The sequence below is a fragment of the Ruegeria sp. P10 genome (assembly GCF_056534925.1).
In genome coordinates this window covers 227,876-280,953 of sequence record NZ_JBQERJ010000006.1, presented here as the reverse complement: position 1 = coordinate 280,953, position 53,078 = coordinate 227,876, and the positions used below count along the sequence as shown (strand labels likewise).

Annotated in this window: 63 protein-coding genes and 1 tRNA gene (2 of these 64 running past the window's edge); 24 read left to right on the top strand and 40 right to left on the bottom strand. The window is 57.3% G+C overall.

Annotated features, from left to right (window positions below):
- A protein-coding gene (locus tag ACR0FB_RS12690; protein WP_480620883.1) for a type I secretion protein crosses the window boundary here: on the bottom strand, positions 1 to 1,476 show its 5' portion. The gene continues 465 nt to the left of window position 1, outside the view; the window shows 1,476 of its 1,941 coding nt (coding positions 1-1,476); its start codon is at positions 1,474 to 1,476; its stop codon lies beyond the left edge, outside the window.
- A gap of 131 nt (positions 1,477 to 1,607) precedes the next feature.
- On the bottom strand, positions 1,608 to 3,890 hold the full coding sequence (locus ACR0FB_RS12685) for a hypothetical protein (protein ID WP_171724365.1): 2,283 nt from the start codon (positions 3,888 to 3,890) through the stop codon (positions 1,608 to 1,610).
- Between the two features lie 763 nt (positions 3,891 to 4,653).
- Here ACR0FB_RS12685 and ACR0FB_RS12680 point away from each other — a divergent pair.
- Together ACR0FB_RS12680 and ACR0FB_RS12675 are read left to right on the top strand one after the other, a co-directional pair.
- Positions 4,654 to 5,244: a helix-turn-helix transcriptional regulator gene (locus tag ACR0FB_RS12680; RefSeq protein ID WP_480620881.1), complete on the top strand. Its 591-nt coding sequence runs from the start codon at positions 4,654 to 4,656 to the stop codon at positions 5,242 to 5,244.
- A complete protein-coding gene (locus tag ACR0FB_RS12675; RefSeq protein WP_171363812.1) occupies positions 5,216 to 5,734 on the top strand; it encodes a hypothetical protein in 519 nt (172 codons plus the stop codon). Before ACR0FB_RS12680 ends, ACR0FB_RS12675 begins: the two co-directional genes overlap by 29 nt.
- Positions 5,735 to 5,830: 96 nt before the next feature.
- On the opposite strand, the gene ACR0FB_RS12670 is transcribed toward ACR0FB_RS12675, so the two are convergent.
- Positions 5,831 to 5,916: transfer RNA gene (locus ACR0FB_RS12670), tRNA-Leu, on the bottom strand.
- A 386-nt stretch (positions 5,917 to 6,302) separates the two neighbouring features.
- Here ACR0FB_RS12670 and ACR0FB_RS12665 point away from each other — a divergent pair.
- Positions 6,303 to 7,229, top strand: a complete 927-nt coding sequence (locus tag ACR0FB_RS12665; protein WP_480620879.1) for an MBL fold metallo-hydrolase — start codon at positions 6,303 to 6,305, stop codon at positions 7,227 to 7,229.
- Positions 7,226 to 8,170: an MBL fold metallo-hydrolase gene (locus ACR0FB_RS12660; RefSeq protein ID WP_480620877.1), complete on the top strand. Its 945-nt coding sequence runs from the start codon at positions 7,226 to 7,228 to the stop codon at positions 8,168 to 8,170. Before ACR0FB_RS12665 ends, ACR0FB_RS12660 begins: the two co-directional genes overlap by 4 nt.
- A 1-nt stretch (position 8,171) precedes the next feature.
- Here the strand turns inward: ACR0FB_RS12660 and ACR0FB_RS12655 are convergent, their stop codons facing one another.
- The 14 genes from ACR0FB_RS12655 to ACR0FB_RS12590 form a co-directional block, all read right to left on the bottom strand.
- A complete protein-coding gene (locus ACR0FB_RS12655; RefSeq protein ID WP_171724368.1) occupies positions 8,172 to 9,230 on the bottom strand; it encodes a YeeE/YedE family protein in 1,059 nt (352 codons plus the stop codon).
- 58 nt (positions 9,231 to 9,288) lie between these two features.
- Entirely contained in the window at positions 9,289 to 10,512 is a 1,224-nt protein-coding gene (gene hemA / locus ACR0FB_RS12650) for a 5-aminolevulinate synthase (RefSeq protein WP_480620875.1), read from the bottom strand.
- Between the two features lies 1 nt (position 10,513).
- Positions 10,514 to 10,948, bottom strand: coding sequence for a DUF302 domain-containing protein (locus ACR0FB_RS12645; protein ID WP_171638133.1), 435 nt, complete (start codon positions 10,946 to 10,948; stop codon positions 10,514 to 10,516).
- 81 nt (positions 10,949 to 11,029) lie between these two features.
- Entirely contained in the window at positions 11,030 to 12,292 is a 1,263-nt protein-coding gene (locus tag ACR0FB_RS12640) for an NAD(P)/FAD-dependent oxidoreductase (RefSeq protein ID WP_171638135.1), read from the bottom strand.
- A 24-nt stretch (positions 12,293 to 12,316) separates the two neighbouring features.
- Positions 12,317 to 13,024: a c-type cytochrome gene (locus ACR0FB_RS12635; protein WP_480620872.1), complete on the bottom strand. Its 708-nt coding sequence runs from the start codon at positions 13,022 to 13,024 to the stop codon at positions 12,317 to 12,319.
- 2 nt (positions 13,025 to 13,026) lie between these two features.
- Complete coding sequence (locus ACR0FB_RS12630; RefSeq protein WP_209547055.1) at positions 13,027 to 14,352, bottom strand: c-type cytochrome; 1,326 nt, start codon at positions 14,350 to 14,352, stop codon at positions 13,027 to 13,029.
- Positions 14,336 to 15,598, bottom strand: a complete 1,263-nt coding sequence (gene soxC, locus ACR0FB_RS12625) for a sulfite dehydrogenase (protein WP_171638141.1) — start codon at positions 15,596 to 15,598, stop codon at positions 14,336 to 14,338. Before soxC ends, ACR0FB_RS12630 begins: the two co-directional genes overlap by 17 nt.
- Positions 15,599 to 15,622: 24 nt before the next feature.
- Positions 15,623 to 17,320 carry a thiosulfohydrolase SoxB gene (gene soxB, locus ACR0FB_RS12620; RefSeq protein WP_480491587.1) on the bottom strand — a complete coding sequence of 566 codons (1,698 nt, stop codon included), beginning with the start codon at positions 17,318 to 17,320 and terminating at the stop codon, positions 15,623 to 15,625.
- 88 nt (positions 17,321 to 17,408) lie between these two features.
- Positions 17,409 to 18,254, bottom strand: coding sequence for a sulfur oxidation c-type cytochrome SoxA (soxA, locus tag ACR0FB_RS12615; RefSeq protein ID WP_480620870.1), 846 nt, complete (start codon positions 18,252 to 18,254; stop codon positions 17,409 to 17,411).
- A gap of 70 nt (positions 18,255 to 18,324) precedes the next feature.
- Positions 18,325 to 18,654: a thiosulfate oxidation carrier complex protein SoxZ gene (soxZ, locus tag ACR0FB_RS12610; protein WP_171724376.1), complete on the bottom strand. Its 330-nt coding sequence runs from the start codon at positions 18,652 to 18,654 to the stop codon at positions 18,325 to 18,327.
- Positions 18,655 to 18,690: 36 nt separating this feature from the next.
- Positions 18,691 to 19,107 (bottom strand): thiosulfate oxidation carrier protein SoxY, encoded by a 417-nt coding sequence (gene soxY, locus ACR0FB_RS12605; protein WP_152457370.1) that lies wholly within the window; start codon positions 19,105 to 19,107, stop codon positions 18,691 to 18,693.
- 46 nt (positions 19,108 to 19,153) lie between these two features.
- Complete coding sequence (soxX, locus tag ACR0FB_RS12600; protein ID WP_209547046.1) at positions 19,154 to 19,630, bottom strand: sulfur oxidation c-type cytochrome SoxX; 477 nt, start codon at positions 19,628 to 19,630, stop codon at positions 19,154 to 19,156.
- A 131-nt stretch (positions 19,631 to 19,761) separates the two neighbouring features.
- Entirely contained in the window at positions 19,762 to 20,340 is a 579-nt protein-coding gene (locus ACR0FB_RS12595; protein WP_480491584.1) for a thioredoxin family protein, read from the bottom strand.
- Positions 20,341 to 20,354: 14 nt separating this feature from the next.
- Positions 20,355 to 21,095 (bottom strand): cytochrome c biogenesis CcdA family protein, encoded by a 741-nt coding sequence (locus ACR0FB_RS12590; protein WP_171724378.1) that lies wholly within the window; start codon positions 21,093 to 21,095, stop codon positions 20,355 to 20,357.
- Positions 21,096 to 21,175: 80 nt separating this feature from the next.
- On the opposite strand from ACR0FB_RS12590, the gene ACR0FB_RS12585 reads away from it, so the two are divergent.
- The 3 genes from ACR0FB_RS12585 to ACR0FB_RS12575 all read left to right on the top strand — a co-directional run bounded on the left by ACR0FB_RS12585 (position 21,176) and on the right by ACR0FB_RS12575 (position 23,062).
- Complete coding sequence (locus ACR0FB_RS12585; RefSeq protein WP_171638155.1) at positions 21,176 to 21,550, top strand: thioredoxin domain-containing protein; 375 nt, start codon at positions 21,176 to 21,178, stop codon at positions 21,548 to 21,550.
- Positions 21,551 to 21,650: 100 nt separating this feature from the next.
- The gene (locus tag ACR0FB_RS12580; RefSeq protein ID WP_152459831.1) at positions 21,651 to 21,959 is read left to right on the top strand and encodes an ArsR/SmtB family transcription factor; all 309 of its coding nucleotides are present in this window, start codon (positions 21,651 to 21,653) and stop codon (positions 21,957 to 21,959) included.
- Between the two features lie 41 nt (positions 21,960 to 22,000).
- The gene (locus ACR0FB_RS12575; RefSeq protein WP_480620868.1) at positions 22,001 to 23,062 is read left to right on the top strand and encodes a YeeE/YedE family protein; all 1,062 of its coding nucleotides are present in this window, start codon (positions 22,001 to 22,003) and stop codon (positions 23,060 to 23,062) included.
- A 578-nt stretch (positions 23,063 to 23,640) separates the two neighbouring features.
- Here ACR0FB_RS12575 and ACR0FB_RS12570 read toward each other — a convergent pair.
- Together ACR0FB_RS12570 and ACR0FB_RS12565 are read right to left on the bottom strand one after the other, a co-directional pair.
- Positions 23,641 to 23,904 carry a DUF2312 domain-containing protein gene (locus tag ACR0FB_RS12570; RefSeq protein WP_152457363.1) on the bottom strand — a complete coding sequence of 88 codons (264 nt, stop codon included), beginning with the start codon at positions 23,902 to 23,904 and terminating at the stop codon, positions 23,641 to 23,643.
- Between the two features lie 79 nt (positions 23,905 to 23,983).
- The gene (locus ACR0FB_RS12565) at positions 23,984 to 24,172 is read right to left on the bottom strand and encodes a hypothetical protein (RefSeq protein ID WP_171638158.1); all 189 of its coding nucleotides are present in this window, start codon (positions 24,170 to 24,172) and stop codon (positions 23,984 to 23,986) included.
- Positions 24,173 to 24,332: 160 nt separating this feature from the next.
- Between ACR0FB_RS12565 and ACR0FB_RS12560 the strand changes: the two genes are divergently transcribed.
- Complete coding sequence (locus ACR0FB_RS12560; protein WP_171117671.1) at positions 24,333 to 24,551, top strand: hypothetical protein; 219 nt, start codon at positions 24,333 to 24,335, stop codon at positions 24,549 to 24,551.
- Between the two features lie 9 nt (positions 24,552 to 24,560).
- Here the strand turns inward: ACR0FB_RS12560 and ACR0FB_RS12555 are convergent, their stop codons facing one another.
- Positions 24,561 to 24,776 carry a hypothetical protein gene (locus ACR0FB_RS12555; RefSeq protein WP_171638160.1) on the bottom strand — a complete coding sequence of 72 codons (216 nt, stop codon included), beginning with the start codon at positions 24,774 to 24,776 and terminating at the stop codon, positions 24,561 to 24,563.
- Between the two features lie 243 nt (positions 24,777 to 25,019).
- Here ACR0FB_RS12555 and ACR0FB_RS12550 point away from each other — a divergent pair, with 243 nt between their 5' ends.
- The 4 genes from ACR0FB_RS12550 to ACR0FB_RS12535 are packed head-to-tail and all read left to right on the top strand — an operon-like array spanning position 25,020 to position 27,219.
- A complete protein-coding gene (locus ACR0FB_RS12550) occupies positions 25,020 to 25,883 on the top strand; it encodes an MBL fold metallo-hydrolase (RefSeq protein WP_171638162.1) in 864 nt (287 codons plus the stop codon).
- Positions 25,884 to 25,918: 35 nt separating this feature from the next.
- A complete protein-coding gene (locus ACR0FB_RS12545) occupies positions 25,919 to 26,347 on the top strand; it encodes a YeeE/YedE family protein (protein ID WP_209547025.1) in 429 nt (142 codons plus the stop codon).
- The gene (locus ACR0FB_RS12540; protein WP_171724382.1) at positions 26,347 to 26,778 is read left to right on the top strand and encodes a DUF6691 family protein; all 432 of its coding nucleotides are present in this window, start codon (positions 26,347 to 26,349) and stop codon (positions 26,776 to 26,778) included. The genes ACR0FB_RS12545 and ACR0FB_RS12540 overlap by 1 nt, the downstream gene beginning before the upstream one ends.
- Before the next feature lie 9 nt (positions 26,779 to 26,787).
- Positions 26,788 to 27,219 carry a protein tyrosine phosphatase family protein gene (locus tag ACR0FB_RS12535; RefSeq protein WP_209547022.1) on the top strand — a complete coding sequence of 144 codons (432 nt, stop codon included), beginning with the start codon at positions 26,788 to 26,790 and terminating at the stop codon, positions 27,217 to 27,219.
- Positions 27,220 to 27,222: 3 nt separating this feature from the next.
- Here the strand turns inward: ACR0FB_RS12535 and ACR0FB_RS12530 are convergent, their stop codons facing one another.
- The 5 genes from ACR0FB_RS12530 to ACR0FB_RS12510 form a co-directional block, all read right to left on the bottom strand.
- Positions 27,223 to 28,326, bottom strand: a complete 1,104-nt coding sequence (locus tag ACR0FB_RS12530; RefSeq protein WP_480620865.1) for a FliM/FliN family flagellar motor C-terminal domain-containing protein — start codon at positions 28,324 to 28,326, stop codon at positions 27,223 to 27,225.
- Positions 28,327 to 28,404: 78 nt separating this feature from the next.
- The gene (locus ACR0FB_RS12525) at positions 28,405 to 31,083 is read right to left on the bottom strand and encodes an ATP-binding protein (RefSeq protein WP_480620863.1); all 2,679 of its coding nucleotides are present in this window, start codon (positions 31,081 to 31,083) and stop codon (positions 28,405 to 28,407) included.
- Positions 31,083 to 31,391 carry a hypothetical protein gene (locus ACR0FB_RS12520; protein WP_245218138.1) on the bottom strand — a complete coding sequence of 103 codons (309 nt, stop codon included), beginning with the start codon at positions 31,389 to 31,391 and terminating at the stop codon, positions 31,083 to 31,085. Before ACR0FB_RS12520 ends, ACR0FB_RS12525 begins: the two co-directional genes overlap by 1 nt.
- Positions 31,388 to 31,768, bottom strand: coding sequence for a response regulator transcription factor (locus ACR0FB_RS12515; protein ID WP_152457354.1), 381 nt, complete (start codon positions 31,766 to 31,768; stop codon positions 31,388 to 31,390). Before ACR0FB_RS12515 ends, ACR0FB_RS12520 begins: the two co-directional genes overlap by 4 nt.
- Before the next feature lie 78 nt (positions 31,769 to 31,846).
- On the bottom strand, positions 31,847 to 33,139 hold the full coding sequence (locus ACR0FB_RS12510) for a helix-turn-helix domain-containing protein (RefSeq protein WP_480620861.1): 1,293 nt from the start codon (positions 33,137 to 33,139) through the stop codon (positions 31,847 to 31,849).
- Between the two features lie 189 nt (positions 33,140 to 33,328).
- Here ACR0FB_RS12510 and ACR0FB_RS12505 point away from each other — a divergent pair, with 189 nt between their 5' ends.
- From ACR0FB_RS12505 to aat, 4 genes are all read left to right on the top strand, one after another.
- On the top strand, positions 33,329 to 33,865 hold the full coding sequence (locus ACR0FB_RS12505; RefSeq protein ID WP_152457352.1) for a LuxR C-terminal-related transcriptional regulator: 537 nt from the start codon (positions 33,329 to 33,331) through the stop codon (positions 33,863 to 33,865).
- A gap of 151 nt (positions 33,866 to 34,016) precedes the next feature.
- Entirely contained in the window at positions 34,017 to 34,511 is a 495-nt protein-coding gene (accB, locus tag ACR0FB_RS12500; RefSeq protein ID WP_171638174.1) for an acetyl-CoA carboxylase biotin carboxyl carrier protein, read from the top strand.
- A 9-nt stretch (positions 34,512 to 34,520) separates the two neighbouring features.
- Complete coding sequence (gene accC / locus ACR0FB_RS12495) at positions 34,521 to 35,870, top strand: acetyl-CoA carboxylase biotin carboxylase subunit (protein ID WP_480620859.1); 1,350 nt, start codon at positions 34,521 to 34,523, stop codon at positions 35,868 to 35,870.
- Between the two features lie 48 nt (positions 35,871 to 35,918).
- The gene (gene aat, locus ACR0FB_RS12490; RefSeq protein WP_216600192.1) at positions 35,919 to 36,551 is read left to right on the top strand and encodes a leucyl/phenylalanyl-tRNA--protein transferase; all 633 of its coding nucleotides are present in this window, start codon (positions 35,919 to 35,921) and stop codon (positions 36,549 to 36,551) included.
- Here aat and ACR0FB_RS12485 read toward each other — a convergent pair.
- The 6 genes from ACR0FB_RS12485 to ACR0FB_RS12460 form a co-directional block, all read right to left on the bottom strand.
- Entirely contained in the window at positions 36,506 to 36,874 is a 369-nt protein-coding gene (locus tag ACR0FB_RS12485) for a DUF2155 domain-containing protein (RefSeq protein WP_209547016.1), read from the bottom strand. The two genes, aat and ACR0FB_RS12485, sit on opposite strands and share 46 nt — an antisense overlap.
- Complete coding sequence (gene mlaD, locus ACR0FB_RS12480; RefSeq protein ID WP_171638180.1) at positions 36,871 to 37,323, bottom strand: outer membrane lipid asymmetry maintenance protein MlaD; 453 nt, start codon at positions 37,321 to 37,323, stop codon at positions 36,871 to 36,873. Before mlaD ends, ACR0FB_RS12485 begins: the two co-directional genes overlap by 4 nt.
- Before the next feature lie 11 nt (positions 37,324 to 37,334).
- Positions 37,335 to 37,718, bottom strand: a complete 384-nt coding sequence (locus tag ACR0FB_RS12475) for an NADH:ubiquinone oxidoreductase subunit NDUFA12 (protein WP_152457346.1) — start codon at positions 37,716 to 37,718, stop codon at positions 37,335 to 37,337.
- 79 nt (positions 37,719 to 37,797) lie between these two features.
- Positions 37,798 to 38,160, bottom strand: coding sequence for a RidA family protein (locus ACR0FB_RS12470; protein WP_171724386.1), 363 nt, complete (start codon positions 38,158 to 38,160; stop codon positions 37,798 to 37,800).
- A gap of 193 nt (positions 38,161 to 38,353) precedes the next feature.
- The gene (gene clpX, locus ACR0FB_RS12465) at positions 38,354 to 39,622 is read right to left on the bottom strand and encodes an ATP-dependent Clp protease ATP-binding subunit ClpX (RefSeq protein WP_152457344.1); all 1,269 of its coding nucleotides are present in this window, start codon (positions 39,620 to 39,622) and stop codon (positions 38,354 to 38,356) included.
- Positions 39,623 to 39,753: 131 nt separating this feature from the next.
- Positions 39,754 to 40,386, bottom strand: a complete 633-nt coding sequence (locus tag ACR0FB_RS12460; RefSeq protein ID WP_117869644.1) for an ATP-dependent Clp protease proteolytic subunit — start codon at positions 40,384 to 40,386, stop codon at positions 39,754 to 39,756.
- Between the two features lie 368 nt (positions 40,387 to 40,754).
- Here ACR0FB_RS12460 and ACR0FB_RS12455 point away from each other — a divergent pair, with 368 nt between their 5' ends.
- From ACR0FB_RS12455 to ACR0FB_RS12445, 3 genes are all read left to right on the top strand, one after another.
- Complete coding sequence (locus tag ACR0FB_RS12455) at positions 40,755 to 41,096, top strand: ArsR/SmtB family transcription factor (RefSeq protein WP_480486979.1); 342 nt, start codon at positions 40,755 to 40,757, stop codon at positions 41,094 to 41,096.
- 61 nt (positions 41,097 to 41,157) lie between these two features.
- Positions 41,158 to 41,295: an entericidin A/B family lipoprotein gene (locus tag ACR0FB_RS12450; protein WP_152457342.1), complete on the top strand. Its 138-nt coding sequence runs from the start codon at positions 41,158 to 41,160 to the stop codon at positions 41,293 to 41,295.
- A gap of 828 nt (positions 41,296 to 42,123) precedes the next feature.
- Complete coding sequence (locus tag ACR0FB_RS12445; RefSeq protein WP_480620856.1) at positions 42,124 to 42,540, top strand: type II toxin-antitoxin system Phd/YefM family antitoxin; 417 nt, start codon at positions 42,124 to 42,126, stop codon at positions 42,538 to 42,540.
- Between the two features lie 100 nt (positions 42,541 to 42,640).
- On the opposite strand, the gene ACR0FB_RS12440 is transcribed toward ACR0FB_RS12445, so the two are convergent.
- The 5 genes from ACR0FB_RS12440 to lepA all read right to left on the bottom strand — a co-directional run bounded on the left by ACR0FB_RS12440 (position 42,641) and on the right by lepA (position 46,890).
- Positions 42,641 to 43,090 carry a hypothetical protein gene (locus ACR0FB_RS12440; RefSeq protein ID WP_171724389.1) on the bottom strand — a complete coding sequence of 150 codons (450 nt, stop codon included), beginning with the start codon at positions 43,088 to 43,090 and terminating at the stop codon, positions 42,641 to 42,643.
- Positions 43,091 to 43,196: 106 nt separating this feature from the next.
- Complete coding sequence (locus ACR0FB_RS12435) at positions 43,197 to 43,517, bottom strand: hypothetical protein (protein WP_170345061.1); 321 nt, start codon at positions 43,515 to 43,517, stop codon at positions 43,197 to 43,199.
- 83 nt (positions 43,518 to 43,600) lie between these two features.
- Entirely contained in the window at positions 43,601 to 43,954 is a 354-nt protein-coding gene (locus tag ACR0FB_RS12430; protein WP_480620855.1) for a hypothetical protein, read from the bottom strand.
- 303 nt (positions 43,955 to 44,257) lie between these two features.
- Positions 44,258 to 44,635, bottom strand: coding sequence for a hypothetical protein (locus ACR0FB_RS12425; RefSeq protein WP_480620853.1), 378 nt, complete (start codon positions 44,633 to 44,635; stop codon positions 44,258 to 44,260).
- A 455-nt stretch (positions 44,636 to 45,090) separates the two neighbouring features.
- The gene (gene lepA, locus ACR0FB_RS12420; protein WP_480620852.1) at positions 45,091 to 46,890 is read right to left on the bottom strand and encodes a translation elongation factor 4; all 1,800 of its coding nucleotides are present in this window, start codon (positions 46,888 to 46,890) and stop codon (positions 45,091 to 45,093) included.
- Positions 46,891 to 47,009: 119 nt separating this feature from the next.
- Between lepA and ACR0FB_RS12415 the strand changes: the two genes are divergently transcribed.
- The 3 genes from ACR0FB_RS12415 to ACR0FB_RS12405 all read left to right on the top strand — a co-directional run bounded on the left by ACR0FB_RS12415 (position 47,010) and on the right by ACR0FB_RS12405 (position 49,632).
- On the top strand, positions 47,010 to 48,131 hold the full coding sequence (locus ACR0FB_RS12415; RefSeq protein ID WP_480620850.1) for a hypothetical protein: 1,122 nt from the start codon (positions 47,010 to 47,012) through the stop codon (positions 48,129 to 48,131).
- Between the two features lie 173 nt (positions 48,132 to 48,304).
- On the top strand, positions 48,305 to 48,613 hold the full coding sequence (locus tag ACR0FB_RS12410; protein WP_171229650.1) for a hypothetical protein: 309 nt from the start codon (positions 48,305 to 48,307) through the stop codon (positions 48,611 to 48,613).
- Positions 48,614 to 48,678: 65 nt separating this feature from the next.
- A complete protein-coding gene (locus ACR0FB_RS12405; protein ID WP_480620848.1) occupies positions 48,679 to 49,632 on the top strand; it encodes a LysR family transcriptional regulator in 954 nt (317 codons plus the stop codon).
- Here the strand turns inward: ACR0FB_RS12405 and ACR0FB_RS12400 are convergent.
- Complete coding sequence (locus ACR0FB_RS12400) at positions 49,629 to 50,072, bottom strand: low molecular weight protein-tyrosine-phosphatase (protein ID WP_171638194.1); 444 nt, start codon at positions 50,070 to 50,072, stop codon at positions 49,629 to 49,631. The genes ACR0FB_RS12405 and ACR0FB_RS12400 overlap by 4 nt on opposite strands.
- 28 nt (positions 50,073 to 50,100) lie before the next feature.
- On the opposite strand from ACR0FB_RS12400, the gene ACR0FB_RS12395 reads away from it, so the two are divergent.
- Positions 50,101 to 50,799 carry an NAD-dependent deacylase gene (locus ACR0FB_RS12395; RefSeq protein WP_480488122.1) on the top strand — a complete coding sequence of 233 codons (699 nt, stop codon included), beginning with the start codon at positions 50,101 to 50,103 and terminating at the stop codon, positions 50,797 to 50,799.
- 61 nt (positions 50,800 to 50,860) lie between these two features.
- Complete coding sequence (locus ACR0FB_RS12390) at positions 50,861 to 51,469, top strand: HdeD family acid-resistance protein (protein WP_171638196.1); 609 nt, start codon at positions 50,861 to 50,863, stop codon at positions 51,467 to 51,469.
- Positions 51,470 to 51,561: 92 nt separating this feature from the next.
- Here the strand turns inward: ACR0FB_RS12390 and ACR0FB_RS12385 are convergent, their stop codons facing one another.
- The 3 genes from ACR0FB_RS12385 to rpmB form a co-directional block, all read right to left on the bottom strand.
- A complete protein-coding gene (locus ACR0FB_RS12385) occupies positions 51,562 to 52,035 on the bottom strand; it encodes a copper chaperone PCu(A)C (RefSeq protein WP_209546981.1) in 474 nt (157 codons plus the stop codon).
- 40 nt (positions 52,036 to 52,075) lie between these two features.
- Positions 52,076 to 52,426 (bottom strand): hypothetical protein, encoded by a 351-nt coding sequence (locus tag ACR0FB_RS12380; RefSeq protein WP_171638200.1) that lies wholly within the window; start codon positions 52,424 to 52,426, stop codon positions 52,076 to 52,078.
- Positions 52,427 to 52,833: 407 nt separating this feature from the next.
- Positions 52,834 to 53,078, bottom strand: partial view of a 50S ribosomal protein L28 gene (gene rpmB, locus ACR0FB_RS12375; protein ID WP_050603240.1) — the 3' portion only. 43 nt of this gene lie beyond the right edge of the window; the window shows 245 of its 288 coding nt (coding positions 44-288); the start codon falls outside the window, past its right edge — the gene reads right to left on this strand; it ends in the stop codon at positions 52,834 to 52,836.

The window sequence follows — 53,078 nt, the reverse complement described above, 5'->3', positions numbered from 1 at the left end:
TTGATCAAGCGCCATGGCGTCGGACAGGTTCTGCTGCAGATCCTGATGTGTATCTGCGCCTATCGTTTTGACCGACGCGTCATTCATGATCACGTTTTCATCATCTCCAGCCATTGCGCCGGGCATACCGCAGTTGATGATATCGTCATCCATCAGGGCGTTGGTCTGGTACAACATGTCCACGGAAATCATATTCCCGTCGATCATGATCAGGTCGTAAAAGCTGCCCAGCTGCACGATGTCGGTGACATTGAACATTTCGTTGTCGCCCAGCGCGTACAAGGTCGATGCGGCCGAAATCTCGGTCTGTATGTTGTCTATATCCGTGGCGTCGATAGCTTGCTTGACGAAGTTGGCCACAACCAGATCACCGTGGACCCAATCCACAACGATGAACTCGGGCTGTCCGGTTGTTCCGGTGCCATTGTCCAGCCAGGGGGCCTCTCGGCCTTCGACTTCGATCTTCGAGGACTGAATCACATTGGTGCCGCTGCCCGTTCCCGGCGCCCCCACATCCCAATCTGACACAAGCGCGACCTGGCTGATGGCGGTCAGGCTGATCGCCTGCCCTCCGACGGCGATATAGGGGGCATCAACCCAACCTATAGATGCCGAGACAGCATTGATCGCAAGGTTCCCTCCGGTCACGACCAGGTGTCCGTCGTCAAAGTCTGGATCTTTCGACTGATCCCACTCGGCCGGAAGCATGGCCTCTGTCTCATCCTCTCCGGCTTCATCCGGCTGATGGAACGCAGGCAGGATGTCTGTCCATACCGGAGATTCGTCAACGTACTTGCCGTTTACGATCACCCCCAACGCATCATCGCCATGAAACTGATGTACCGTGACCCCGTCTATATTCGCGTTTGCCGGGGCCAACATCTGTTCGGCCAGCGCCTCGAGCATTTCGGTCGACTTGTAATCCGCGAGCGAAAGCGTAGGGGCCGCCATGGCATGAAGCGACAGCGCCATGTCCATCATCTCTTCGCCCTGGGCGATCAGCGCTTCGGTATCGCGAAAGTCCCCTTCTCCCACCGTGTCGTTGTCGCGCATGACCACCTTTTGCACGGTGAATGTCAGTGCCGAACCCAATGGCACCGTATCCGGTCGCAGAATAATCAGTTCCGGTGCAGAAGACGGGCCGGATATGCTGTCTGGAACAAATCGCGTGGATTCCGCGCTGTCACCGTTAAGGACGATGACCGACTCATGCACCGGCCCGACAGGAGCTTTTGGCAACGGAAGTTCTGGTTGAGAGGGAAGAAAATTGAATGGCAGGGCTTTGTATTCGCCCGCTGGGATATCCAGATCAGCTTTGATGTTGATCGAGGTAGGCTCGTCAAGCCCGTCTATTTCGGCTTTACGCCTCAGGGCGCTGAATTCCTCGTACTGATCCCTCAGGCGGGCTTGTTCTATCGTAAGCTCAAAAGTTCCAACAAAATGCGCTATCGTTTCCGTAATACCGTCAAGTGCCATGTCGGTTTTCCTTTTTGCCCGCGGCGGCTCGTAATTTCCGCTTTGGGTTCAGTTGGGCCGGGGCCGCGTTTTGCGGCCCCGGCATTTTCGAAGGGTAGCAAGGCCCGAAAATGCGAGCCCCGCCTTTTGACTTAAACGTCCGTGTCGTCGCTGGCGTGGGACATGGTCATCGAACCACCCACCATGGTCGTATCGACCGTGTTGCCCAGGACGTTGGCGCCCATGATGATCGACTGGTTGAACGCAGACGTATCAACGACAGCTGCCGCCGATGCATAGGACTCGCCGGTCACGATGCCATCGCCACCATTGTTCGCGCCCCAGGCACCACCATTGCCGCCGGCACCACCGTCACCTGAATAGGCGCCGCCACCGTTACCACCGGTGATCATGCCACCCATGGTATCGCCTGACGTTGCAGTGCCCATCGAAGCTCCGCTGGTTCCGCCGTTCGCGGCGGATGCGCCACCGGCACCACCGTTGCCCGAGTCGGCCGCACCAGCTGCGTCGCCCGACCCAGTCGATGTGGCATCATTGTCGGAACTGCCTTCGCCACCGTATCCGGCAATTGCTTCGGCCAAGCTGTCAGCCGCACCGTTTGTGTCGGCGTCTCCGAAGATGTCGGCAGCTCCGCCGTTGCCTGCGGTATTGGCCGCGTCGGCAGACCCGGCTCCGTTGCCGGTAGACGTCGATGTTGGCGTTGTGCTACCGCCCGCGCCGCCGTCGCCGTCGGCAGCCGATGTTCCGGTACCGGCCGCATCCGCTGCGCCATCTGCTGCGTTCGACCCGCCGTCACCGCCGCTGCCGTCGGTGTCCTGCGAGTTGCTGGCCGCGCCGTTCACGTCGCCTGGGCTCTGGTCGATATCCGGCCCGCTTGCCGACTGATCGCCAACACCCTGCGCATCGGAATCCGCATCAGCGGTCCCACCGGAGCCGTCGCCGCCCGAGCCGTCGCCACCTGAACCGTCGCCGGCCGTGCCGTCGCCACCGGTGCCGTCACCGCCGGTACCGTCGCCGCCTTCGCCTGCTTCGGCGTCAATCATGCCCAGCTCTTCCTGCAAAGCCATGATTGCAGCTTCGACCATCGCGCCGAATCCACCTTCGCCGTCGCCGCCGGTACCGTCGCCACCGGTGCCGTCACCGCCAGTGCCGTCACCGCCGGATCCGTCACCACCGGTTCCCGTTCCGCCAGAGCCGTCAGCCGAGCTGTCCGCGCCGCTGTCAGCAGAACCATCCGCAGTGTTGTCACCCGCAGTGGCATCATTTGCATCGGTGTTGCTGTCGCTGGTGTTCGAAGCCGAACCATCTGCCGCAGCATTACCGTCGCCACCATCCGCGCCGGACGCATCCGCAGCGTTGTCCGCCGTTCCGGTCCCGGTTCCTGTCGAGTCGGAATCGCTGTCGCCGCCGTTTGCGTTACCCGCTGCGTTCGAACCAGACAGACCCAGGCCCAGACCCAGACCAAACGAATCCGCGCTGCCGCCGGCTCCGCCGGTTCCGCTGCCATCGGCACTTGTGCTGCCATCATTGTCGGACGAAGCCGAACTATCCGCGGCACCGCCATCTCCACCGGCGCTGTCACCGTCGGATCCTGCGCCCGCCATACCAACACCATTGCTGGCATTGCTTGCGTCACCGGTCGATCCGCCCCGGCCGGCGCTGGAATCGGCATCTGCACTGCCGGTATCACCACCGTCAGCCCACGCGTGGCTGCCCAAGGTTGATGAATCGGCCGCTCCACCGTAACTGGTTCCACCGTCGCCCGATTTTCCACCGTTAGCATCCGAGCTAATACCTTCAGCCGCAGTTGCCGTGCCGCCATTGGCATCGCCGTTCTGGGTGAAGTCGGCGTTGTTGGATACGGTCGGTGAATCAAGCGTGTCGTCGTCGCTCAGGCTGGCGACCTGGCTGTTCACGGATGACATTGCCGTTCCGGCGTCGTCCATCGAGATATCCAGATTCATGTCATCGCCTGGATCATAGGTCAGATCGCGGCCAGCAGTGATCACGTCACCCACTGTCGCCGAGTCACCAAGATCCAGATCAACCTGATCATCGTCGCGCGGAATCCACTCACCGCCGCCGAAATCGATATTGATTGAGTTGCTGTTGGAGTTGTCGTTGGTGTTGTCGCCGGCATTAAGCGTCTGGTCTTGATCCTGACCCTGGTCCTGATCCTGACCCTGGTCCTGATCCTGACCCTGATCCTGACCTTGGTCTTGGCCCTGGCCCTGATCCTGGCCCTGCTCGTTGGCGTTTTCTACATTTTGGTCCTGCTGCTGTTGCTGCGCAGTCACATCGGCTTCGACAAGAGCCTCATCAACCTGAATTTCAACATCAACCGGAGCTTCCAGGTTTTCGACAACAATTTCGTCAACGGTCGTTACGTTTGTATTGTTTACATTACGTCTCATAACAAATTCCCATTTCTGGAACGCCTGACCGCCATTCATCTACAAAGCGGCAACGGGCGTGATTGAAACTAAAATACCCGCACAGCGTTCAAACACGTTGAATGCGGTCCACCGTCGTTTTCTTTAGGCCACCTCCTTTCCCGGCTAAGCCGAATACGCGACCGTTCACAATCGATGCTGAAATACGCAAGGAACGGGCGCGGCAGGGACAGACGCTTTCACAATTAAAGCCTGACCATGTTCGCAGTGACGCACGCTTGCGACTAGCTAACTGAAAGTTCTGGTGAGAATAACATATTGTTTTTATTGTTTATTTTGAGAATGCAGTGGAACTTTAGCCGAACTGGATCAAGAAGTTCTAAATTAAGAAAGCAATAAAAAATAATGCAATTGTTTCCGCTGGTTACACAATGCCACACCGAAAAACCTAAACAATAGTTCTATATCTAAGGCACTTGAACTATACCGTCTGGTTGTAGAAAATCACGTTTTCAGCTACAATAAACCTCACGTAATTCTTTGATTAGTTAACTACTTTTTCACCGGCAATTCCATTTCGATAAAGCCATTTCCGGTTAACACCGTTTTGTGAGGGAATATAATGAGTGAGTCTTTGAACAATGAAACTGGCAATCAGAGTTATTATTCAGAAGATTTTTCGATTGTCTTCCTCGGGAAAGAACTATTCTATTCAAATCAAACTCTAAGAAGCGTTCAAACTGAATTTGGCGTCCGCGCTTTTCGCTTCGAAACACTCGAGGCAATGCACACACATGTTCCGGACAGCGGCAAGATCGTCGTTGTGGATCAGATGTTGATCGAGGACCTTTTGACGCGCGCCGATGCATACACCAAAAGTGCAGGTTCCGGCTGTCTTGCTTTCGCCTATCGCAAAGAGGAATCCGCCCGACACCTGTTCGAAGGCTGGAACCGCGCGCAGTTTGGAGATGTCGGCTTTTTACCGATGAACGTGGCACCGGACGCGTGGCGCGCCATCCTCAGACTGCTGATGCACGAGGAACTTTATCTTCCCAGCTTTCTGGCTGACTGTGTTTCACCCCACTGTCAGCGCGCGCCCGAGAGACCACGGCGACGGGAGGCCATTACTTCCAACGGCGCAGATCGGCACGTACAGTATTCCAAGCTGACACGCCGCGAAAAACAGGTTTTGCAACTGGTTTCAGAAGGCAAAAGCAACAAATTGATTGCGGCCAAGCTGGGCATCACGGAACACACGGTCAAGCTGCACATGCATAACGTTGTCGGAAAGATTGGCGTCAGCAACCGGACGGCGGCTGCTCATTTCTATTTCGAGGTTGCGCCTCATGAGGCGCAGCAGACCGCCCTTGACTGATCCGTTCGAAGCCCGGTTCGACCGCCTGATCCTTTTGGTCGGCAGGCTGAACTATATGTGGACAAACACCGAAAGCCTGCTGATCCATCTGATCGCCGGCCTAACCGGAACGTCCAAGGACGTGGCCGTAATCATCTTTCTGACTTTGAACACCACCCGCGCGCGAATAGATCTGGTTGAAAGACTTGCAAAAATGGAAGGGCGCCCTGCCCAGGTCCGAGATCCGATCCTCGAACATACGCAAAGGCTGGCCAAGCTTTCTGGCATCCGCAACAAGTACAACCATTGCATCTATTCCTTCGACCCTGAAAGCGGAAACCCGAAAACGATCCTTATGCGGATCGCTGACCGCAAAACCGACATAAAACTAGGCCGCGAAGATACCGTCGACGACAATGCCCTGCTCCAAATCGAAGCAGTCGTTGATCAGCTGTCAGCCGCGAACAGGGACATTTGGAAACTGATCCGACAATTGGGGTTTCCGGTTTAGGCTCGGTCGCACAGCAGAGTTGAGTGGGCCCCTCGCAGCACCCGCGCGTCCCCCACGGCGCCACCTGCCACGCACGCATAAGTCACCGAGATTTTTTGGTGCGGGCGGTGGGACTCGAACCCACACGGGCATACGCCCTTCAGATTTTAAGTCTGATATGTCTACCATTCCATCACGCCCGCACGGCGCAGCCCCTGGGGCCGTGCAATTTCCTTACAAGCACAGCGGGATGAGAACAATGCGCTTTGACGCAGATGGACCGGGATTTTTCGGTGGAAAGCTGTGTCTGCCATCGCCGTCGTTCTTCGGCTGGGTCCCTTCCCTGTTTCGAGGTCACGTGACAATCGCATTTCCGACATCATCCCTTCCTCGGCAATCCATCTTCGCGCGGATTGCGCTGTGCGTTCACTTTGCGCATGACCTTGGTGTCGCGTCCATTTGCCACCGCTGAAAACCGTTCTTCGCCCAATCGCAAAGAAGACCTGGCCGGTTTTTCAGCGTCTTGGAATGATCCTTTGTTGGTGCTTCCATCGTTTACAAATAAAAATATTCATTTTAATGATTGCGTATGAGTGAAATTCCTTTGTCCCGACGCAGCTTCCTGTTCAATGCCACGTGTCTTGCGGCACTTGGAGCTCAAGCCAGGATCGTTCAGGCAGAGCTGCGGCTCGGTCCTTCAGCCCGAATTGCGACCGTGTCAGACGGATACCTGTCATTGCCACCTGATGTTGTTTTCGGAGCCATGCCCAAAGAGGCGGTCGAGCAATTCCTGACCCGCAATCAAGCGGACGCGACCAAGTACGAGCCAGAGTGCAACGTCACGCTTTATCGGGATGACGAAAACACCGTGCTGTTCGATGCTGGAGCGGGGCCGGACTTCATGCCCACATCGGGCAAACTTATGGAAACTTTTGAAGCAATTGGCTTGTCGCCCGAAAGTGTCACGCATGTGGTTTTCACCCACGCGCACCCGGATCATATCTGGGGTGTTCTGGATGATTTCGACGACCTGCTTTTCCCTAATGCGACGCACCTCATTGGACGCAAAGAATGGGATTACTGGTGGAACCCCTCAACGGTGGACACGATAGGTGACGATCGCACCGCGTTCGCGGCCGGTGCCAAGCGGCGTTTGGAAGCAATTGAGGATCAGGTCGCGTTCTTCGAGGATGGGCAAGAGATACTTCCGGGCATTGCGGCACGGGCAAGCTTTGGGCACACGCCCGGTCACATGGCTTTTGAGCTTCGAAATGGGAATGAGGCCGTGATGGTCGTCGGCGACGCGCTAGGAAATCCGCACGTGGCCTTTGAACACCCCGATTGGCACAGTGGAACGGATCAGGATCCCCAGGTCGCCGCAGCTGCGCGTTACTCACTTCTGGATCAGGTTTCCGAAGAGGAAATGAGAATAATCGGCTTCCACCTGCCGAACGGTGGAATTGGCCGCGTCGAAAAGACCGGCTCGGCCTACAGGTTCATTGGAGAGGCGTCATGATACGATCATTCGTGATTGCGATTGCTTTCGTCACACCGGCCTGGGCAAGCGAGGATATTGCAGACCAGTATCCGCAAAGCGTTCTGTATTCCAAGCCGGTCGAATTCATCCCTGGCGTCTATTCCGCCATTGGCGCAACCGCTCCGCCGACCTACGAAAACTCTGGTCACAACAACAACCTGAGCTTCATCGTAACAGGTGAGGGCGTGGTCGTTGTCAACGGCGGTGCCGCCTATGTCCTTGCCGAGGCACTTCACAAGGAAATTCAGGCGATTACGGATCAGCCGGTCACGCTTGTCTTCAACGAGAACGGTCAGGGGCACGCGATGCTTGGCAATGCCTACTGGTCGGAAATCGGGGTTCCAATCGTCGCTCATTCGGATGCAGCAGCTGAGTTCGAGGAATATGGCCCTCAGATTCTGGAGGGAATGAAACGATACAATCAGGACAAGGCAGAGGGCACGTTTCTGGCAGGCCCAACCGAGACATTCGATGATGAATACGTGATCGAGATGGGAGACTTCCGGATCGAGGCCAAATACCTCGGACCGGCCCACAGCCCCGGCGATATCTCGATCTGGTTGCCGAACCAAAGCCTTGTCATCGCGGGTGACATGGCATTCCACGAGCGCATGCTGCCGATCTTTCAGGATACCTATACCGCGGATTGGCTGGAAACTTGGGACAACGAGTTCGAGGCTTTGAATGCCACATATGTCATACCCGGGCACGGTCATCCCACGAATATGGATCAGGTGCGCCGTTATACGCGCGATTACCTGGTGTATCTGCGAACCAGGATTCAAGAACATATGGATGCGGGCGGCGATCTGACTGAAGCCTATTATGTCGATCAGTCCCCCTATGCCCATCTGGACGCGTTCGAGGAACTGGCAACCAAGAACGCCGGGCGCGTTTTCGAACAGATGGAGTTCGAGTAAGTCAGGAATGCTGCAATACCGGCAGCCGCATCAAAAACCTGTGCGTTCCTATCGCCCCAACCCACATGAAGAAAACTGCAAGCCAGGCTGTCAATGACAGGGCGGACCCGCCTGAAAGTCCCGCGCCCACGGCGCAACCTCCGGCCAGCATCGCCCCGAATCCCATGAGGACAGCTCCGACGAGGTACCGTTCCATCGGAGTGTCCGAGCCAAAACGCTCGATCCTCCACTCGCTGGAAATGATGGCAGATCCTGCAGCCCCAATGGCCACGCCCGGCACAAGACCGATACCGAAAGACAGCACCACATTTCGCTCTGCAACCAACGCCATCAGCGTGTCTGTGGCCGGGCCGGTAAACGTCACCGAAGACACGGGGACGACCTCAAAAGATGCCTGCGCGATGGAAAACGTCATGAACCAGCCAAGCGCCACTGCCCCGCCAACTCCGGCGGCTGTCACGATCTTTGCAGGCGCGACTTTCCTGTGAAGGGCAAACACGATCGACAAGACAAATCCAATTGCGGCGACGGCCGAATAGACCGATGGGGGGAACCCCATTATTTCTGCAAGATCGCGCTCTGCACCTCCTGAGATGGTCCACAGACCGGAAATCGCTTCACGGGCCGGGCTGAGAACGCCTGTGTAGGCGGCCTGAGCCACCAAGGTCAAAATCAACCCTGTCACAAGTGCTCGTAGATTGCCGCACGAGGCCAATACCAGCAGGCGAGATGCGCATCCGCGCGCAAGAACCATGCCGATGCCAAACATCGCCCCACCAATAACCGCACCGCTAAGGCTGCCGGTGGACGCGATGGCGCGTGCCTCGGAAAGGTCCAGCAATTCAAGCGAGACAAGCGCCTGTACAAGCGTCAGTGCCGCGGTAAAGGCGATCAGCCAAACCGCCAAGCGGGGGCCAAACTTACCTTCGGCGACTTCCACCGTCGATGCGCGCAAACAAAAATGGGACTTCTGAGCCGTCACGCCGAACAGGATACCGACTAGCACTCCGGCAAACGCCAGGGTGCCCGGGTCTCCTAGCAAATCGATGAGCCTCTCCATGGACAGAAACTCTCACTTCGTTGCGTGTGTGTCTTTGTCTTTGGTCAATTCGTCAGCGTCATTGCGCAGCCATTGGCCTGCGTGCCAATTGGCATTGCGTCCATAACTCACCCAATGCAGATACCAGTCGGTCCACGTCTTCACAGGTGTGCACCGGCGACGGCGTAATCCGCAGACGTTCCGTTCCTTTGGGGACAGTTGGATAGTTGATGGGCTGGATGTAGATCCCATAATCACGCATCAGCACATCCGAAATGAATCGACACTTGACCGGATCGCCGACCATGACCGGAATGATATGGCTTGGGTTCGGTGTATGGGGAATACCCAGATCGTCCAGCCTGTCCCGGACTTCGCGCACGCGCTTTTTGTGCTGTTGCCGCTCTGCATTGCTTTGCTTCAGGTGCTTCACCGAAGCCGCAGCTCCTGCCGCCACGGCCGGAGGCAAAGCAGTGGTGAAAATAAACCCGCTGGCAAAGGACCTGACAAAGTCGACAAGCTCCTTCGACGCCGCGATGTACCCGCCGACCACGCCGAACGCCTTGCCCAAAGTCCCTTCAATCACGGTCAGGCGGTCCATCAGGCCCTCGCGCTCGGCGATGCCCCCGCCGCGCGGACCGTACAGCCCGACCGCGTGAACCTCATCCAGATAGGTCATCGCGCCATACCGGTCCGCCAGATCACAGATCCCGGCAATCGGTGCAATATCGCCGTCCATGGAATAGACGCTTTCAAACGCGATCAGCTTGGGCGCATTTGCAGGCAGGTCCGCAAGTTGCCTTTCAAGGTCTTCAAGATCGTTGTGCTTCCAGATCCGCTTTTGACAACGGCTGTGACGAATCCCCTCGATCATCGAGGCATGGTTCAATTCGTCAGACAGTACCGTGATTCCGGGGATGCGGGACGCCAAGGTTCCCAAGGCCGCCCAATTGGATACGTAGCCGGACGTGAACAGCAATGCTGCATCCTTGCCGTGAAGGTCCGCAAGCTCCTGCTCCAACAGCACATGTTCGTGCGTGGTCCCCGAGATATTCCGCGTCCCACCGGCACCTGCACCGCATTTGTCGATCGCCCCGTGCATGGCCGCAAGAACCTTGGGATGCTGTCCCATTCCAAGATAGTCGTTCGAGCACCAGACAGTGACTTGTTCGGGACCACCCCCTGCGTAACTGCGCGCCGTTGGAAACGCTCCGCATTGACGTTCGAGGTCTGCAAAAACCCGGTAGTTTCCTTCCTGTTTCAGTAGATCAAGTTGATCTCGAAAATACTGCCGGTAGTTCATTTCAATCCCCAACAGCCTCTTCAACGATTCCAGACAACAGGGTCTGGACCTTTTGCATTGGGCCGTCCGGATAGCTTCGGTATCCGACCTTCACCCCGTCATCGTCCTCGGCCACGAAAATCCCGTATGGGCAATAGCCGATATTCATCGGATCAGCTTCCATCACCTCACGCGAAATCTTTGCCGAGCAAAAAATAAAGATGTCCGCCGCCGCGAATATCTGTTTGTCGCTGCCGACATCAGCGCCCGTTCGGTTCAACATTTCGCCAACGTGGCTCACATAGTCGATGACCAGCCCCTGCCCGACAATTGCGGACTCGACCGCAAAGGTGGCATCATCAAAACTTCCGTCAAAGGGGGTCGTGATGATATCCTCGGCAAGCCCTTGACTGGCAGAGACTGCAAAGAACGCGGCCGTGATGATTGAGTGTTTCATGATCTTGATCCTCCTCCTGAGCCGCAGTTTCTCAGATTGAGCTTCGGGGGCTTTGACCCGTGTCAAAACCCCCGAAAACTTCTATCCAAACATGTCCGAGGTGATACCGGCGTACCAACCCAGCGACTCTTCATACGTTGCTTTTCTCAGATCGGCATCTTCGCCGGTCTGGCTGATGAACCCGTCCACCTTGGCGATTTTTTCCGGCGTCGCCTCGTAGGTTGCGCCAACCTTCACGCCATCATCCGTGTCGATCAGCGACCAGCATGTGTTGGAGAACTTGGCCGGGAACACCTTGGATCCGGTCAACGCGCCCCGCACGGCATTCGCGCACACTTTCGCCTGACTATTGGCCGAGAAACCCGATTTCGGCATGTCACCCTGCTGGCTGGCATCGCCCAGGACATAGATGTCCGGATCCGCCTTGGAGGACATGTCCGCGGCGTTCACCGGCGCCCAGTTGCCTTCGGTCACTCCGGCCATTTCGGCAATGCGTCCGGCTTTCATCGCCGGGATCACGTTGCAGACGTCGACTGTGGTCTCTTCTCCGTCGATGGTCACCGTCATCGCGTCCGGGTTTACCGAGACATTGCCGCCACCGAAGTCTTCACCAATCCAGTCGACCATGCCTTCGTAATGGTTTGCCCAGCCTTCCTGGAACAATGCCATCTTCGAAAACTTCGGCTTCGGATCCGCCACGATGATTTTCGCAGTGGGATTGTTTGCTTTCAGAACATGCGCAACCATCGAGACCCGTTCATAGGGTCCGGGCGGGCAGCGGTACGGGTTTGGTGGTGCAACCATCGCAAAAGTACCGCCTTCGGGCATCGCCATGATCTGAGCTTTCAGAAGCTCTGTCTGCGAGCCGGCCTTGTACGCATGCGGCATCTTGTTTTGCGCCGAGACGTCCCAGCCTTCAACAGCCCCGTCGACAAAATCGATACCCGGGCTGAGGATCAGCTTGTCATACGGAACCGAGCCACCCCCGGCCAATGATACAGTCTTGGCATCGCGGTCAACACCGATGGCCCAATCGTGGACCACGTTTATCCCATAGTCGGCGGCAAGCGTGCCATAGCTGTGCGCGATATCCGACAGTTCCTGGAACCCTCCAAGATACAGGTTCGAAAAGAAGCAGGTGTAGTAGGTCCGCGACGGCTCGATCAGCGTCACGTCGATCTCACCTTTGCTGTCCTTTGCAATATAGCGGGCAGCCGTAGCGCCGCCTGCACCGCCGCCGACAACAACGACCCGAGGCCTGCCCTGAGCCAGAACCATCGGTGCAGATAATCCGGCTGCCGCCACCCCGGCGGCTCCTAGAAATGTACGTCTATTGAGTGTCATCGCGTTTCCTCCCCTTGGGCACAATCACTCTGGGTTATTGAAATATGCGGCCAAGGCCGCGATCTCGTCATTGTTCAGCCTTCCGGCGATCATTTGCATAACCGGGTGTGGCCGCTTTTTGTCCTTGTATGCGTGCATGGCGACGACAAAATCCTCGTCGGGCCAATACACGATCGACGGGATACCCTCGTCACTTCCTTCGATCTGATGACATGTCGTGCATTCGCTGCTGAGATATGCGCCGTATTCGGGATCTCCCTGAATCGCCAGGATCGCTGGATCGACGGAATGGTCCGTGCCTTTCGCGGTTGGGTCCGCTTCGGGAATATCCCGAGGGTTGTCTGAAAACCCCCGCAAATAGGCAATCACATTGGCCCGGTCTTCCGGGTCTTTCAGACCGCGAAAGCTCATCCTTGTGCCCGACGCAAATGCACGTGGATCTTCGATATAGGCTGACAGAGTGTCAGCGTGCCATTCCAAACCCGAATTTCCCGCGCGCACCAGGCTTTTGGAATAATTGAAACCGTCAAGGCCCGCGGCCTTGCGCCCAAAGACACCATTCAGATGCGGGCCGATTTTGTTTTCCGCTCCTTCGCCAACCTGATGGCAGCCCTTGCACTTGGCGAACACTGTTTTCCCGGCCTCGGCATCACCAAGGTCTTCGGTTGCGTAGGTCGATGTGGCGAAAGCCGCCAAGACCGCCGTGCACGCCAGTATGTCCGGCCACCGCATGATCAGCTTCCAAACGATTTGAGGTAGACAATCACGGCCTCAACGTCGTCTGGCTTCCTGAGCCCCGCAAAAGACATTCGCGTGCCCTTCATGTAATCCTTGGGTTTCGTCAGGAAGGCCGCCATTTCCTCATCCGTCCAAACAAGGCCGGCCTCGGATGCGGCTTTCATCGCCTTGGAGTATTTGAACCCCTCGACCGATCCTGCATTGGCCCCGACAATTCCGTTCAACGCCGGCCCGGTGCCGTGCTTTGCACCTTCACCCACCTGATGGCAGGCTTTGCACTTCTTGAAGACTTTCGCTCCGGCGGCAACCAGTTCCGTTGCTTCGTCGGTCTTTTCGGCCTCTTGAACGGCTGGCTCCGCGGCGGCTTTTTCCTCGGGCTTGGGTGCCGCTGCCGGAATGAACGACGGGCCGTCCGCAGTGAATGTCGGCAACCCCTCAACGGTGGCATCATTCATCACCGAGTTCGACCCACCTTCGGGCGGCGTCTCGACCAGAAAAACGGAACGCATTGTGACAGCGGCCTCTGCCTTGCAGTTTTCCATGCAAGGCTCTTTGCGCGATTCGGCGTACTCGGTCTCGGGTCGCGTATCGACGACAAAACCGTCTTTGTTGTACATCTCGAATTCGGCGAAGTTTTCGTTGCTCAGTTCGAAATCGTCATCCACCAAATCATTTGAATACAGGATGTAGGCAACAATCGCATAGGTCTCATCCGCGGTCAAAGTGCCCGCCTCGCCAAATGGCATGGAACGGGAAATGTAGTCCCAGGCAGTAGACAAATGCGGCCAGTAGGACCCGACGGTCTTGACGGGATCTTCGTTTGCAAGCGTATCGAACCCACCGGCAAGAACGGGCCAGTTGTCCACACCTTCGGCAAACTCTCCGTGACATGACGCACAGCGGTCGGCAAACACTTCTTCGCCGGTCCAAACGTCGCCCGATCCGACAGGCAAGCCCCGCCCGTCCGGCAAAACGTCAACGTCCCAGGCCGCGATCTCTTCCTCCAGCGCAGGCCGTCCAAGCCCATAGGTGCCCTCGCGGCTGGGCGCAGGTGCGGTCAGGTTCGCGCCATTCGCAACCCGTTCCGCTGCGGCGGCCTGAATTTCCTGGACTTTGAGCTCAAGCTGGGCTGCTCGTTCGGCTTCTGACTTCGCTTTTTCCTGTGCGGCTGCTGCGTGGGCCTCAACCTGACCAATCCGGGTTTCCAAAGTTTCGATCTTCAGTTGGCCGAAGTTTCGGTTGGCGAACACCAACGCCCCCGCAAGCAGTAACGCTGTGCCGCCGAATACGGGCAGGAAAACATGGCTAAGAGACTTCGACATTCTCGGCGATCCCTTCTGCGCTTACGTACCACGTCTGGATACAGTTGTTGTGATAGACCGAGTTCTCGCCGCGCTTTTCGCGCAGCAGGTCTTTGGTTGGCTGTACATAGCCGGTCTCATCCATTGCTCGGGCCTGTAGGAGCATGGGCGCCCCGTCCCAATTCGTGTCGAGATAGAAACGTGTCAAAGCCTTGGTGTCGCCCTGCTTGCCAAGGCGTGCCGTCTCCCACGTGATGCCGCCGTCCTTGGATACATCGACACGGGTAATCTGTCCGTGGCCTGACCATGCAAGCCCTGAAATCACCAGCGGCCCGGGCCCATGTTTGATCGGCATTTGCGGGCTGGGCGAGGTTATGACGGATTTCGCATCCATCACCCAAGTCCATTTCTGGGCCGTGCCATCAGCATAAACATCGGTGTACTTTGATGTTTCTTCGCGGCTTTCGACCGCCCTGTCGACGACCTCGATCCTGCGCAGCCATTTGACCCACATGTTGCCTTCCCAGCCTGGCACGACCAGGCGCACAGGATAGCCATGTTCCATCCGCAGGGCCTCGCCATTTGCTTTGAAGGCCACCAACACATCATCCAGCGCTTTTTCCATCGGAATGGAGCGGCCATTGGACGACGCGTCCGCGCCCTCGACATAGACCCATTTGTCGGGCGAGATATCGGCGCCGGCCTCTTGCAACAGCGTGCGCAGCGGAACACCGGTGTATTCCATGTTGTGGATCATACCATGGGTGAATTGCACGCCGTTGAGCTGCGCACCCGCCCACTCCATCCCGGTGTTCGCTGCGCATTCGCAGAAATACACGTGGTTTTCGCGCGGGAAACGTTCGATGTCGTCATACGTAAAGACAAGCGGGCGATCGACCAGACCGTTTATCATCAGCCGATAGTCTTCCTTGCGCAGCTCGATTGCGCCCGAGTGGTGCCGTTCAAAGGCGCAGCCCTGGGGTGTGATTGTACCATCAAGCGCGTGGATCGGCGTGAAGTTGATCGACGAAATCGGAGAGGCGGTCAGCCACTCCACATTGCGGCGCACGACATGGGATTCATAGCTGATCGGCATGCCATAGGGTGTCTCGTCAACGCCTGCACCCGTGTACGATGCCCAATCCTGAAGCTCTGTTATCAGGGGGTCGGGCGTTTCTGCCACTGCCGCACCTGCAACTGACCCCGCGGCGACCGCAGCACTGCCTTTCAGGAAGGCCCGGCGGGACGGTTTGAACGCGTCATCCATATCTCTTAGGTCTCCATCTGTTTCTTAGACGCCGACGACATCGACGCTGGTGTTCTCTTGCACCGTTACGGTTCCAAGGTTGCGAATGTGGTTTTCGACGACATCCCAGATCGGCGGGCCCTCGGTGCCTTCGTTGACGCTGGCCCAGCCGGCCACGACATAGGTTTTCGACGGATCAATCGCTTCACCCGTCTTCAGCAGGGTCATCTCGCTGATCCGCTGCCCTTGCGGCTTGGTCACATCGATGCGGTAACCCAGCCCACCGACACGGACCATATCCCCGCCCTGCTGGTAGTAGGGATCGGGATTGAACAGGTTGTCGCCAACATCCTCAAGGATCACATGGATGAATTCACCCGTCATTTCCGTGCGATAGGCATTCGGATACGACATCGAAGTGACGTTCCAGATGTCCTCGCGCGTGATCTCCTGCCCCGGCAGGATCGACGGCCCCCAACGAACACCGGGGGACATGGCAATGTCTGCCTCCCGCTCCTTAAGCAGGGCATCACAGATCAGGTCATCCCAGGTTCCGTTGAAATTGCCGCGACGATAGAGCAACGAGTCCGTTTTGCCGATCACTTCACTGAGCGTCGCCTCATAGGGCGCGCGCTGCTCATCTATCAGGGCGGTGATCGCAGGATCCGGAGCGATAACATCAGAGAAGATCGGGATCAGCTTGTGCTTCAACCCCATCAACTGCCCATCCCGCACGTCCAGATCCACGCGGCTGACGAACTTGCCGTTCGAGCCGGACGCGATGATATGCGTTTTGCCCACCAGAACGGGCTCGGGCAGCGCATCATGGGTGTGGCCACTGAGGATCACGTCGACCCCCTCCACCCGGCCTGCCATTTTCTTGTCCACGTCAAAGCCGTTATGGCTGAGGACGACGACGACATCGGCACCGGCATCGCGAACCTCGTCCACCACGGCCTGCATGTTTTCGTCCCGAATGCCGAAAGAGTATTCAGGGAACATCCAACCCGGGTTCGCGATTGGCATGTAAGGGAACGCCTGTCCGATCACGGCAACCTTTGCACCTCCCCGGTCAAAGAACTTGTAGGGCTTGAACAGTTCCGCAGGTTCATCCCATTCGGCATCAAAGATGTTCTGACCCAAGGCGGCAAAGGGCAGCCCTTCGACGATTTCGTTGACTCTGTCGCTGCCCAGCGTGAACTCCCAATGAAAGGTCATTGCATCAGGTTTCAGCGCGTTCATGACATTGACCATGTCCTGACCAGCCGTCTGGTAACAGGTGTAAGACCCGTGCCAGGTATCGCCGCCATCTAATAGCAGGGCATCGGGCCGGTCCGCACGGATGGCATTGATCACCGTCGAAACCCGGTCCAAACCACCAACCCGACCGTAGGTCTTTGCCAAGGCTGAAAAGTCGTCGTAGGTCAGCGCATAGGCCGACGAGCTGCCATCTTCGATCCCGTAGGCCTTGCGGAACGCGGCCCCCGTGACATGCGGCATCTGCCCCTTTGCCTCACCGATACCCAGGTTTATCTCGGGTTCACGGAAGAATATCGGTTTGAGTTGTGCGTGAATGTCGGTGACATGGATCAGGCTGATATTGCCAAAGGTCTCAAACTCCAGCAGCTGATCCTGCGTCAGACTTTGCTGTGCGGAAAGCCTGGCCCAATTGCCAAACCCGGATGCCCCGTACAGAGCCGATGCCGCCATTGAAACCTGCAAGAAGTCACGTCGAGAAATCATCTTTCGGCTTTCCTGTTTCACATATAAATGTGTGAATGTTAAACTAACGGAAAAACCCGCGCTGGACACTTCCTACGCGGGCCTGTTGTTACTGGCGTACGGCCGGAGTTTCGACTGAAAGCCCGTTGCCACGCGAGGCAACATAAAGCTCCAGCGCACGAAATTCGTCTGAACCTTCGGCAAAGGTTTCCGCCCGCGTATCACGAATACAACCGCGGAAACGATTGTGTCGCGAAATCAGCTTGGCCTGTTTCAAACGATACGTCGGGAACCCATTGATCATTCCCTGGCTCAGGTGATCTGCCCGGATCATATTGCCCCAATTGTCTTCATGACAGTTGGCACAGCTCAGCTCTAACTGGCCATAGCGCGTATAGTACATTTCCTTGCCCTGTTCCCAATACGGGGCGGCGTCACCGTCAATGGCAACGTTCATGGGCATCCCGCGTGACTGTAGGCCGATCAAAGCGACCATGCCCTGCATATCGCCGCCGGACCATTTCCAGGCATCGGCCTCCATGTGCTCGGTCCGGCACGCGTTGATCAGATCTTCCATGACCACCAGCTTGCCGGTTTCGGCATCAACCTTCGGCATGGAAGCCTGCAATCCCTTGAAGCTTTCCACCCCGTCGTGGCACGAGGCACAGCTTTTGCCGGCAGCCCCATCGACTGTCTCAAAAAGGTCGGCAGCCTGGTCGACGAAGATCATCGCCGGATTGTCGAAATCATCAATCTGAAGGGCCTGGGTTTCATCCGTACGGAAATGCCAACCGGAATAGATCGTGTCCAGGTTTTCCAGATGCGCCGGCGCTTCGGTGACCGAGGTCATGTCCAGCTCGTCATTGATCACAAGATTGTCTTCGTCAGGTCCGGCCAATGCTGCCACTGGGAAAACCAGAACTGCTGCGATCGCCGTTAATACCTTTGTATTCATTACGTTCCTCCCTTGGTGGACCAGCGCCAAACGTCATGTCCGGCGCTGATCTGCCTTATTGGTCGAGCCGTCAGGCGATCTCGATCGATTTCTTCTCGTCGTAGACAGAGCCGTCGTCATCGTACCAGGTGAACACGAACTCACCTGCCTCGGGCACGGTTGCCTCAAACTGGAAATACGGGTTGGTTGAGATTGCCGGCTCCATCGTCACATCGACCACCATTTCGCCGTTAAACTCACAGGTGAAACGGTTGATGATCGATCGAGGTATGACGTTGCCTTCTTTGTCCTTGCGCTGACCGCTTTCCATCTTGTGGCTGATCAATGTCTTGATCGTGACGGTTTCGCCAACTGCGGCTTTCTTCGGAACCTTGACGCGGGGTTTCACACCGGATGCCATTGGTTAGTCTCCTGTTCTTCGAGGCGCGCGTGGCTATCAGCCGCCGCAGCCGCCGATTGTCACTTTCACGGTCGCGGATGCCTTGGCAAAGCTGCCATCTGCCATCTTCGCCACGGCAATGACATCCTGCGTTCCGGCAAGGCGGATACGAGTTGAGGCAGCCTGTTCAGCAGCCAGCGGGCCAAAGTTGAACGTTGCGACGCCCGGTTCGGGGTTGCCTGCTGCAACGATCAGAATCGACGCCGCACCCGGGGCGCTTACTTCGATCGGTACGGTGTTTCCGTTTTCGGCGATTTCAGGTGCCGTCAGTGTAACACCGCCGTCAGCCACATCCGCCCCACCGGTAAACGCGGCAATCGCATCCTCGGCGGCCGCATTTGCACGAAACGGCATCATTGTCAGGAACGCGGCGCCCAGCCCAAGGGCCAGAGTTTCGCGGCGAGAGAGTTCCATTTTCAATCTCCTTTGAATCTTCGACAATCACGCTATCGAAGCGCGACTATTCCTCTTTCAGGGTTGCAAGAAACGCGACCACGTCTTCGATTTCCTGCGCTGTCAGGATCGACGTCAGGGGCTCGGTCGGGGCTTTGCCGGTATAGGCGTCGCCCGGGCGGATATAGCCGTCATCCTTGTAGAATGCCGGCATCACCGTGCCTTCGAACGTCCTTTTCGCGTTTGCAACCAATCCGCGAAGCTCGGCTTCGGACCAACGATCACCGGCACCATCCAGTGCCGGGCCAACCTCGCCATGGAACGGAATATCGGCCAAAGCCGAGACCGCATGGCACGCCACGCAATTGCCTTTTGACTTGTCGCCAACGATCAGCGCGCCATTTGCCGCGTCACCGGCTGCGCCGGTCAACGAGACCTCTACGGCACCATATTCACCATAGGTTACGTTTTTCGGGTCGGTATCCGCGGCAAACGCGGCACCCCCTGTCATTGCGCAGACCAATGTTAAGAGTCTCAGCTTCATGATCCCTCCCATTTGCTAACACGCCGACGGCGCTTTGCGACCCAAAGCATTTGTGTACCGTAGTCGACGAGGGCGGTCTGTCGCAACATTAAATTCATTACAATGAATTTTTTTATTTATATCCCCGGACCTCAGTCTTGTGAAACATTGTTTCGCTCCTGAATGCGCCGTGCGTGGTAGCGCTGAAAATCTTCACCATTTTCAAGTTCGTACCGCTTTTCAAAGACCCAGGTGAACAGATCCAAAGTTGTTCCCTTCGAAAACGCCCCCGGCATGACTGCAACCGCTGCATCAATGGCGGTGGCGTCCTCGGGAACCTCTTCCGACAGAAATACAAGGGTCGGCGTAAACAGAATCCCCCATTTGCGCATCAACGCTCTTTGCTCGCTCTCTTCCCCGTCAAAGTCGGTGGCCGTGGTGCTTCCGTGCAGATCCAGTTGGACGACAAAGAAATTCTTTTCGATGTACGCCGCCAGGTCGGGCTGGGGGAAAACCTCTTCGTGCATTTTCTTGCAATAGATGCAGCCCTGTTGCTCGATAAACAAAACCAGGCGCTTGCCTTCATCTGACGCTTCTTCAAGATCCTCGCGAAGGTCTTTGAACGTGTCGCGCATCCACGGTGTTTTATGCAACCCGTCGTCGCCAAGCTCGGCGGCGGAAACCGCCACGCCCACTATGCATGCCATCAAAACTGACAATGTTCGCTTCATGTTTTCCTCCCGTATTATCCGATGGCCGCAAGCCAGGGCATATGGTCCAGCATCCATTGGGCCACGCGATTGATTGAGTTGGTTGCGATCAGAGCGCCGAACAGAATCAACAGACAGCCCATGGCCTTCTCGATCAGGGGTAAATGCTTTCTGAACCGCGCCATCCACTGCATGAAGGGGCGCACCAAAAAGGCCGCCAGAACAAAGGGGGCAGTCATTCCCGCCCCGTAAACGAACAGAAGCATCGCACCGCGCCAAGCCGTCTCGGTTCCGGCCGCCGTAAACAGGATTGCAGCAAGCACGGGCCCGACACAGGGCGTCCAGCCAAAAGCAAATGCCAGTCCCAGAACATACGCACCAATCAGGCTCAGGTTAGATGTTTCACCGACATCCGCCTGAAACTGGCGATACAGGAATCCGATGCGAATCAGCCCCAGGAAATGCAAGCCCATCGCCATGATGATGGCCGCGGCAATCCATCGAAGGATATCGAAGTATTCGCGGATCATTTGACCGAATATCGAAGCCGTGGCTCCAAGCGCCATGAAAATCGTTATGATCCCTGCTGCAAAAGCGATTGCAGAAAGCGTTGCCCTGCGGCGAACGTTGCCGGAAATGACTGAACTTGCAGAAATCTGCTCCATCCCGACACCCGCCAGGTAACTGAGGTAAAACGGCACAATCGGCAGGATGCACGGGGACAGAAATGACAACACCCCTGCGACCAAAGCCCCTGCAAAAGTGATGTCGAGCATGGTCAAACCCGTCCTGGCACGCTATCATTCATACATTCAAAGTAATAAAGATATAACGCTGCGGTCAATCGGAGCTTGAGATGCGCCACCTTTTCCTGCTTGTGCTTGCGGTCACGTTGCTTGTTTCGCCTTTGGCTTTACGGGCTGAAATGACGCTTCTGATGGCCGAAGAAGATGGGTGCATGTGGTGTGCCCGATGGGATTCCGAAATCTCGGGGATCTACCCGAAAACACAGGAAGGAAATGCCGCCCCGCTTCGGCGTGTAGACATCCATGAAACCCTGCCGGATGGGATCACCCTAAAACGACCTCTCCACTACACTCCGACCTTTGTTTTGTTGGACAACGGCCACGAAGTCGGCCGGATCGAAGGCTACCCCGGCGAAGACTTTTTCTGGGGGTTGTTGGGCGTGATGCTACGTGACGCAGGGGTACAGGTTGAGACCTCTGGCTAATCGGCGGCAAATTACATAAACTGTTTTGAATGCGTGAAGCTGAGAAAGCGAGGCGATCCTTTTGGACAAACCATCGAAACTGCCGGTGTTCACAAAGGACATGTGTGCAGAAGATCTGGACCGAATGATGGAGAATGCCCAGACGGCATCAAACTTCCTGAAGGCCATCAGCCACGAAGGGCGTCTGATGATCTTGTGCTATCTGTCATCGGGTGAAAAGTCCGTCACCCAGATGGAAGAGATGCTGTCGGCGAGACAGGCCGCCGTATCCCAACAATTATCCCGACTGCGCTTTGAAGGCTTGGTCAAAACACGGCGCGAGGGTAAGACAATTTATTACAGATTGGCTGATGATCGTTCGACGCAAATACTGGAAGTCGTTTACGATCTTTTCTGCCGGGAGACGTAGAAGCCGGTCAAGACGCCGCCAGCTTTGGGAGGAGACTGGCAATGTTCGAAGCATTGGGAGACGCAAATGCCGTTGCTCTGATCGGTTTGATTGGGGGCATCGCTTTGGGGCTGGCTGCACGCATCGGTCGCTTTTGCACGTTGGGTGCAATCGAAGACTTCCTTTACGCAGGCGATGATCGGCGACTTCGCATGTGGGCGGTTGCGATTGGCGTCGCCATTGTTGGAAGCCATGCCGCCATGGCGTTCGGGTGGCTTGACCCGGTCGGAACACGCTACCTTGCCCAGACCTGGAACCCGATCGGTTCGATCGTGGGCGGCCTCATGTTCGGTTATGGAATGGCCATCAGCGGGAACTGCGGTTATGGGGCGCTGGCAAGGCTGGGAGGTGGCGACCTTCGATCCTTCGTCATCGTACTGATCATGGGCCTTTCGGCGTATGTCGTAATGTCCGGCCCCCTGGCATATCTGCGGGTTTGGCTGTTTCCAGTAGAAATGGATATCAGCGCGCCCCAAAGCGTCAGCTTTCTAGCTGAACGATTGACCTCAGTTCCGGCGTGGCTCGTCGGTTCTGCCGTCGGTGTTATTTTGGTGGTCTTCGCTTTGGCGAACCAGCAATTCCGCCGCACGCCAGCGCAGGTGTTCTGGGGATCTGTGGTTGGGCTGGCGATTGTCTCGGGCTGGCTTGGCACGAACTGGGTAGCGACCCACGGCTTTGACGGTGAGCCGGTGCAAACCCATACCTTCGCTGCACCCTTGGGTGACACGATATTCTACTTGATGACAGCGTCCGGCAACACTTTGTCTTTTGCCGTCGGATCAGTCTCGGGCGTTCTGATCGGCGCGTTTTTGGGGTCTTGGTCAAAGGGTCATTTTCGCTGGGAAGCCTGCGAAGATCCACGCGAATTGAAACGGCAGATGCTGGGCGCGGCGATCATGGGCCCCGGAGCGATCATCGCAGTCGGTTGCAGCGTCGGACAAGGCATATCTGCCTTTTCACTTCTGGCATACAGCGCGCCCGTGACATTCGCCGCGATCTTTGCGGGCGCGGCGCTTGGACTGAGACAGCTCGTGTCCGGACTGTCCTTCATTACCGAGCGCTGAGTTCTTAACACCACCATGCCTTATGCCAAAAAGGTGTTGGTCGCGCTGATTAGCCCCACTTGAGTGGTCTGGCTTTGTAAGTTGGTGCATGAACGGCCTTTGGTTGACCGACAGGATGGTTTGCAGCGCTCTCACCCGCAATGCCGCAGGGTCGGTCGAGAAACCTCCACAGCCCAATCGCATGTGTCACTCCGCAAAAGGCGGAACAGGAATCTTCAACGATCTTCAATGCTAAAAGAACCCAGCCTTTGAGCCGCAAGCCTTCAGGCAATCACGAGGCAGGTCTTGCCTCGGATAAACTATCAAAAAAGGCAACAAGGTCTTCAGCAACCGCAGCTTCGGCTTTCTGACACATTGAAGATCTTCCAGCGAAAACGAGAATTCGTCGTCAGCAAAGACCCTGCAAACCCACAAGGCCACTGAGGCAGCAGACGTCACCGCACAGCCAGCCAGGTCTGCGATATTTGAAATCTCCGCCCTGTCTGGCTGCACATGTTGCAGTCTCGTCAAGTGACACGCATTTCTTCGTAAAGCTTTTGTCAGCCTGAATGAATTAGCGCTTTTGCCAAGAACCGGCCTTAGTTCATGCCCAAGGCTTCTTTGTACATCTCGATGACAGCCTCTTGCTCGGCAATATCATCCTTGTCTCTTTTTCTGAGAGAAATGATGCTGCGAAGAGCCTTCACATCGTAGCCGCGCGATTTACTCTCTGCGTACACTTCCTTTATTTGATCCGCGATGTCTTTCTTTTCCAACTCCAGGCGCTCGATACGCTCAACAAATTGGCGCAGCTCCCCAGAGGTGACCTTGTAACTTGCTTCTGCTTCTTCCGACATGCTCATCCAATTCTTCCCAATTCTGGATCATCACCGCTAAGAGAATACAGTTCATACCTCGTGTATTCGTCTCAAGCTGTGGTTGCTACACACAAAACAGTTTTCTGGAGGCAAAAGCAACGACGTGCCCGGGCCTCGGCCATGGCTTCTTTCCGCTGTTCCACCAGGTTGTTTTCACCGCATCCAGACCCTCAAACCGTTCGATGAACTGGCACGGCTCATCGGCAGTCACGCGACAGTTGGCGGCAGTCTGATCTTTGATGATGCCTTCCATACGCGTCGGTCCCAAGGGCTGAAATCTGATGCAGGAAGCCGGATACAATGCCGCCGCCCGGGTCGCAAGCACCCAATCCCACCCAATCCCCAAGCGCACTTGTACGGCGTGATCCGTTCCGGTAAGCGCTGGGGTAGTTCACGAAGAGATGTAGGGCACCATGTTCGAATTCATCACTTGGGGCGGCGCAGCCCTTTCTCTGACCGGCCTCGCCGGCCTGATCTGGTGCATTCTTCGCGTGATGAAAGCGCGCAAGGCGGGTCTGTCAGACGACGAACTGCGCGCGACCGTTCAGGGCGTTTTGCCCTGGAACCTGGCGTCTTTGTTCCTGTCCGTCCTTGGATTGATGCTGGTCATCCTCGGGATATCCTTTGGATGACCACTTGTTTCAAATCGGCAGGTTATCGAACTGCGCTTCCATGGCGTCTTCGCACAGGGCTGCATCCAGACGCCGCAGGCGGGACGGCACCTGCATCCCCTGCTGTCGCATACGGTCGACAACCTTGCTCACACTCGGTTGAAGCGCCAAACGCGTATCAAGGCTCGCATTTCTGAGCTCTTGTTCAAGCCGTTCTGCTTCGGAATAAAGACTTGTTGATGTCATAGTACCCTCCCAAGTGTCGCCAGTATCCCAGATATAGGTAACGGGAATAAGACCCGCTGATATTAACCTGAAATTGTGCAGGATATTGCCCAACACATTCGCGTTTTCGGCAATCCGGCGCGGATGGGCTAAAGTTTAAGCTGATTTAATCGTGAATGCCTTGACGCGCATCAAACACAGGTTCGATGTTGCGTCACATTCCATTTTACATATATGATAATGATAACCGATACGGAGGAAATCATGACACCCGCAGTGAAAGCGTTTTTTGACGATCAAACCTTCACGGTGTCCTATGTTGTTCATGAACCGCAAGGGCGTGCCTGCGCCATCATCGACAGTGTTCTGGATTTCGATCATGCTTCGGGGCGCACAGAGACAAAATCGGCTGACGCAATCATCGACTTTGTGCGCGCGCGCGATCTAAAGGTCGAATGGATTCTGGAAAGCCACGTTCACGCCGATCACCTGTCTGCGGCCCCCTACCTGCAACAGGAACTGGGCGGCAAAATTGGAATTGGCGCTCAGATCGTCACCGTGCAGGACACGTTCGGCAAAGTCTTCAATGAAGGAACCGAGTTCCAGCGCGATGGCAGCCAGTTCGACGCCTTGTTCTCGGAGGGGGACAGTTTTCACATTGGGCAGATGCGCGGCGATGTTCTCCATACCCCGGGCCATACCCCGGCCTGCCTGACCTATGTGATAGGCGACGCCGCCTTTGTGGGCGACACGCTGTTCATGCCGGATTTCGGCACGGCCCGCTGCGATTTTCCCGGAGGCTCCTCAGCCACATTGTTTGAATCGATCCAAAAAATCCTGTCGCTGCCGGACGAAACGCGCATCTTTGTCGGGCACGACTACAAAGCGCCGGGCCGCGATGAATACGCCTGGGAAACGACGGTAGGCGAACAGAAAGCGCTGAACGTCCATATCGGACAAGGACGCAGCATCGAAGAATTCGTGGAAATGCGTGACGCAAGGGACGCCACCCTTGCCATGCCGCGCCTGATCCTGCCCTCTTTGCAAGTCAACATGCGGGCGGGGCAGATGCCGCCTGCCGATGAGCAAGGCGATGTATTCCTGAAGCTGCCGGTGAACAAAATCTGACGCGAGACAAGTCACTCTAAAAAGGATTATCCCACATGAACATCGAGTGGATCTGGGGGCTGTGCGGTGGCCTGCTGATTGGCCTGGGCGGAGCCGTGTACCTGCTTGGAAATGGCAGGATCATGGGTGCAAGTGGCATTTTGGGTGGCCTTGTCGACGGTGAGGCCCGCGACACCAAAGCCGAACGCGTGGCCTTTATCGCCGGGTTGATCGGTGTGCCGCTTCTGCTGCGGCCACTGATCGCCCCCGAGGCCCAAACGCATCTCACCAGCAATCTGGGCCTTGTTGTTGTGGCCGGGCTTCTGGTCGGTGTGGGAACGCGTATCGCCAATGGCTGCACGTCGGGTCACGGGGTCTGTGGCATCTCGCGATTTTCTCTGCGCGGCATCGTGGCCACCGTATTCTATATCCTTGCCGGCGGAATGACCCTCGTTCTGCTGCGCCATGTTTGGGGGTTGATCTGATGCGCCTTTTGATTGCTTTGCTCGCAGGATCGCTGTTCGGTGCCGGATTGTTGATTTCGGGCATGACGGACACGACCAAGGTTCAGGGATGGTTGGATGTTTTCGGAAACTGGGACCCGACCCTGGCCTTTGTGATGGGCGGCGCCATCCTGCCGATGCTTGTAGCCTGGAGGCTGACCTCTGGGCGCAAGGCCTTGACCGGAGGCGATTTTCCACCCCCTGCAAGGTCCGAGGTTGATCGCAGGCTCATCATTGGTTCCGTCCTGTTCGGAATGGGCTGGGGCTTGGCCGGGCTTTGCCCGGGACCGGCGATGGCCTCGCTGACCTATGGTGGTTTGGGTGGCCTGGTCTTCCTGATCGCGATGGTTGCAGGCATGTTCATCGCGCCAACGCTGGGGGCGCAACTGGACAGAGCCGCAAACGCGGCCTAAGGATTTGGCATGGAGATTCGACCGATCACGCCCCGCTATGCTGTCTCACCGCAGATCACTATAGAAGACGTCCCGGCAATTGCCGAGGCAGGCTTTGTCAAGGTGATCTGCAACCGGCCCGATGTTGAGGTTCCCGCGATCATGCAATCCGACGCGATCGGTGAAGCCGTCCGTGCGGCAGGCATGGACTACGAGGTGTTGGAGCTGACCCACCAGACCATGACGCCCGAGATTGCAAAGCAGCAGCGTGACCTGGCAGAAAGCTGCGATGGCCCGGTTCTGGCTTATTGCGCCTCGGGCACTCGGTGTTCGGTGGTCTGGGCCCTTGGTCAATGCGACCGCATGAGCACGGACGACATTCTGGCCGCCACGACAAATGCCGGATATCAACTGGAAAACCTGCGCCCTGCACTAGAGCATTTTCGCAGCCAGGCAGACTAAACTCTATTCTGCGTCGGAATTTCTGTCGGCTGCGTCAAGGCCAGCCAGTTGCGAAATCTCTGCGACCATCCGCTCGGAATCGTTCAATGACAGATCGTTGTCCGTCAGATCCAAACCCGCGCCCTCAATTTCCGGAGGCATGGCATCCACCGCGCCGGAAACCGGTTCGACCAGGTCATCGTGCGGCTGCATTCTCCCTCGGCTTTCGATAAACTCCTGCGCTTCGTCCCCCGACAAGGCGGGCAGGGTCGAATGTTCGTTCAACCGAACGGCGCGCAACCCGCCACATTGACCAAGGCGGCCAATACCCGTTGGCTTTCGGTCGATGGTCAATATCTCAGTTCTGTCCAGGCGCGCCCCGCGCAATGGCAAAACACATCCAGGTTGAATCTCTGACAGATCGGACAGTGGCAGCGACATCCGGCACAAAACGGCCTTCAGTTCCGCCCGAACAACACCCGATGCCTGCTCAAGCCGGGGACCGGCCAGATCCGTGACCTCCTCTGCCTTTTCCGGCGTGGCAAGATGCTCTGGAAGAAAGATCGAGATCTGTCCCTGCTGCGCCCCGCCGGCCAGATCAACCGTCAGATCGAAGACGCGGTATTCATCTTCTGTCATGGCCAACGACAAGCCGCGCGAATCTTTCGTACGTGCCGCGAACTCGTATCCCGTCAGGCAGACCTGCTCGGCCGCAGCGTCTATTGAGCCGGCAGTCAAGGTCAGAGCGGTTTCGATGAATGGCACCACCATGGCGGCGTCCGTATCCGTAAAGGCCCTTGGGGCCGGATCACCGGGCAGTATTTCACCGATGGTTTGGGTTTGCACAATGGCGGACACCACATGCGGGCTCAGGCAAATCCCTGCGCGCCCCTCCGGCCCGTCAAACACCAACATAAGCCAATCCTGAGCGAATGATTCCGCCATGTCATCCTGCGTGCGGCTGGCCTGTTTTGCCCCGATGACAGCCAGGGGAAGGTTCAATCGATCACTTGCTGCCCGCGCAAACCCCAAGCGCAGCGCCCGCAAAACCGAACGCGGGCGATCGCCCAGATCTTTTCGTCCAACAGACAGTTTGCGCGCCAAAGCAGCGCTGACGGTTTGTGACATGGCGCCCGATCACCAGTTGCTTCAATAATTGGCTATTGGTTTACCCTGCCGAGCGTTACGAAGTTCTTTATGGCCGTGTCATTGCGCGGCCTGCTGGAAAGCCACAGGCAAGCTGACCCGGAAGGCCGCACCGCCCTGCCCGGGCAAATATGTGATCTCACCGCCCAACCGTTGCATGATCTCACGGCAAATGGCCAAACCCAGACCTGCGCCCCCTGCCTTGTCGACCCCGACACGAGCAAATTTCTCGAACACCATCGAACGCGCGCCGGGTGGAATGCCGCTGCCGTTGTCGATGAAATCTATGATGACCCTGCCGCCGACGTCGTGGGCTGAAATGACCAATACCGGTTCTTCCGCGTCACAGTATTTCTGCGCGTTCGAGATCAGATTGATGAACACCTGCCCCAACCGGTCCAGATCCGTATGCAGGGACATTCGCTCGGCCGTAAGAGTCCGGCGAACCGTGATTTTCCGCTCTGCTCCGGCCAGCGCGCTGGACACCGCCCGGTCCAGAACCGAACGCAAACTGTCATCGCTGAGGTTCAGATTGACCTGCCCGTTTTCCAGCACGCTCAGGTCCAGCAGATCGTCGAGAAGCCGGGTCAGGCGCAAGGCCTCATCGTGAATGATTGCGGCATAACGGGTCTGTTCCTCACGGCTCAGCCCCTCTGTATCCCGCATGATTTCGGAAAATGCCCGGATCGAGGTCATCGGCGTGCGCAACTCGTGACTGACCTGGCTCAGGAAGCTGTCTTTTTGTTCGGAAATCTGCGTAAGCTTGGTGTTTGCTTCGCGCAATTGGCGCGCCGTACGGGACAACTCCGACGACTTCTCTTCCAACTTCCCCGAATACTCCAGAAGCTGCGCCGATTCATCCGCCACCGCCAGCAGATCTTCTACGGAAACTGAAGACCCTCCGACGATTTGGGCAATCATCGCATGCGCCGTGGCGGTGCCGACCGACCCGCTCAACTCTCGCTCCAGCCGGTTCAGGAAACCCGGGGTCGGTTCCGGCATATGCGACCGGCCGCCCTGTTTTTCAGCCTCTGCCTGAAAGAACTCCTGCGCTGGCGCGGTGCCCAGAATACGCTGTGTCATGATCATCAGGTCTTCGCTTTGCGCAACCGAGCCGGACCAGCCACCAGGTGAAACCGAGTGGTCAAAAACATTGACGAATTGCGCACCCTGCAAACGCTCCAGAGGGCTGGGAAAGCTCAGAAGGGACGCTATGCAAAAGGCAATGGTGTTCAGGGACAGGGACCACATCACGGTATGGACCATCGGATCGATCCCTTCGATCCCGAACAGGGCATGAGGACGCAACCAGGCAAGGCCGAACAGCCCATTCTGCATGACGGCCTCCGGCATCCACGGCGCGCCCATACCTGGCAACAAAAGCGTATATATCCAAAGTGCGAAACCGACGCTCAACCCGACCAGCGCCCCTGTCCGGGTTGCTCCGCGCCAGAACAATCCCCCGACCAAAGCAGGTAGAATCTGCGAGATTCCGGCAAAGGCAATCAATCCGATCGAGGCCAGCGCCGCACCACCACCGGACAACCGATAGTAAAAGTAACCCAACGCCATGATCACGGCGATGGACACGCGGCGCGCAACCAGAACGATGCTGCGCACATCGCCCGAAACCGAGCCCGTACCCTCATGCGTGTTCAACCAAATGGGCATGACCACATGGTTCGAAACCATCGTCGACAAGGCCATTGCGCTGACGATGACCATCGACGTTGCGGACGAAAACCCGCCGATAAAGGACAGCATGGCCAACCAGTCATTGCCCTGCGACAGCGGTACCGTCAGCACGAACAGATCGGGATTGGCCCCTTCTGGCAACAGGTCCAGACCAACGACGGCAATTGGCACGACAAAAAGACTCATCAAAAGCAGATAGAGCGGAAACGCCCAGGCGGCGGTTCGCAGATGGCTTTCGTCATCATTTTCGACCACCATAACCTGAAACATGCGCGGCAGGCAGATAAAGGCCGCGGCGGACAGGAATATGAAAGTCGTCCAGCGCCCGGCATCGACGTTCCACTCTCCGATTTCCGAGGCATCTATCCTATCCATCATCGGGCCAACGCCACCGGCAATGCCCCACACTACGAAAACGCCCACGGCGATAAGAGCAAACAATTTGACAACGGCCTCCACTGCAATGGCGGTGACCACACCGTGGTGGCGCTCGTTCACGTCCAGATTGCGCGTGCCGAAAAGAATTGCGAACACCGCAAGCCCCGCTGCCATCCAGAATACACTGGACCCTTCGCGGTACAGACCCGATGAATCAGCTTCGGCAAAAATCGAAAAGGACAAGGTGATTGATTGCAACTGGAGCGCGATGTAGGGTGTTCCGCCAAGCACGGCAAGAATGGTCACACACACGGCAAGCGTGTTCGACTTGCCATAGCGCGATGACAACAGGTCCGCGATAGAGGTCACCCGCTGACTGCGCCCGACCCTCACCAGTTTGCGCAGTCCCCACCACCAACTGACCATCACCAGGGTTGGGCCAAGGTAAATCGTTACAAACTCCAACCCGGACCGCGCGGCATTGCCCACCGCACCATAGAACGTCCATGCCGTGCAATAGATCGACAGCGACAAGGTATAGATCAGGGGCGAGCGCAGCCACTTGCCCCGCCCTGCCGCAGCCATCCGATCGGCGGCGAAAGCCACGGCGAACAAGAAAATGACATAGCCAAGGCAGACCAGGATCAGCGTGTTAATGGTTGCCATCACTCAGCGTCCGCGTCTTGATCCTCGCGCACGCCCAAACGGCGGGCGGCAATTCCAAAAACCAACCCAACCACGATCAGAGCGCCCCAGCAGACAAAGATGTAATACATTGCTGAAGACAAGGGGACAGCCTCGCCCTTGCCGGGCTGATCGGGCCACAATAGCGGAAGCGCCAGCAGAGCCGCCCCCAAGAACGGCAGCAGCCGCGCCGCATCCGCCAGCCTACGTCGGCGATAGCTTTGACGTTCGAGAAAAAGCGAGGGGCGTGCGCCCTGTGGTGCGCCCTTTTTGCCCTCGCCAGACATCATATTCGCGTCGCCTGCGCGTGAAGATCGCGCACAGCCGTCAGAACTTCGGCATTGGAAAACGGTTTGGTCATGAAACGGCTGACACCAGCGTTTTCCGCCATTTCCCTGTCGCGCGATTGACCGCGCGCCGTCAGCATCAAAACCGGCAAACCTGCCAGCTCTTCCATCTCTCGGATGTCCCGCAGGATATCCATGCCACTCTTGCCCGGCAGCATGACGTCCAGAATGACCAGATCGGGCTGTGCCCTCTGAATCACCTGAACCGCATCCGTGCCATCGCCATGCGTGTCCACCTGCCATCCCTCGCGGGTCAGCAGAAACCGGATTGCTTCGGCAATGTTCGGCTCGTCCTCGATTAACAGAACCTTACGGCTCATATTTTCAGTTCCTCCCCAAGACCGTTCCTCCATCCTCAGATCGGTCCCCGCCAGATTAAGCCTTCTGTCGGGAAAGTGTCAAAAGCCTTCGCTCAAAATCGACGGTTCGCGGCGGGCCTCGCAAGCATTGCTGGGACAGACGCGGCAGTTTGGCCCGACTTGCGTGACCGGAGCGGCACCTGCCGCCTCGTTGCCCGAACGGACCAGCATAACCGAGCGATAAACGGGATCCTGATCATACCCCAATACCGCATAAGGCCAAGCATAGGCGAAGCATTCGAATTCAGCCGGGGTCCGCCCCATCTGGACAACCTGCTTGCGCACCGGAACAAGTGGGCGGCTCAAAGCCGTGAACAACGGCCACAGCGGGCAAACCTCACCATGCCGCGCCAAAGCAAAGCCCGGAATCGGCTTGATGAACAATACGCTGCCGGATGCATCGCACAGCACCATGCCAACCGGCTGCGGTAACACGTCATCGGGTATGAACGCCAATCGACGCAGAACGGTGGCGACGTCCACGGAAAAGCGATAAGCCAACGCAAAGGGATCCGTGTCGCCTTTTTGCAGGCTCGATCGAAGCGCATCCAGCGGCAAAGCGATTGCATCATCGCGATACATCTTCAGAACTTCACGCGCCACAGTTCGGGCAGCCGACGTGTTGAGACTGCTCAGATCAACGGCATCCACGTCCTCGCCCTGTTCCAATTCCGGAAAACTGTACCTGCGGGATTCGAAGAACGCTTCGACCTCTTCAAGCGGAACACCGCGCGGATCAATTGACGAGTCGCTTTCGTCCAAAAAGGTTACAAGTGCCTTTGAACTCCCGGCCAGCCGCTCTGCATCCTGGTGCAGGTTTTTGTGAAACCGTTCCCGCCACTCTGCTTCGATGTCCTCTGTGTCTGCAAGAATTGCCGCTGTTGAACGAATCGCCGCCGCCGTTGACAGCACTTCGTGCATTGATGCCGCAAGATGCGGGTCATGAGTCAGCCGGTCCGACAAGATCTCGACATTCCGCTCAAGCGAAACAACCCGGCGGTGCATCTGCGCAAGAACCCCGGCCCATCCGGGAAAGCGCCCGGCAAATTCCTCCAGCCCGTCCACTTCGGCCTGCTGCCCGACGGCGTCATCCGCCGCTTCCCGCAAGGCCGACACGAGGGTTGCCTCGATCCCCTGTGTCAGGACAGAGGGTTCGACGGAAAGCGCTGACGCTATATCCACCAGCAATTTGCCACCGATCCGGCGGCGGTTATGTTCGATCAGGTTCAGGTAGGACGCGGATATCCCGGCAAGGCGGGCAAGTTCCGCCTGCCGAAGCCCGGCAATCTGCCGTCTTTCCCGAATACGGCTTCCCGTCAACATATCGCGCATGATCGTATTCTCCTGACCAGGCTTCAACCACTTTTTTCAGAACATATCATGTGTTTCGCTAGTTTACCGAGATATTTTCAAACCATATTTACAACCTTAACAAAAGCGGCAGCCGCCAATGCGCATCAATGGCCACAATAAGCCGCATCTCCCCTTCAATTCCGCGTGGTTTCCCGGCACGATAAGCGGATGAGTGACCCCGCCTTTGAATATGCACCGATCGGGCTTGTTGAACTGGAAAACCGGATCATCAGACGCTGCAATCTGCAATTCGCCCGCACTTTCGGCGGGGAAGAGGCCGATTACCGCAATATGCCGCTGTTGCATCTCTATCCCTCGGTCGCGGATTGGGAGAGGATCGGGGAACGCAGCCTGCAAGTGATGCGAGACACCGGGTACTACACGGATGAACGCGTCATGCGGCGCCGCAATGGTGATCTGTTCTGGTGCCGCGCCCGTGGCCGCTCTTTGACGCCCGATGACCCGTTCCGCCATGGAATCTGGAGCTTTTCCGACATCTCGGAAGAACGTCCCCTTGTCGAATTGACCGTTCGAGAACGCGAAGTGGCGATCCTGTCCTGCCGTGGCCTGTCCGCCAAGGAAATCGGTGCTGAACTGGGCCTGAGTTACCGCACAATCGAAGCCTATCGCGCCCGTCTGCTTGAGAAATTCGGCGCCCGCAAACTGTCCGAGCTTGTCGCCAAATTGTCAGGGATGCCTCTGTAACCTGTCCGCCCCTTTAAATTATGCGGGATTCCCGCCTGTGATGGTGCGAGTCGGCGCTTTTCATGCACCGCCGCTTAGCCTATAACCCTGCGTAATTTGATCAGAGCCCGCAAGAAACAGACGGGCCAAAGGGGAACCGTCGAGGACACTCATGACAGACACCAAACACGAAGCGGATGTGGCATTCATCAAGGCTCTGGCCGAGTTGCTGCGTGACAATGACCTGACCGAATTGCAGGTCAAGCGCGAATATGGCGAGGAAGACAGCCTGAACGTGCGCGTAAGCCGCATGACACAGGCCGCAGCTGCACCAGTTCAGGTTGCCGTGCCTGCGGCAGCACCAGCTCCTGCCGCTGCGGCTGCGCCTGCCGTGGCCGAAGCCCCTGCCGCTCAGGAAGATCCGGCCAGCCACCCTGGTGCCGTGACCTCTCCCATGGTTGGAACCGTCTACATGCAGCCCGAGCCCGGCGCGCCCGCATTTATCTCGGTCGGCGCTTCCGTTTCCGAAGGCGACACGCTGCTGATCGTCGAAGCGATGAAGACCATGAACCACATCCACGCGCCCAAGTCGGGCACGATCAAGCGTGTTCTGGTCGGCGATGGCGACGCTGTGGAGTTTGGCACACCTCTGGTCATCATCGAGTAAGGCGGGCCCATGTTCGACAAGATCCTGATTGCCAACCGAGGCGAGATCGCCCTGCGCGTCATCCGCGCTGCCCGCGAGATGGGGATTAAGACGGTTGCCGTCCACTCCACCGCGGATAGCGACGCAATGCATGTGCGCATGGCCGACGAATCGGTCTGCATCGGCCCCCCGCCCAGCCCCCAGAGTTACCTGTCCGTGCCCGCGATCATATCGGCCTGTGAAATCACCGGTGCGCAGGCGATCCACCCTGGCTATGGCTTCCTGTCCGAGAATGCCGAGTTCGTGCAGATCGTCGAAGATCACGACATCACGTTCATCGGCCCCACCGCAGAACACATCCGCGTCATGGGCGACAAGATCACTGCCAAGGACACGATGAAGGCGCTGGGAGTGCCTTGCGTGCCGGGATCAGACGGCGGCGTGCCTGATCTTGCGACGGCCAAGAAGATCGGTGAGGAATTCGGCTATCCGGTCATCATCAAGGCTACCGCAGGCGGAGGCGGTCGCGGTATGAAAGTTGCGATGAACGCTGACGAAATGGAAAGCGCCTTCATGACTGCGCGGGCCGAGGGCAAGGCCGCCTTTGGCAATGACGAAGTCTATATCGAGAAATACCTGACCACGCCGCGCCACATCGAAATTCAGGTGTTTGGCGACGGGAAAGGCAAGGCTGTTCATCTGGGCGAACGGGATTGTTCGCTTCAGCGGCGCCACCAGAAGGTGTTCGAAGAGGCCCCAGGCCCCTGCATCACACCCGAAGAACGCGCCAGGATCGGCAAGATCTGCGCGGATGCGGTCGCGAAAATCAATTATATCGGCGCCGGCACCATCGAGTTCCTCTACGAAAATGGCGAGTTCTATTTCATCGAAATGAACACCCGCCTTCAGGTGGAACATCCGGTCACCGAAGGTATCTTTGGCGTCGATCTGGTGCGCGAACAAATCCTTGTCGCAGCGGGTGAACAGATGTCGTTCGGTCAGGACGATCTGGAAATCAACGGCCACGCCATCGAGGTTCGGATCAACGCCGAAAAGCTGCCGAAATTTTCACCCTGCCCCGGCAAGATCACGGCCTATCACGCGCCGGGGGGCCTTGGTGTTCGAATGGACTCGGCTCTCTATGACGGGTATTCGATTCCACCCTATTATGACTCTCTGATCGCCAAGCTGATCGTGCAGGGTCGTGACCGGGCCGAAGCGCTGGCCCGACTGGAACGCGCACTGGGGGAATTGATTGTCGACGGTATCGATACCACGGTCCCTCTGTTCCACGCACTGCTGCAGGAACCCGATCTGCACAGCGGCGACTACAACATCCACTGGCTGGAGCGCTGGCTTGCGGAGAACATGGAACAATAGTCACCAAGGACCGGAGGGCGCCTGCCCTCCGGTTGCCTCATACCTGACATGAGCCTGTCCCCCGAACTTTTGTTGCATGGCTATTCCATCGGTATCTTTCCGATGGCCGAGCATCGCGATGACCCCGACCTGTTTTGGGTCGATCCCAAGTTTCGCGGCGTCTTTCCATTGGACAGTTTCCACATTTCTCGAAGCCTGGCGCGCCGTATCCGAAACTGCGGGTTCGATATCTCGATCGACCAGGACTTTTCCGGCGTCGTCGACGGGTGCGCCGACAGGGCAGATACCTGGATCAACGCCGAACTTCATGACCTGTACCGCCAGCTGCACCAAACAGGGTATGCGCATTCACTGGAAGTCTGGGAAAACAACACGCTGGTGGGCGGCGTCTATGGCGTGACCCTGGGCGCAGCATTCTTCGGCGAAAGCATGTTTTCAAGACGCAAAGACGCCTCGAAGATCGCCCTCGCCTATCTTGTGGACCGCCTGAGGCAAACCGGGTTCCGTCTGTTTGACACGCAGTTTCTGACCGCGCACCTGGCCTCTTTGGGCGCAATCGAAATTCCGCGCGGCGCCTACAAGAAAGAGCTGGAAAAGGCCTTGAACCACAGCGCCGATTTCTCGGTGCCGCTGAATCAATCGGCGGCGGGTGTGATACACCGTATGACCCAAACGTCATAACGCGCGTGATCCAGCGCATTCAATGCAGGGGAGGTTGCGATCATCCAACCGTCAAACAGCTGATCGGCCTTCCCACTCTCCCAGATGGTCAGATAGGCGAATGCGTCACCCGTTGGATTGTCAACGGGAAAACGGCAATCTCCCAAGGCAACATCCAGCCCAAAAATCGCTGCCGTCGCGCCGGTCTGCAATTCAACATCGACAGTCTGGCCGTTCACCTTGTCCAGGCCCCGCAGCATTGCCCCGGGCCCAGATTGAACTTTCTGCTGCGCGGCCGCACCTGTGGCGGCCAGCAACAAGGCAAGAATCGTGGCGCGCATCATTCGCTGCCGTCTCCGGCTACGAACTTGACCAGCAGCGAAATCAGGCTGACCGCGCCCTGCGTATCCTCGATCTCGTCGCCGGGATCAAAGTAGAATGGTGACCCACCTGGCATCACCTCGACGAAATTGCCCCCCAGCAAACCTTCTGAGGAAATGACAATGGCACTGTCGTCCGGCACCAGAATGCCGTCTGCAATCGTGAAAGTCGTGTCAGCGCGGTAGGTATCCGGGTTCAGGGTGACGCCCGTCACGGTCCCGATCTTGACGCCCGCAAGGCGCACATCCGTACCGACACCCACCCCCTCCAGAGATCTGAAAGACGCGCCCAGTTCATATCCAGCGGCACCTTGCGACAAGCCCGTCGATTGGCTGGCATAGACACCAAATGCAACGGCACCGGCCAATACGACGCCGCCGACAAGAACTTCGGTCCAGTTATGGGTCGACATTATCGCCTCGTTTATTCCGGGCTCCAGGCCTCATAGTCCTTACGTTCAACCGGTTCCGCGCGACGCAGAGATCCGGCAGGAGCATAGGCCAGCGCGGTGCCGGTCAGGTTTTCCTGATGTGGTTTTTCCCAGGATTTATGCGGCAGCGGTTTATCTGTCGGAGGCTCGTCCCAAGTGCGATGCAACCAACCATGCCATTCAGGATCAACCCGGCTGGCTTCGGCCTCGCCATTGAAGATAACCCAACGCTTGCTGTCATCAGCATTGCGGTAAAACACGTTGCCTTCATTGTCTTCGCCCACTTTCACGCCCTTGCGTGCAGTGTAGATCTGAGTGTTCAAAGTTGACCCATTCCACCAGGTCACGGCTCGCAAAAGACTGTTCAGGATTCCCATCGGGTGCCTCCGGCATTTCGTCGAAGAAAGGTATGGACCAAAGGCCCGCCAAGGTCCAGTGCCCCTGATACCACCTGCGTCACTCCGGCAAAAAGGCGGTCACTTCGATCTCAATCCTGTATTTCGGATCAATCAAACCGCATTCGATCATCGTCGCAGCCGGTGGATTGGCGCCAAAAGTCTCGGCCAGGATCGGCCAGCACGGCTCAAACTCGTTGCGGTCCGGCAACATGTAGGTGACCCGAACCACATCGTCAAAGCCTGCGCCTGCCTCAGCCAGCGCCTTGCCGATGATGTCCAGCGCAGACCGGCATTGCGCCACCACGTCCTCGCCCCGCCCGACGGTCCCGGCGACATGAACCCAGCCGCCCGCAACCACTGCGCGGCAGTACCCGACCTTGGCTTCGAACTCACCACCCGAAGAAATGCGCTGCACTGCCATAATCCGTCACCTTTGATGTTCGAAAACTTGCTTAAGCTTCCGCCGCCTGACCACGCATGACTTCGCGTGCGAGCGACGGATCCACAGCTTCATCTGGCTAAAAATATCCCGGGGGGATGCCCGAAGGGCAGCGGGGGCAGAGCCCCCTGAACCGGTTCAAGTGAAGTCCCACCGTCGCGGTAAAAGCCCGGCCTCAGCCCGCCGAGGCCGATTCCTTGGCCGCATCGGCATAGATGAACAGCGGCTGCGCGTCGGACATCACCGCCTCTTCGTTCACCACAACCTCGCTGACATTTTTCATGCCCGGCAGTTCGAACATGGTGTCCAGCAGAATATCCTCGAGAATAGACCGCAGGCCGCGCGCGCCGGTTTTGCGCTCGATGGCCTTTTTGGCGATTGCTTTCAAGGCATCATCCGTAAAGGCCAGTTCAACATCTTCCAGTTCGAACAAACGCTGGTATTGCTTGACCAATGCGTTCTTGGGTTTGGTCAGGATGGTCACCAGCGCGTCTTCATCCAGATCCTCAAGCGTCGCCAGAACCGGCAGACGACCGACGAATTCCGGGATCAGTCCGAATTTCAGCAGATCCTCGGGTTCCAGATCTTTGAATATCTCGCCTACACCGCGGTCGTCATTGTCGCGCACATCGGCGCCAAAGCCCATGGCCGAGCCTTTGCCACGTTGCGCGATGATCTTGTCCAGACCCGCAAATGCACCGCCACAGATGAACAGAATGTTCGTCGTGTCCACTTGCAGGAATTCCTGCTGAGGATGCTTGCGGCCACCCTGTGGGGGGACGCTGGCCACTGTCCCTTCCATCAGTTTCAGCAATGCCTGCTGCACGCCCTCACCCGACACGTCACGCGTGATTGAGGGGTTTTCGGATTTGCGGGTAATCTTGTCGACCTCATCGATATAGACGATGCCGCGCTGCGCGCGTTCGACGTTGTACTCACTCGCCTGCAACAGCTTGAGAATGATGTTTTCGACATCCTCACCAACATAGCCGGCTTCGGTCAGGGTCGTCGCGTCAGCCATGGTAAACGGCACGTCCAGAATACGCGCCAGCGTTTGCGCCAGCAGCGTTTTACCGCAACCGGTCGGACCGATCAGCAGGATATTCGACTTTGCCAGTTCGATATCGCTGCCCGCTTTCTGTGCGTGGTTTAAACGCTTGTAATGGTTGTGAACGGCAACCGACAGAACCCGCTTTGCCGTGGCCTGACCGATTACATAATCGTCCAGAACTTCGCAGATATCCTTTGGCGTCGGAACGCCGTCAGATGACTTCAGTCCGCTGGCCTTGGTCTCTTCGCGGATGATGTCCATGCACAGCTCAACACATTCATCACAGATGAAAACCGTGGGGCCTGCGATCAGCTTACGGACCTCATGCTGGCTTTTGCCGCAGAAGCTGCAGTAGAGCGTGTTTTTCCCATCGCCGCCTGAATTCGTCGCCATGATCTACCTTTCGGGCTTCGTCCCTGCGCCCCTTTTCGGGGGCGCTTACACCTGTGTGTGCAGCTTAGGCCAGCACTCTGGCGGCTACAATCTCAAAATGACCCCCGCGCCGGTGACGCGGGGTATCGGCCTCAGGCCTCTTCCGTGTCCATTTTCGCTCGATTTTCAACGATCTCATCGATGTGACCCCATTCCTTGGCCTCTTCCGGGCTCATGAAATTGTCACGATCCAGCGCTTTTTCGACCGCCTTTTTCGTCTGCCCCGTATGACGTACGTAGATGTCATACAGGCGATCCTTCAGCTTTTGGGTTTCGGCCGCGTGAATCATGATGTCACTGGCCTGGCCCTGGTACCCGCCACTGGGCTGGTGCACCATGATGCGGCTGTTGGGCAGTGAAAAGCGCATTCCCTTCTCGCCCCCGGCGAGCAGGACCGAGCCCATCGAGGCCGCCTGACCGATCACCAATGTGGAACATTTCGGCTTGATATATTGCATTGTGTCGTAAATCGACAAACCGCTGGTTACCACTCCGCCGGGCGAGTTGATGTAGATCGAGATTTCCTTGTTGGGGTTTTCAGCTTCGAGGTGCAGCAATTGCGCCACAACAAGATGGCTCATCCCATCATGGATCGGTCCGTTGATGAATATGATCCGCTCTTTCAGCAGGCGAGAGAAAATATCATAGGCGCGCTCGCCCCGGCTGGTCTGCTCAACGACCATGGGAACAAGTGTATTCATGTAGGTTTCTACGGGATCGAACATTCGTAACCTGCCTGTTTAGCTATGGATCGGGACAATATCCCAACAAGTGTTACCTGAGTCTTAGTGTCGGCTAAGGGGGGCTGCAAGGGGGGCAAGTGAGAACGCTGACCGAATGTGGATCATCATCAATCGTCAAGGCGAACCATCTGTTGTTTCCGGCAACGATCAGCAGATCGCCTTAAAGTGAATCATCTGCCCCCTCGCGTTGCGGGAACGTTCAATCCGAATTCCCCTTTCATACATCACGCTATTTTGATTCATACATATAGAAATGAATGTACGAAACATGTACTGAAGGGTCTTACACTCACGTCTCTTTACGTTACGGAAACAACACCCGGCCAACGGGTTTGCAAGGAACTCAATCGATGGCACTTCCTCAGCTGTCCAATGACATGTCAAAAGAAGATTTTGACCGCATGGTCACCAACGCGACACGCGCTTCCAATTTTCTCAAAGCGATAAGCCACGAAGGCAGATTGATGATCCTCTGCCATCTGGTGTCCGGTGAAAAATCCGTCACCGAACTGGAAGAATTGCTGTCCGCCAGACAAGCCGCTGTATCACAGCAACTTTCCCGTCTGCGACTTGAAGGGTTGGTGATACCTCGCAGGGAAGGTAAAGCCATCTACTATCGTCTGGCGGATGATCGTCCCCGCCGCATGCTCGAAGTCGTTTACGAGCTCTTCTGCGGCGACGGCCCGACCTAGGAACTGGCTCCGGCTGAAAAAAGGTGCTACCGAAAAATAATCGAGCACCAAGGAGACGAACATGATCCGCGTAATTCTGATGGGCCTGAGCCTGTTTGCACTGACTGCCTGCGAAACCGCCAAAGGCGCCGGCAAGGATATCGAAAAAGCCGGAGATGCCATCCAAGGCGCAGCAACCGACGTGCAGGAAAGCCTGTAATACACTTTATTTTGCGCCGCGCGCGGGCCTTCTCTCAATATGTAGTTGAAAGACATGGCATGCCGCGGTAGCTTTCCCTTACAGGTGCATAGACGCGGCATTGCATCATCTGACGCTAAATCGGGGCTCTTTCGCACACGCAGAAGAGCCCCGGTCCCTTTCGGCAGGGGTGAGTGGTAGCCTGTATGAAACCGAAATCCGGCAAAGGAAAAGGCGCCAGGTGCGCAGACGCGGTCTTTGCATGCGTCCTTTCGGACACTCCTGACGCCTTACCGGGTCGATGCGCTCCGAAGAGCACCCGATCCAGTTGCTACAGCCCCCTGAGAGACTGCAGCGGCTGCATTGTCCCCGAAGAGACATCACAGCGTGCATCGGCCCTCTGAGAAGGTAACCATCCGACTTGGGCATGAAGCCCTCACTCGGCTGATCACCCACCGGTAAGCCATTGCAGTTCAACGCAAATCCTAAGATCCAGTCTCTCTGCCAAGACCCCCGGGCCTTTGCGTCCCACCTTCGGCTCCGAAGAACCTGTGTGGTGTTCAGACTGTTGCAGCATGCCTTGTATCTGACAAGAAAATAGCACTGCAGCATGAAAATTAGACGGGGATAAATTGTTGGTATCTGCCGGGAAATCTTTGTGGATAATCCGAGAAGTTTCGACTCCACGCATGTTTGTCCCGGGACATTTTCAGGCCTGAACCTGAGCCCGGCTTTTGGCCCAATGCTGCGGGCGCAAAGGCCACCGCACGCGCCATTAGTTGAGAATTGCGGGGTTTGTACAACTCTCGGACCACCAATCTTTCGAATCGTACATACGGAGATTCGCCGATGCGTTGCACCATTTCCCATGCGCGCGCCCATTTGGGCGCTTTGGTCATCCGCGCACAGGACCCGCGCGAAGTGATCATACTGACCCGGCACGGCAAACCGCTGGCCGCTCTGGTCTCGGTCGCAGAAGCGAAGCGGATCTGGCATTTGCAGGATGATGACGAGATCGGGTGGAAACACCCGCTGTCGGGCATTCGCGGAATGTGGTCGCCGGGACGCAACATCCCCGGAATGGAACCGGGACCGGACGGCAGCTATGTCACCGCGCGCGAAGCCGCGCTGAAGGTTCGCGAGATCCAGATGACCCGCGCCGAGGAACGCCGCATTCTTGCGCGGGGTGGTCTGGTTCCTATCGCAGGCGGTGAACTGACCGCCCGGCCCGTCTCCGCGCTGTGGAGACGATTGTTCCGTTTTTGAGAAGCGGTCCGACCCGCACGTGGCAACCTACTAACCTCCGCCGCAGTCAAAATTGCAGCAGCGATACTTACCCCCTACAATCGCCCGGGCCGGACACGCTTCAGTTCACCTGACGTTCCAGAACGGTGCTGTAGGTCGTTCCGTTCCGCAGGCTACGGAAATCGGCAAAGATCTTGCCATCTTCGTACCGCGCATCGATCAACGCATTCGCGCCGATCAGCAGAGGTGAGGTTTCGACGATGCCGATACTGCCCGTCCCATCGAGGCTGATGGTGCCGGTGGCCTCGTATTCATTCCAGTCGGAATCGCCATCGCGACGCCATTTGCTGTGCCCCCAGAAAACGTTGCCGTCCTGAAGCTGCACATCCAGCATCCATTCGGCCTGATTGAACCGGGGCTGATCGCCTTTGTAGTAATGGCTGGGCTGAACGGTCGTGTAAGACCCCAGCCAGGTGCCGCGCAGGTCGGGCGTGGTATCGGCCAGCGCGGCCGTTCCAAGGGCGAGGGTCGTGGCCAAAGCGGCTGCTCCGGCAGTCATGTATCTGGTCATGGGCTCTCTCCTTCTGTCTGGTCAACAGATTGGGACCGCCCGAACCGGTTACAACTTACTTGAGGGAAACTTCATGATTGGTTCAGCGGGGGCTTAGAATGGAGTTTCAGGCCCAGGCCAAAGCTGTCCCGACAATGACCAGCGCGATGCCAATCCCCTCGCGATAGGAAAAGTTCTCGCCAAACAGGAAATACGAGGCGATGGCGATCAGCACGACCTCGGCCCCCAGAATGCCGGTATAGATGATGCCCAACCGTTCGTTGCGCAGCGCGGCAAGTTCCAGCGTCGCGGCGGCCAGCAGCGTGGCAACAATCAGAAGGGTCAGGCCAACACCGGGGATCTTCCACCAGAACTTCATCGAGATCATGGCAACGGAATAGAGACCCGCCGACCCGAGGGCGATGAGAGGGATGAGCGATGTGGACATAAGGGCCTCCTGCCGAGGTTGCCGGTGCGTCAACTTTAGCAGGTGGGCGAAGTTGAAGCTGTGAGGTTGATCACAGACTTCGGTCAGAACACGATTGCGATGAGTTCGGACAGCCCAATCAGACCCAGCAACACATTCGACGTCAGGATCAGCCCTTTCAGGTTATGGGATTTGACGCCCTTGCCGAAATTTGACGCCGCTAACTCTTCGTCCATGTCGTCGCGCAGGTTCGCGACATCGGCCAAAGCTGTGCTGCCTGCCAGAATGCCATAGGCCGCAGTGGCAATGACCAGAACAATCAGAACCAGCGAAACCCCTTGAGCGCCAAACCCGATAATGGCAGCGAGCGCCACATAGGCAAAGATTGTCGTCCGCATGATGTAATAGTAATGATCCAGACGTCCCATAGACGTTCTTGAACGCAGAGTCTGATCCATGACAATTCCCCCTGTTTATCAATTGATTGGAATGGGGGGAGTGTAGCATCGATTGTGGTATTTCCGAAATTCGAACATTCGTTCCACAACTGTAGGGCGGGCGGTTGATCAACAGAATTGAGGGCAGCGCCGGCCCGAGGGGAGGCGCAAACGCGCCGCCCGTTTTGCCGGAGGCAAACCTTCGGTTTGACGGGCGGGTCATGCCGGAGGCATGCTTTCAGCATGACGCGGCCCGGCGATGCCGCCGGGCGGGTGGGTTGAAAGACAAGTGTTGTTCGTGTTCGTCATTAGGGAAACGTTGAGTTAAGAATAATCTTGCGAATGGTGCCAACGAACGAAGAGGTCTGTTTGACCTATGAGTTCACTCAAGAGATTTTCACAGTTCATTCCAAATCTAATCGGCCAAATGACACGAAATACACGTGCCATGTCGAGGGCCACCCCGCATGAAATCACGAACGCGGAATTACGCGCTTCTGCCGAGCCTAATAACTTTGTGGTGTAGGTTTCCGTTTCCAAGTCATGCTCGGAATCAGAGTGATCGACGAATATCAACATGTTTGGATGGGCACCAAAATCGATTAGCGTTTGCGTGGTTCTTTCCATCTGAGCACCGAGCGCTGCATCCTCTTTCTTTAGACTCGCTTTGGCGCGAGGAATGGGACCATTCCTACCACGCATTGAGGCCTTTGCCTCTGAGTCGAATTCTCTATTCCACCAAATCTCTTCGAATTCACTGTCACGCGAACAGAGATACGAATATTGTGAGCATTCGTGAGCGTGTCTTAAAGTTGCCGGTACCGCACTCGATGCACCTGCTAAAGCCAACGTTACACTGGATCTCCAAGAACCAAATCCGATCTGAAACAGCCTAGCCGCTGTAACATGTTGATTGGAGTGCAAGTTATTTGAACATCGCATTAGAAGACTATCCGCGAGTTCAATACACTTTGGTATTGGCCCTTTTAGGTTGTGGCCAACCTTAATTAGATACTCATTCAAATCAGTCGGTTCGTCGGATCTAGTTTCAGACACTCTGCCCTCATCAATAGATGCTGTCGACAACCAACAGTTTTCTTTCCAGCTAGGGCATAGCTACACTCTCCGTAAGTGCATACAACCCAAGATGGACAGCCTTATCCATCCATCTTCAACGCCGATATGAATGCCTCCTGCGGGATATCCACCTTCCCGAACTGGCGCATCTTCTTCTTCCCCGCCTTTTGCTTGTCCAGCAGTTTGCGTTTCCGCGTGGCGTCGCCTCCGTAGCATTTTGCGGTCACGTCCTTGCGCAGGGCGGACAGGGTCTCGCGGGCGATGACCTTGCCTCCGATGGCGGCCTGGATCGGGATTTTGAACATGTGGCGCGGGATCAGGTCCTTGAGCTTTTCGCACATCGCGCGGCCCCGCATCTCGGCCCGGTCGCGGTGAACCATGGTCGACAGCGCGTCAACCGGTTCGTCATTCACCAGCACCGACATCTTGACCAGATTATCCTGCGTGTAGCCGGTCATCTGGTAGTCGAACGAGGCATAGCCCTTGGTCACCGATTTCAGGCGGTCGTAGAAGTCAAAGACAACCTCGTTCAGCGGCAGGTCATAGACGACCATGGCGCGGCTGCCCGCATAGGTCAGGTCCAGCTGGATGCCGCGGCGGTCCTGGCAGAGTTTCAGCACGTCGCCGAGGTATTCGTCAGGCACCAGAATGGTCGCCTTGATGCGCGGTTCCTCGATATGGTCGACCTTGGAGGGGTCGGGCATGTCGGCGGGGTTGTGCAGCTCGATCATCTCGCCGTCTTTCATGTAGACGTGATAGATCACCGACGGCGCGGTGGTGATGAGTTCGATATCATATTCGCGTTCGATGCGGTCCCGGATGACCTCGAGGTGCAACAGGCCAAGGAAGCCACAACGGAAGCCAAAGCCCAGTGCGGCCGAGGTTTCCATCTCAAAGCTGAAGCTGGCGTCGTTGAGCGCCAGTTTGTCGATCGCATCGCGCAGGTCTTCGAATTCGGAACTGTCGACGGGGAAAAGGCCACAGAACACCACTGGTTGCGCGGGTTTGAAGCCTGTCAGCGCCTCTTCGGTGCCATTGCGGTCATTGGTGATGGTGTCACCGACGCGGGTGTCGCGGACCTGTTTGATCGAAGCCGTTAAGAAGCCGATCTCACCGGGGCCAAGCGAGTCGACCATCTGCATCTCGGGGCGGAACACACCGACGCGGTCGACATGGTGCAGGGTGCCGTTCGACATGAACTTGACCCGCATCCCCTTTTTCAGCGTGCCGTCCATGATACGGACCAGAACGATCACGCCGAGATAGGCGTCGTACCAGGAATCCACCAGCATCGCCTTGAGCGGTGCATCCAGATTGCCCTGCGGTGCGGGCAGTTGCTGTACGATGGCCTCAAGCGTTTCGTGGATGCCCTGCCCCGTCTTGGCGCTGACCTGAATGGCGTCGGTTGCGTCGATGCCGATCACATCTTCGATCTGTTCGGCCACGCGGTCACAGTCGGACGCAGGCAGGTCGATCTTGTTGAGCACCGGCACGATCTCATGATCAGCGTCGATGGCCTGATAGACATTCGCCAGCGTCTGCGCCTCGACCCCTTGGGTCGAGTCCACGACCAGCAGCGAGCCCTCGACCGCGCGCATCGACCGGCTGACCTCATAGGCAAAGTCCACGTGACCGGGGGTGTCGATCAGGTTCAGCACGTATTGCTCGCCATTGTCGGCGGTATAGTCGATGCGAACCGTGTTGGCCTTGATGGTGATGCCACGCTCGCGCTCGATATCCATGCTGTCGAGCAACTGTTCCTTCATGTCGCGATCCTTCACCGTTCCGGTCTCTTGGATGAGCCGGTCAGCAAGGGTGGATTTGCCATGGTCGATATGCGCGACGATGGAGAAATTGCGGATATGAGCGAGGTCTGTCATGGGTTGGGGATATGTAGAGGAATCGTGGATTGGTCAATAGAAACGCGACAGAGTTTCGGTGCCTTGTCCGCTAAACTTCAAGAGGGCAGATTGGACCGCTCGTATTAGCAGGAATGCACATGGTTATTTTAACCCGTCCAGAAGAGTTTGAAGATTGGCTAAATTCGCTTTCAAACACGGCACTGAAAGCATTTGCGACGCGTTCAGCCTTACAAGTTCTTCCCTATGCTTTTGTTTTATCAGATCAAGAAAGTAGCAGCCGCGAACAGGCGCAATTTCTTCTAGCTTGCTTTAGAGCCAATATTGTTTCTGGACTCGTTGGTACTGGGCTTTACCCAGAAATAGCTTCGATCACCTCTAGTACTCTAGGCACCCTCGACGCCGCCAATACCGAAAACGGGTACGGTACATTAACCGACCCGACCTTATCCAACGTCGCTACTGCCGTCGCCGCAACCTTCTATGCAACGCGCGCCACGCCTGCCGAAACAATTCAAGATCTCAATGCCAACGCATTCACCAACGGTGCCGAAATTACCCAAGCGCTATCTGCCGATGCTATTGCGCTAGCCGCGACACCAGATGAAACTGAGCAGGTGTTTGCCACCGAACTGTGGCATGGTGCAGTACCAAAGCCGTACGCCAGCTTGTCGCAGCGGTTTTCCGAAAACGCCCCCGAGACGCCATGGGAGTTTTGGGCTGAATGGTACGAGGGAATGCTGAAGGGTGAACCGTTGGACTGGGAACTTCAGCGGCGGGTTGCTTTGATTGGCAATAGTATTTGGAACGCAGGCCCGGAAGCTGTTGCTGAAGAAATTGCGGAAATTCAGGCAAGGTGGGAAGTCGAGAAAGCCTTATCGGACATCAAAGGTAGCCTGACGGTTAGAACCTCAGCACGCCACGGCATCGGAGGGAACAACCCTCCTAAGAGCATCGAAGATGAACGGTTGTCCGACGCGTTAACCTTGATCTGGGAAACGACCGACGACCTCTCGACGGCTTTGGAAGAGGAAAGCCCTGCTCGTGAGTGGATTGAAGCAATTCTGGGCAAACTCAAAGCAGGACTGGTTGGCTTACTCAAGTGGTGCGTTGGCAAGGCAAATTTAGCAGTTGGCACTGTGATCGTTGTAGGCTCAACCAAAGGCACTACAGCGATCGTTGACGCTTACATAGCTAAACACCCGGAGAAAATTGAAGCGTTGATCGAGGCCATTGAAAGGTGGCTCCCGCTCCTGTCCTGACCGGTGCCGGGCTGAAACCCGGCCTACGGGGGTGGTGGGATTGTATCGTTTCCGGCTCGTGCAATCACTTTTTCGCAACGTATGATTGATCCGAGCGCCCATTTGATTCATACTCCGCCGCAGACCGAGAGGGGCGCAAGACACCTCCGGGCAGGCAAAAACGAGGCTCGAGTATGAAACAGTTCCTCTTAATCGCATTTTGTGCGGCATCGCTGACGGCGGTGGCTCCGGTTGCGGATGCGGCGCAGATCAAGCGGGCGTGTCTGGCGTCGGACCGGTCGGCGGCGACGCGGGATCGGTGCAGTTGCATCCAGCGCGTGGCGGATCAGGCGCTTACCCGCAGCGATCAGAAAACCGTGGCCAAATGGTTCACCGACCCCCATCAGGCGCAGGAGTTGAAGATGTCGCAGACCGCGCGCGACGATGCGCTGTGGGACCGGTATCAGAACTTTGGCCAGATGGCGCAGGCGATCTGCAGCTAAGCCCCTCTGAAACCTTGACCTGATCCACGCTGCGCCCCAGAAAGGCGCAGCGAAAGGTGTATCTTATGGTGATGAAAGGGCTGACCCTGCGGGGCCTTGAGGTGTTCGAGGCTTTGGCGCGGACGGGATCGGTGGCACAGGCCGCCGAGATCACGGGGCTCAGCCAGCCATCCGTTTCCCAACAGTTGCGCAATCTGGAAAAGGCTCTGGGCACCGAACTGGTCGATCACGGGCGCCGACCGATGCGCCTGACGCAGGCCGGGCGCAGTTTTCTGGTGCGGGCCGAGGCGGTTCTGGCCGAGCTGCAAATGGCACAAAGCGAATTGTCGGTCATGGATCTGGGGCATCTGACCACGCTCTCCATCGGATTGATCGACGACTTCGACAATGACCTGACCCCACGGCTGGCCACGCTGCTGGCGGACAGTCTGACCCGATCGAATTTCAAACTGATCACCTTGTCGAGCCTCGATCTGTTCGAGGCCTTGGCCGAACAACGCCTGCATATGGCCGTCACCGCCCATAGCGGAGAAGTGCTGGAAGGGGTGGTCGAGTACCCTCTGGTCCGGGATCCGTTCATTCTGGTTGCGCCTCAGGAGGCGGGCGGAGTGGAGGCCGTGCAGAACAGCCTGCCATATCTGCGCTATGCCCGCGAGCAGCTGATCAGCCGGCAGATCGAGGCGCATATGGCGCGCGGCGCGCAGGAGTTCGAGGAACGGTTCGAGATCGGCTCGCACATGGCGCTGATGGCCATGGTTGCACGGGGTCTGGGTTGGGCGATCACGACGCCGCTGGGCTTCATGCGCGCAGCGCGTTTTCATGACGGGCTGGAGGCCCACCCTGCCCCGTTCGGGGATTTCTCGCGCAGCATATCATTGCTGGCGCGAACGGGCTGGTCCGATCAGGTGCCGCAGGAGGTCGCGGGCATGACACGGCGTCTGATGCAGAACCAGATCGTTGACCCGGCTTTGGCCAAACTGCCCTGGCTGAGCGGATCGCTGCGGGTGATCGGCGGTTAACTGTCCAGATGGGCAGCAAGGCCGTCAACCGCTGCCTCGATCAGGTCCAGCGCGCCATCGAAATCCCGTGTGTAATAGGGGTCAGGCACATGATCCGCGCCGGCCTCAGGGGCGAAATCGGTCAGCAGGCGCACCGGGGTGTCACTGCCGGCGGGGCGCAGATTCTCGATATCCGCGATGTTGTTGGCGTCCATGCCCAGGATCAGGTCGAAGCGGTCGAAATCGGCAGCGGTGAACTGACGCGCGCGCAGGTCGCCCAAATCGATTCCCCTGACCTTTGCAGCTGCCTGCATTGGGCCATAGGGCGGTTTTCCCGCATGCCAGCCCATGGTTCCGGCACTATCGGTTACGTGATGTGGCGCGCGGGCGCGAAAAACGCCCTCTGCCGCAGGCGAGCGGCAGATATTGCCCAGGCAGACAAAAAGGATACGGTGTGACATGCACCATGCTGTACCGCGCGGAGGAGAAATGGAAAAGATCGTGATTCTGACCGGGGCCGGAATATCAGCCGAGAGCGGGTTGAGCACCTTTCGCGATGAGGGTGGATTGTGGGCCCAGCACCGCATCGAGGATGTCGCCACGCCGGAAGGATTCGCCCGCGATCCCGCACTGGTTCAAGGGTTTTACAATGCGCGGCGGGTTCAGGCCTCCGAAGTTCAACCCAATGCCGCTCATGAAGCACTGGCCCGGCTCCAACGGGACTGGCCCGGAGACGTCGTGATCGTAACCCAGAACGTGGACAGCCTGCACGAGGCGGGCGGCGCAAAGGATGTCATCCACATGCACGGAACTTTGGCGGGCGCGCTGTGTTCAGCCTGTGGCCATCGCTGGACCGCCCCGCCCGAAATGGCGGTTGGGGAATCCTGCCCCGCCTGTGCGCGGCCCACGGCCCGGCCCGATGTGGTCTGGTTTGGTGAAATGCCCTATTTCATGGACGAGATTTATGACCACCTGAGCAGCGCGTGGCTTTTTGCCGCCATTGGCACCTCGGGTCAGGTTTATCCGGCGGCAGCGTTCGTGCACGAGGCACAAGCGGCGGGCGCTCGGACGATCGAGATCAATCTGGAACCGTCGCCGGGCGCATCCGGGTTTGATGAAAGAGTTGTCGGCAAAGCGACCCAGACAGTTCCGCGATGGGTCGGGCACCTGCTTGCGCCGCATAGTTAAAGTACAGACAACACTCGCTTAATTCGGTTAGAATGCCCCCGAAACGACTGGAGGACAAGACATGACGGATCAGGACCCCCGGACCGGTGAAATTCTGGATGAAGGCAGCATGGCCGGGCGCGACATGCTGGGAGAGCAGCTTTCCAGCCTGTGGTGGACCTTTCTGCTGCGCGGAGTATTGGCCGGGCTTGTCGGTATTGCAGCGCTGTTCTGGCCGTCTGGCAGCATCGCGTTGCTGCTGCGGCTGGTTGGTGTGCTGCTGATCCTCGATGGTGGCCTGACGCTTTTGGGCGTTGGGCGTCGCGGGGTAATGGGCGGCGCTGCAATCGGTGCGCTTCTGATCGGGCTTGTCCTGCTGATCTGGCCGGAAGGGACGGTCAAACTGGCCTTTTTCCTCATGGGCGCCTGGGCGCTGATTATCGGGATCGGTTCGCTGGCGGCATCCGGGCAAATGCACGAGAGAGACCCTCAACGCGGCTCCATGCGCGTCTCGGGTTTTGTCGCGCTTGTGGTCGGGCTTGTTTTGATGATCTGGCCAGCGGTCGCGCTTGTTGCACTTGGATGGGGCATCGCCTTTTCGGCACTGGCCATCGCCGCGGTCATGTTCTGGCTGGCATCCCGATTCCGCCAGGCCGGTGACCGCGTCGGTATGAAAAACGTCAACAAATAGCACCAGCGGCGGCCGCAGGAACAACAGGCCGGGCAATGCCCGGCCTGACGCATGGATGACGGCCGCAGCGCGGCCCGAAGACAGGCGTTGCCCTAGTTCGAATGAGATCCGTGCCCACCCATGTCCTGACGCTCCAGATCGACCGGGATTTCGATCTCAACCTCGCCAGCCTTTTCAAAGATCAGCGTCACCGGAACCATGGCGTCCTGCTCGAACGGTTCGGTCAGCCCCATGAACATCACATGGTCGCCGCCGCGTTTCAGCATGTGGGTTTCGCCTGCCGGAATGGCAAAGCCTTCCTCGACATGCACCATCTTGGCCACGCCATTGTCGTCGACTTTGTGCGTGTGCAGTTCAACCCGAGCAGCGGCATCCGACGTCACGCCGACCAAACGGTCGTCCGCATCGCCCAGATTCTGGATCATCATGAACGCGGCACCTGCCTTGGCGGTCTTTCCCGACGACCGGGCAAAGGCGTCATCAACTTTGATAGTGCCTTCGGCAACAGCGGGCATGGCCAGGGTCACGGCGGCCAGGGTTGCAAACAGAGTAGTTTTGAGGGACATCGTGCCTCTCCTGTATTGTAGGTTTGAAAAAGTAGTGTCTTCAAACACGTACAGGCGGCGCGCGCGCCGGGGTGCCGGGGACCGGCAAGGCGATTTGATTGACCAGATGTCGCAGCGGCGCTAACTGCGCCTGCTCTGGTGCCATTGGCATGGGCGGCTGGGCAATGGCGACCGCGCCCATCAGGGACAGCGCGTAATCCGGGCAGTAATGCGGTGGCGCGGTGGGCTGTCCGTCTTCGTCCATATAGACAACGACCGGACCGGTGCCTGTGCACAACACCATCTGACCCACGGCCCTGTCCATGCCGCGGGACACCGCAAGGCCCTGCCCGGTCAGAACCAAAAGCAGGGACAGAGCATAAGGCAGGAATCGTGTTATGGCAGGTCTCATCCTGACCCGGGTATAGGTCAGTCAGCAAAGTAGCTTCAAGCGCCAAAGGGTCGCGCTTGAAGCTGGTTTCAGTAATCAATTCCCGGTCGTTTCACCTTGCTTGTATTGAAGCTGGTGTGGGAACGATTCACCCTGCGCTGCATCCGCGTACAAGCCGAAATTGCTTTGCGAAAAACCGCGGCCAGAAACAGGAAAAGGTAGAAACTTTTTAACGTCATAGTGAGGCCCCCGCCTGATGAATGACAGTGACGATAGGTCAGATTCGGCTTTCCGTATGTGAAGCAATTCACCAATGGCGAGAAATAATTTCGAATTTGAAAACAAAGCAAGGCAGCAGCGGGCGTCTCAAAACAAAAAAGCCCCGCACCTCAGAGGTGCAGGGCCTGAAATCCCGTAAGCGAAAAGGCTTAGGCCGTGGCTTGCGCCTTGGCGATTTCCTTCTTCACTTTCAGCGCGTTCGCCGACAGTTCTTCATCCTTGGCTTTGGCCAGGAATGCGTCCAGACCACCGCGGTGGTCAACCGAACGCAGGGCGGCTGCCGAGATGCGCAGCTTGACGCCGCGGCCCAGGGTCTCGGACTGCAGGGTAACGTCATTCAGGTTCGGCAGGAAACGACGACGAGTTCTGTTTTTGGCATGGCTGACATTGTTGC

What these genes read in the sequence shown, in the direction of transcription:
- ACR0FB_RS12685 (WP_171724365.1), bottom strand. Translation starts at nt 3,890, where the DNA reads ATGAGACGTAATGTAAACAATACAAACGTAACGACCGTTGACGAAATT.
- ACR0FB_RS12680 (WP_480620881.1), top strand. Translation starts at nt 4,654, where the DNA reads ATGCACACACATGTTCCGGACAGCGGCAAGATCGTCGTTGTGGATCAG.
- ACR0FB_RS12675 (WP_171363812.1), top strand. Translation starts at nt 5,216, where the DNA reads ATGAGGCGCAGCAGACCGCCCTTGACTGATCCGTTCGAAGCCCGGTTC.
- ACR0FB_RS12665 (WP_480620879.1), top strand. Translation starts at nt 6,303, where the DNA reads ATGAGTGAAATTCCTTTGTCCCGACGCAGCTTCCTGTTCAATGCCACG.
- ACR0FB_RS12660 (WP_480620877.1), top strand. Translation starts at nt 7,226, where the DNA reads ATGATACGATCATTCGTGATTGCGATTGCTTTCGTCACACCGGCCTGG.
- ACR0FB_RS12655 (WP_171724368.1), bottom strand. Translation starts at nt 9,230, where the DNA reads ATGGAGAGGCTCATCGATTTGCTAGGAGACCCGGGCACCCTGGCGTTT.
- hemA (WP_480620875.1), bottom strand. Translation starts at nt 10,512, where the DNA reads ATGAACTACCGGCAGTATTTTCGAGATCAACTTGATCTACTGAAACAG.
- ACR0FB_RS12645 (WP_171638133.1), bottom strand. Translation starts at nt 10,948, where the DNA reads ATGAAACACTCAATCATCACGGCCGCGTTCTTTGCAGTCTCTGCCAGT.
- ACR0FB_RS12640 (WP_171638135.1), bottom strand. Translation starts at nt 12,292, where the DNA reads ATGACACTCAATAGACGTACATTTCTAGGAGCCGCCGGGGTGGCGGCA.
- ACR0FB_RS12635 (WP_480620872.1), bottom strand. Translation starts at nt 13,024, where the DNA reads ATGCGGTGGCCGGACATACTGGCGTGCACGGCGGTCTTGGCGGCTTTC.
- ACR0FB_RS12630 (WP_209547055.1), bottom strand. Translation starts at nt 14,352, where the DNA reads ATGTCGAAGTCTCTTAGCCATGTTTTCCTGCCCGTATTCGGCGGCACA.
- soxC (WP_171638141.1), bottom strand. Translation starts at nt 15,598, where the DNA reads ATGGATGACGCGTTCAAACCGTCCCGCCGGGCCTTCCTGAAAGGCAGT.
- soxB (WP_480491587.1), bottom strand. Translation starts at nt 17,320, where the DNA reads ATGATTTCTCGACGTGACTTCTTGCAGGTTTCAATGGCGGCATCGGCT.
- soxA (WP_480620870.1), bottom strand. Translation starts at nt 18,254, where the DNA reads ATGAATACAAAGGTATTAACGGCGATCGCAGCAGTTCTGGTTTTCCCA.
- soxZ (WP_171724376.1), bottom strand. Translation starts at nt 18,654, where the DNA reads ATGGCATCCGGTGTGAAACCCCGCGTCAAGGTTCCGAAGAAAGCCGCA.
- soxY (WP_152457370.1), bottom strand. Translation starts at nt 19,107, where the DNA reads ATGGAACTCTCTCGCCGCGAAACTCTGGCCCTTGGGCTGGGCGCCGCG.
- soxX (WP_209547046.1), bottom strand. Translation starts at nt 19,630, where the DNA reads ATGAAGCTGAGACTCTTAACATTGGTCTGCGCAATGACAGGGGGTGCC.
- ACR0FB_RS12595 (WP_480491584.1), bottom strand. Translation starts at nt 20,340, where the DNA reads ATGAAGCGAACATTGTCAGTTTTGATGGCATGCATAGTGGGCGTGGCG.
- ACR0FB_RS12590 (WP_171724378.1), bottom strand. Translation starts at nt 21,095, where the DNA reads ATGCTCGACATCACTTTTGCAGGGGCTTTGGTCGCAGGGGTGTTGTCA.
- ACR0FB_RS12585 (WP_171638155.1), top strand. Translation starts at nt 21,176, where the DNA reads ATGCGCCACCTTTTCCTGCTTGTGCTTGCGGTCACGTTGCTTGTTTCG.
- ACR0FB_RS12580 (WP_152459831.1), top strand. Translation starts at nt 21,651, where the DNA reads ATGTGTGCAGAAGATCTGGACCGAATGATGGAGAATGCCCAGACGGCA.
- ACR0FB_RS12575 (WP_480620868.1), top strand. Translation starts at nt 22,001, where the DNA reads ATGTTCGAAGCATTGGGAGACGCAAATGCCGTTGCTCTGATCGGTTTG.
- ACR0FB_RS12570 (WP_152457363.1), bottom strand. Translation starts at nt 23,904, where the DNA reads ATGAGCATGTCGGAAGAAGCAGAAGCAAGTTACAAGGTCACCTCTGGG.
- ACR0FB_RS12565 (WP_171638158.1), bottom strand. Translation starts at nt 24,172, where the DNA reads ATGGAAGGCATCATCAAAGATCAGACTGCCGCCAACTGTCGCGTGACT.
- ACR0FB_RS12560 (WP_171117671.1), top strand. Translation starts at nt 24,333, where the DNA reads ATGTTCGAATTCATCACTTGGGGCGGCGCAGCCCTTTCTCTGACCGGC.
- ACR0FB_RS12555 (WP_171638160.1), bottom strand. Translation starts at nt 24,776, where the DNA reads ATGACATCAACAAGTCTTTATTCCGAAGCAGAACGGCTTGAACAAGAG.
- ACR0FB_RS12550 (WP_171638162.1), top strand. Translation starts at nt 25,020, where the DNA reads ATGACACCCGCAGTGAAAGCGTTTTTTGACGATCAAACCTTCACGGTG.
- ACR0FB_RS12545 (WP_209547025.1), top strand. Translation starts at nt 25,919, where the DNA reads ATGAACATCGAGTGGATCTGGGGGCTGTGCGGTGGCCTGCTGATTGGC.
- ACR0FB_RS12540 (WP_171724382.1), top strand. Translation starts at nt 26,347, where the DNA reads ATGCGCCTTTTGATTGCTTTGCTCGCAGGATCGCTGTTCGGTGCCGGA.
- ACR0FB_RS12535 (WP_209547022.1), top strand. Translation starts at nt 26,788, where the DNA reads ATGGAGATTCGACCGATCACGCCCCGCTATGCTGTCTCACCGCAGATC.
- ACR0FB_RS12530 (WP_480620865.1), bottom strand. Translation starts at nt 28,326, where the DNA reads ATGTCACAAACCGTCAGCGCTGCTTTGGCGCGCAAACTGTCTGTTGGA.
- ACR0FB_RS12525 (WP_480620863.1), bottom strand. Translation starts at nt 31,083, where the DNA reads ATGGCAACCATTAACACGCTGATCCTGGTCTGCCTTGGCTATGTCATT.
- ACR0FB_RS12520 (WP_245218138.1), bottom strand. Translation starts at nt 31,391, where the DNA reads ATGATGTCTGGCGAGGGCAAAAAGGGCGCACCACAGGGCGCACGCCCC.
- ACR0FB_RS12515 (WP_152457354.1), bottom strand. Translation starts at nt 31,768, where the DNA reads ATGAGCCGTAAGGTTCTGTTAATCGAGGACGAGCCGAACATTGCCGAA.
- ACR0FB_RS12510 (WP_480620861.1), bottom strand. Translation starts at nt 33,139, where the DNA reads ATGCGCGATATGTTGACGGGAAGCCGTATTCGGGAAAGACGGCAGATT.
- ACR0FB_RS12505 (WP_152457352.1), top strand. Translation starts at nt 33,329, where the DNA reads ATGAGTGACCCCGCCTTTGAATATGCACCGATCGGGCTTGTTGAACTG.
- accB (WP_171638174.1), top strand. Translation starts at nt 34,017, where the DNA reads ATGACAGACACCAAACACGAAGCGGATGTGGCATTCATCAAGGCTCTG.
- accC (WP_480620859.1), top strand. Translation starts at nt 34,521, where the DNA reads ATGTTCGACAAGATCCTGATTGCCAACCGAGGCGAGATCGCCCTGCGC.
- aat (WP_216600192.1), top strand. Translation starts at nt 35,919, where the DNA reads ATGAGCCTGTCCCCCGAACTTTTGTTGCATGGCTATTCCATCGGTATC.
- ACR0FB_RS12485 (WP_209547016.1), bottom strand. Translation starts at nt 36,874, where the DNA reads ATGATGCGCGCCACGATTCTTGCCTTGTTGCTGGCCGCCACAGGTGCG.
- mlaD (WP_171638180.1), bottom strand. Translation starts at nt 37,323, where the DNA reads ATGTCGACCCATAACTGGACCGAAGTTCTTGTCGGCGGCGTCGTATTG.
- ACR0FB_RS12475 (WP_152457346.1), bottom strand. Translation starts at nt 37,718, where the DNA reads ATGGGAATCCTGAACAGTCTTTTGCGAGCCGTGACCTGGTGGAATGGG.
- ACR0FB_RS12470 (WP_171724386.1), bottom strand. Translation starts at nt 38,160, where the DNA reads ATGGCAGTGCAGCGCATTTCTTCGGGTGGTGAGTTCGAAGCCAAGGTC.
- clpX (WP_152457344.1), bottom strand. Translation starts at nt 39,622, where the DNA reads ATGGCGACGAATTCAGGCGGCGATGGGAAAAACACGCTCTACTGCAGC.
- ACR0FB_RS12460 (WP_117869644.1), bottom strand. Translation starts at nt 40,386, where the DNA reads ATGTTCGATCCCGTAGAAACCTACATGAATACACTTGTTCCCATGGTC.
- ACR0FB_RS12455 (WP_480486979.1), top strand. Translation starts at nt 40,755, where the DNA reads ATGGCACTTCCTCAGCTGTCCAATGACATGTCAAAAGAAGATTTTGAC.
- ACR0FB_RS12450 (WP_152457342.1), top strand. Translation starts at nt 41,158, where the DNA reads ATGATCCGCGTAATTCTGATGGGCCTGAGCCTGTTTGCACTGACTGCC.
- ACR0FB_RS12445 (WP_480620856.1), top strand. Translation starts at nt 42,124, where the DNA reads ATGCGTTGCACCATTTCCCATGCGCGCGCCCATTTGGGCGCTTTGGTC.
- ACR0FB_RS12440 (WP_171724389.1), bottom strand. Translation starts at nt 43,090, where the DNA reads ATGACCAGATACATGACTGCCGGAGCAGCCGCTTTGGCCACGACCCTC.
- ACR0FB_RS12435 (WP_170345061.1), bottom strand. Translation starts at nt 43,517, where the DNA reads ATGTCCACATCGCTCATCCCTCTCATCGCCCTCGGGTCGGCGGGTCTC.
- ACR0FB_RS12430 (WP_480620855.1), bottom strand. Translation starts at nt 43,954, where the DNA reads ATGGATCAGACTCTGCGTTCAAGAACGTCTATGGGACGTCTGGATCAT.
- ACR0FB_RS12425 (WP_480620853.1), bottom strand. Translation starts at nt 44,635, where the DNA reads ATGCGTGGTAGGAATGGTCCCATTCCTCGCGCCAAAGCGAGTCTAAAG.
- lepA (WP_480620852.1), bottom strand. Translation starts at nt 46,890, where the DNA reads ATGACAGACCTCGCTCATATCCGCAATTTCTCCATCGTCGCGCATATC.
- ACR0FB_RS12415 (WP_480620850.1), top strand. Translation starts at nt 47,010, where the DNA reads ATGGTTATTTTAACCCGTCCAGAAGAGTTTGAAGATTGGCTAAATTCG.
- ACR0FB_RS12410 (WP_171229650.1), top strand. Translation starts at nt 48,305, where the DNA reads ATGAAACAGTTCCTCTTAATCGCATTTTGTGCGGCATCGCTGACGGCG.
- ACR0FB_RS12405 (WP_480620848.1), top strand. Translation starts at nt 48,679, where the DNA reads ATGGTGATGAAAGGGCTGACCCTGCGGGGCCTTGAGGTGTTCGAGGCT.
- ACR0FB_RS12400 (WP_171638194.1), bottom strand. Translation starts at nt 50,072, where the DNA reads ATGTCACACCGTATCCTTTTTGTCTGCCTGGGCAATATCTGCCGCTCG.
- ACR0FB_RS12395 (WP_480488122.1), top strand. Translation starts at nt 50,101, where the DNA reads ATGGAAAAGATCGTGATTCTGACCGGGGCCGGAATATCAGCCGAGAGC.
- ACR0FB_RS12390 (WP_171638196.1), top strand. Translation starts at nt 50,861, where the DNA reads ATGACGGATCAGGACCCCCGGACCGGTGAAATTCTGGATGAAGGCAGC.
- ACR0FB_RS12385 (WP_209546981.1), bottom strand. Translation starts at nt 52,035, where the DNA reads ATGTCCCTCAAAACTACTCTGTTTGCAACCCTGGCCGCCGTGACCCTG.
- ACR0FB_RS12380 (WP_171638200.1), bottom strand. Translation starts at nt 52,426, where the DNA reads ATGAGACCTGCCATAACACGATTCCTGCCTTATGCTCTGTCCCTGCTT.